The sequence below is a fragment of the Mesorhizobium sp. genome, assembly GCF_041661565.1.
In the GTDB taxonomy this organism is placed as follows: Bacteria; Pseudomonadota; Alphaproteobacteria; order Rhizobiales; family Rhizobiaceae; genus Mesorhizobium.
In genome coordinates this window covers 1-42436 of record NZ_JBAZUD010000026.1, presented here as the reverse complement: position 1 = coordinate 42436, position 42436 = coordinate 1, and the positions used below count along the sequence as shown (strand labels likewise).

38 protein-coding genes and 1 riboswitch are annotated in these 42436 nt (G+C 63.7%); of the genes, 16 read left to right on the top strand and 22 right to left on the bottom strand.

Going from position 1 to position 42436, the window contains the following annotated elements:
• From WC739_RS07250 to WC739_RS07220, 7 genes are all read right to left on the bottom strand, one after another.
• The coding region (locus WC739_RS07250) for an aspartate aminotransferase family protein (RefSeq protein WP_372952339.1) at positions 1–1208 on the bottom strand (1208 nt) is incomplete at its 3' end.
• Between the two features lie 62 nt (positions 1209–1270).
• The gene (locus WC739_RS07245; RefSeq protein WP_372952338.1) at positions 1271–2278 is read right to left on the bottom strand and encodes an NAD-dependent epimerase/dehydratase family protein; all 1008 of its coding nucleotides are present in this window, start codon (positions 2276–2278) and stop codon (positions 1271–1273) included.
• Positions 2275–2706, bottom strand: coding sequence for a transporter (locus WC739_RS07240; RefSeq protein WP_372952337.1), 432 nt, complete (start codon positions 2704–2706; stop codon positions 2275–2277). Before WC739_RS07240 ends, WC739_RS07245 begins: the two co-directional genes overlap by 4 nt.
• 125 nt (positions 2707–2831) lie before the next feature.
• Positions 2832–4184, bottom strand: coding sequence for an FAD-dependent oxidoreductase (locus WC739_RS07235; protein ID WP_372952336.1), 1353 nt, complete (start codon positions 4182–4184; stop codon positions 2832–2834).
• 2 nt (positions 4185–4186) lie between these two features.
• Entirely contained in the window at positions 4187–5620 is a 1434-nt protein-coding gene (locus tag WC739_RS07230; protein ID WP_372952335.1) for a UbiA family prenyltransferase, read from the bottom strand.
• Between the two features lie 226 nt (positions 5621–5846).
• Complete coding sequence (locus tag WC739_RS07225; RefSeq protein ID WP_372952334.1) at positions 5847–6110, bottom strand: hypothetical protein; 264 nt, start codon at positions 6108–6110, stop codon at positions 5847–5849.
• 187 nt (positions 6111–6297) lie between these two features.
• Positions 6298–8787 carry a mechanosensitive ion channel domain-containing protein gene (locus WC739_RS07220; protein ID WP_372952333.1) on the bottom strand — a complete coding sequence of 830 codons (2490 nt, stop codon included), beginning with the start codon at positions 8785–8787 and terminating at the stop codon, positions 6298–6300.
• A 254-nt stretch (positions 8788–9041) separates the two neighbouring features.
• On the opposite strand from WC739_RS07220, the gene WC739_RS07215 reads away from it, so the two are divergent.
• From WC739_RS07215 to WC739_RS07190, 6 genes are all read left to right on the top strand, one after another.
• Positions 9042–10301 (top strand): sarcosine oxidase subunit beta, encoded by a 1260-nt coding sequence (locus tag WC739_RS07215; RefSeq protein WP_372952332.1) that lies wholly within the window; start codon positions 9042–9044, stop codon positions 10299–10301.
• Between the two features lie 54 nt (positions 10302–10355).
• Positions 10356–10652: a sarcosine oxidase subunit delta gene (locus WC739_RS07210; RefSeq protein ID WP_372952331.1), complete on the top strand. Its 297-nt coding sequence runs from the start codon at positions 10356–10358 to the stop codon at positions 10650–10652.
• Entirely contained in the window at positions 10649–13657 is a 3009-nt protein-coding gene (locus WC739_RS07205) for a sarcosine oxidase subunit alpha (RefSeq protein ID WP_372952330.1), read from the top strand. Before WC739_RS07210 ends, WC739_RS07205 begins: the two co-directional genes overlap by 4 nt.
• Positions 13650–14237, top strand: coding sequence for a sarcosine oxidase subunit gamma family protein (soxG, locus tag WC739_RS07200; RefSeq protein WP_372952329.1), 588 nt, complete (start codon positions 13650–13652; stop codon positions 14235–14237). Before WC739_RS07205 ends, soxG begins: the two co-directional genes overlap by 8 nt.
• A gap of 738 nt (positions 14238–14975) precedes the next feature.
• Complete coding sequence (locus WC739_RS07195; RefSeq protein WP_372952328.1) at positions 14976–15506, top strand: hypothetical protein; 531 nt, start codon at positions 14976–14978, stop codon at positions 15504–15506.
• A 283-nt stretch (positions 15507–15789) separates the two neighbouring features.
• The gene (locus WC739_RS07190) at positions 15790–17232 is read left to right on the top strand and encodes an MFS transporter (RefSeq protein ID WP_372952327.1); all 1443 of its coding nucleotides are present in this window, start codon (positions 15790–15792) and stop codon (positions 17230–17232) included.
• Between the two features lie 26 nt (positions 17233–17258).
• Here WC739_RS07190 and WC739_RS07185 read toward each other — a convergent pair whose 3' ends face one another.
• Positions 17259–17963, bottom strand: coding sequence for a nitroreductase (locus WC739_RS07185; RefSeq protein ID WP_372952326.1), 705 nt, complete (start codon positions 17961–17963; stop codon positions 17259–17261).
• A 171-nt stretch (positions 17964–18134) separates the two neighbouring features.
• Here WC739_RS07185 and WC739_RS07180 point away from each other — a divergent pair, with 171 nt between their 5' ends.
• Genes WC739_RS07180 through WC739_RS07165 form a run of 4 tightly spaced genes read left to right on the top strand, consistent with a single transcriptional unit; the run spans position 18135 to position 24849 of the window.
• Complete coding sequence (locus WC739_RS07180) at positions 18135–18731, top strand: helix-turn-helix domain-containing protein (RefSeq protein ID WP_372952325.1); 597 nt, start codon at positions 18135–18137, stop codon at positions 18729–18731.
• A gap of 39 nt (positions 18732–18770) precedes the next feature.
• The gene (locus tag WC739_RS07175; protein ID WP_372952324.1) at positions 18771–21224 is read left to right on the top strand and encodes an FAD-dependent oxidoreductase; all 2454 of its coding nucleotides are present in this window, start codon (positions 18771–18773) and stop codon (positions 21222–21224) included.
• Positions 21224–22405: a pyridoxal phosphate-dependent aminotransferase gene (locus WC739_RS07170; protein WP_372952323.1), complete on the top strand. Its 1182-nt coding sequence runs from the start codon at positions 21224–21226 to the stop codon at positions 22403–22405. Before WC739_RS07175 ends, WC739_RS07170 begins: the two co-directional genes overlap by 1 nt.
• The gene (locus WC739_RS07165) at positions 22402–24849 is read left to right on the top strand and encodes an FAD-dependent oxidoreductase (RefSeq protein WP_372952322.1); all 2448 of its coding nucleotides are present in this window, start codon (positions 22402–22404) and stop codon (positions 24847–24849) included. Before WC739_RS07170 ends, WC739_RS07165 begins: the two co-directional genes overlap by 4 nt.
• 56 nt (positions 24850–24905) lie before the next feature.
• Here WC739_RS07165 and WC739_RS07160 read toward each other — a convergent pair whose 3' ends face one another.
• From WC739_RS07160 to WC739_RS07135, 6 genes are all read right to left on the bottom strand, one after another.
• A complete protein-coding gene (locus WC739_RS07160) occupies positions 24906–25487 on the bottom strand; it encodes an NAD(P)H-dependent oxidoreductase (RefSeq protein WP_372952321.1) in 582 nt (193 codons plus the stop codon).
• A 205-nt stretch (positions 25488–25692) separates the two neighbouring features.
• Complete coding sequence (locus WC739_RS07155; protein WP_372952341.1) at positions 25693–27096, bottom strand: FAD-binding oxidoreductase; 1404 nt, start codon at positions 27094–27096, stop codon at positions 25693–25695.
• Positions 27096–28397 (bottom strand): cytosine deaminase, encoded by a 1302-nt coding sequence (locus WC739_RS07150; RefSeq protein WP_372952340.1) that lies wholly within the window; start codon positions 28395–28397, stop codon positions 27096–27098. The genes WC739_RS07155 and WC739_RS07150 overlap by 1 nt, the downstream gene beginning before the upstream one ends.
• Positions 28398–28409: 12 nt before the next feature.
• Positions 28410–29261 carry an ABC transporter permease gene (locus WC739_RS07145; RefSeq protein WP_372952320.1) on the bottom strand — a complete coding sequence of 284 codons (852 nt, stop codon included), beginning with the start codon at positions 29259–29261 and terminating at the stop codon, positions 28410–28412.
• A complete protein-coding gene (locus tag WC739_RS07140; protein ID WP_372952319.1) occupies positions 29248–30078 on the bottom strand; it encodes an ABC transporter ATP-binding protein in 831 nt (276 codons plus the stop codon). The genes WC739_RS07145 and WC739_RS07140 overlap by 14 nt, the downstream gene beginning before the upstream one ends.
• A 12-nt stretch (positions 30079–30090) precedes the next feature.
• Positions 30091–31095, bottom strand: a complete 1005-nt coding sequence (locus tag WC739_RS07135) for an ABC transporter substrate-binding protein (protein WP_372952318.1) — start codon at positions 31093–31095, stop codon at positions 30091–30093.
• A gap of 266 nt (positions 31096–31361) precedes the next feature.
• On the opposite strand from WC739_RS07135, the gene WC739_RS07130 reads away from it, so the two are divergent.
• The gene (locus tag WC739_RS07130) at positions 31362–31745 is read left to right on the top strand and encodes a RidA family protein (RefSeq protein WP_372952317.1); all 384 of its coding nucleotides are present in this window, start codon (positions 31362–31364) and stop codon (positions 31743–31745) included.
• A gap of 54 nt (positions 31746–31799) precedes the next feature.
• On the top strand, positions 31800–32603 hold the full coding sequence (locus WC739_RS07125; protein ID WP_372952316.1) for a creatininase family protein: 804 nt from the start codon (positions 31800–31802) through the stop codon (positions 32601–32603).
• Here WC739_RS07125 and WC739_RS07120 read toward each other — a convergent pair whose 3' ends face one another.
• Both WC739_RS07120 and cobD read right to left on the bottom strand, forming a co-directional pair.
• Positions 32604–33113, bottom strand: a complete 510-nt coding sequence (locus WC739_RS07120; protein ID WP_372952315.1) for a tyrosine phosphatase family protein — start codon at positions 33111–33113, stop codon at positions 32604–32606.
• Positions 33113–34156 carry a threonine-phosphate decarboxylase CobD gene (cobD, locus tag WC739_RS07115; protein ID WP_372952314.1) on the bottom strand — a complete coding sequence of 348 codons (1044 nt, stop codon included), beginning with the start codon at positions 34154–34156 and terminating at the stop codon, positions 33113–33115. The genes WC739_RS07120 and cobD overlap by 1 nt, the downstream gene beginning before the upstream one ends.
• Here cobD and cbiB point away from each other — a divergent pair.
• The gene (gene cbiB, locus WC739_RS07110; protein ID WP_372952313.1) at positions 34155–35126 is read left to right on the top strand and encodes an adenosylcobinamide-phosphate synthase CbiB; all 972 of its coding nucleotides are present in this window, start codon (positions 34155–34157) and stop codon (positions 35124–35126) included. The two genes, cobD and cbiB, sit on opposite strands and share 2 nt — an antisense overlap.
• A gap of 321 nt (positions 35127–35447) precedes the next feature.
• On the opposite strand, the gene cobO is transcribed toward cbiB, so the two are convergent.
• Genes cobO through WC739_RS07090 form a run of 4 tightly spaced genes read right to left on the bottom strand, consistent with a single transcriptional unit; the run spans position 35448 to position 37552 of the window.
• The gene (cobO, locus tag WC739_RS07105; protein WP_372952312.1) at positions 35448–36077 is read right to left on the bottom strand and encodes a cob(I)yrinic acid a,c-diamide adenosyltransferase; all 630 of its coding nucleotides are present in this window, start codon (positions 36075–36077) and stop codon (positions 35448–35450) included.
• Position 36078: 1 nt separating this feature from the next.
• Positions 36079–36594 carry a bifunctional adenosylcobinamide kinase/adenosylcobinamide-phosphate guanylyltransferase gene (gene cobU, locus WC739_RS07100; protein ID WP_372952311.1) on the bottom strand — a complete coding sequence of 172 codons (516 nt, stop codon included), beginning with the start codon at positions 36592–36594 and terminating at the stop codon, positions 36079–36081.
• Positions 36587–37357: a CbtA family protein gene (locus WC739_RS07095; protein WP_372952310.1), complete on the bottom strand. Its 771-nt coding sequence runs from the start codon at positions 37355–37357 to the stop codon at positions 36587–36589. Before WC739_RS07095 ends, cobU begins: the two co-directional genes overlap by 8 nt.
• Before the next feature lie 15 nt (positions 37358–37372).
• Entirely contained in the window at positions 37373–37552 is a 180-nt protein-coding gene (locus tag WC739_RS07090; RefSeq protein ID WP_091575531.1) for a CbtB domain-containing protein, read from the bottom strand.
• Positions 37553–37583: 31 nt separating this feature from the next.
• Positions 37584–37782, bottom strand: a riboswitch (cobalamin riboswitch).
• Between the two features lie 139 nt (positions 37783–37921).
• On the opposite strand from WC739_RS07090, the gene WC739_RS07085 reads away from it, so the two are divergent.
• The 3 genes from WC739_RS07085 to WC739_RS07075 all read left to right on the top strand — a co-directional run bounded on the left by WC739_RS07085 (position 37922) and on the right by WC739_RS07075 (position 40718).
• Positions 37922–39097 (top strand): aromatic ring-hydroxylating dioxygenase subunit alpha, encoded by a 1176-nt coding sequence (locus tag WC739_RS07085; RefSeq protein ID WP_372952309.1) that lies wholly within the window; start codon positions 37922–37924, stop codon positions 39095–39097.
• Positions 39098–39246: 149 nt separating this feature from the next.
• On the top strand, positions 39247–40245 hold the full coding sequence (locus WC739_RS07080; RefSeq protein WP_372952308.1) for a heparan-alpha-glucosaminide N-acetyltransferase: 999 nt from the start codon (positions 39247–39249) through the stop codon (positions 40243–40245).
• A complete protein-coding gene (locus tag WC739_RS07075) occupies positions 40242–40718 on the top strand; it encodes an isoprenylcysteine carboxylmethyltransferase family protein (protein WP_372952307.1) in 477 nt (158 codons plus the stop codon). The genes WC739_RS07080 and WC739_RS07075 overlap by 4 nt, the downstream gene beginning before the upstream one ends.
• A 6-nt stretch (positions 40719–40724) precedes the next feature.
• Here WC739_RS07075 and WC739_RS07070 read toward each other — a convergent pair whose 3' ends face one another.
• Both WC739_RS07070 and mgtE read right to left on the bottom strand, forming a co-directional pair.
• Complete coding sequence (locus tag WC739_RS07070; RefSeq protein WP_224663249.1) at positions 40725–41111, bottom strand: MerR family DNA-binding transcriptional regulator; 387 nt, start codon at positions 41109–41111, stop codon at positions 40725–40727.
• A gap of 149 nt (positions 41112–41260) precedes the next feature.
• A partial coding sequence (gene mgtE, locus WC739_RS07065; protein ID WP_372952306.1) for a magnesium transporter occupies positions 41261–42436 on the bottom strand: 1176 nt, incomplete at its 5' end.

Genomic DNA, 42436 nt, shown 5'->3' with positions numbered 1-42436 from the left:
GTCTGCGAGAAGTCGTGGAACTCCAGGCCGACCATGAAGCCCTTGCCGCGCACGTCCTTGATGATCTTCGGATATTTGTCCTTGAGCGCCTGCAGCCGCTGCAGAAGGTAGTCACCGGTGACGGCGGCGTTGTCGATCAGCCCCTCGTCATAGAGCACGTTGATGCCCTCGATCGCGGTGACGCAGGCCTCGCCCATGCCGCCGAATGTCGCCATGGCGTGGATCATCGCCGTCTTCGGCGTGCCGTAGGCCTTCATGTAGACCTCGCGGCGTGCGATCATCGCACCGACCGCCGCCTTGCCGGCGCCCAGCGACTTGGCCAGCGCCGTCACATCCGGAATGACGCCGTAATGCTCGAAGGCATAGAAGCGGCCGGAGCGGCCGTAGCCGCACTGGACTTCATCGGCCACCCACAACACGCCATACTGGTCGCAGAGCGCGCGCAGCTTCTGCCAATATTCCGCCGGCGCCTGGATGATGCCGCCACCACCCTGGATCGTTTCCAGCACGATCACACCGACCTCCGGATCGGCGCGGAACAGGCGCTCGACCGCGTCGATATCGGCAAAGGGAATGCGCACCGTGTTTTCGGCCATCTTGAAGTCGGCGCGGTAGAGCTGGCCGTCGGTGATGCCCAGCACGCCCTTCGTCTTGCCGTGAAAGGAATTCTCGGCATAGACGATCTTGGGCCGCTTCGGACCGGCGGCGCGCTCAGCGAGTTTCACCGCGGCTTCCATCGCTTCGGAACCGGACGAGCCCAGGAACACCATGTCGAGATCGCCGGGCGAGCACTTGGCGATGTTGTGCGCCAGGGCTGACGCATATTGCGACATGAAGGCGATGGCGATTTCCTGGCGCTTTTCCTCCTGGAATTTCTTCCGGGCTTCGAGGATGCGCGGATGGTTGTGCCCGAAGGCCAGCGAACCGAAGCCGCCGAAGAAATCGAGGATCTTGCGGCCGTTCTGGTCGATGTAGAACATGCCCTCGGCGCGCTCGATCTTGATCTTGTGAAAGCCGAGCAGCTTCATGAAATGCAGCTGGCCGGGGTTGAGATGCGCCTTGAACAGATCGGTCATGCGCGCGACATCCATCGATTTCGCCTGCTCGACGCTGATCAGGTCGGGCTTGGCGATGGTGGCGGGCGACAGCGCCGGCGCGCTGACCACGGTGCGCGCATTCGTCTGTTCGGGCTTGGTCATGACGGTCATCTCAATCTCCTGTCTGCGCGCATGGCCACGGCCAAGCGCAACGAAAGCTGTTTGGCGAGCCGCTATTCGGCCGGCACATGTTCTGTGGCGACGACGTGCCCCGCCTTCTTGGCGCGGTACTCGGTGTAAGCGGCTATTAGCATGTCCTCGTCGCGGTACTGCGGCACCCAGCCGAGTTGCCGTCCGGCCTTCGACACGTCGAGCACGCATTCCTCGTCGGCGATCAGATATTGCTCGGGATCCATGATCGGCATGTTCATCAGGTCGAGCAGGTCGAGCGTGCGCTTCACCGCCCAGCCTGGCGTCGGCACCAGAATAGATTTGGACCCGGCATGCCGGATCAGGTCGCCGAGCAATTTCTTCACCGGCGGCGGATTGAGAGATCCGAGGTTGTAGGCCTCGTTGGGCACGCCGGCTTTCCAGGCGGCGCGGGCGGCTTCCGCACAATCGAAAACGGAAATGAACTGATAGGGATTCCGGCCCGAACCGATCATCGGCACCGGAAGATTCCAGTCGATGAGCTTGAACAGCTTTTCGAGAATGCCGAGCCGCCCGGGCCCAATGATCAGGCGCGGGCGGAACAACGAGATCGACATGCCGCGCTTGCGCCATTCGGCGGCCAGTTCCTCGGTCTTCTGCTTCGACCAGCCATATTCGCCCAGCGGGGCGACCGGATGGTCCTCCGTCATCGGCTGCGTGACCGTGTGGCCATAGATCATGTCGGTCGTATAGTGGACCAGCCTGGACGCGCCGGCCCTGTCCATGGCCTGCATGATGTGCTCGGTGCCATGGAAATTGACCGGGAAGAAGAAGTCGTGCCGCTTGGCGCGCACCTGGATCGGCGACAGCATCTTGGCCGAAAGATTGTAGACCATGTCGTCGGCCTTGAGCCCCACCGCGGCGACCGATGCGGGGTCGGTGACATCGCACGTGATAAAGCGGACGCTGCGGTAGTGCGGCAGGTCACTCTTGACGATGTCGGCGACGACGACATCTTCGCCATCGGCCACAAGCTTCGGGGCAAGGTGGCGGCCGACGAAACCGTCACCACCGAAAATCACATGTCTCATCGAACGGTCTCGCTGTGAATCTTGTCGGACGAAAGGGATGCCGTTTCCACCTCATGCCCACGCCCGCTCTGCGCGATCAGCACGGTGCCGACGCAGATGAAAGCGATGCCGGCGATGCGCCAGCCATTGAGGTCCTCGTGAAAGACGAGATAGGCCACGATGGCGACGGCGACATAAGCGAGGCTGAGGAACGGATAGGCAAAGGAAAGTTCGACCTTGGACAGCACATAAAGGTGCGACGCCATCGAGATGACGAAGGTGCACAGGCCGAGGAACACCCAGGGGCTGAAGACGATCTGCAGCAGTTTGACGAGCGGATTGACGCCCTCAAACGAAATCGGCCCGAGCGACATCATGCCTTGCTTCAGCATGAGCTGCGCTGCGGCATTGGTCATGACCGTAAAGAGAATGAAGACGATATATTTCATGTGTTCCCAGCCAACCCCTGCACGCCTCGTATTATAAACCCACAAATATTTCGTGAAGTCACAACAATGTTTTGAGTGAATCCGCTCTTTAACGATTCGATAACCGAGAATTATTCAAGTTTTATCTATTCCGCCGCTTCCGCCGAACCGCAATGCGTGTCCAGTTTTTTGGCGGTCCGCGCCCAGAAGCTCGACATGAAGGCGGGATCGCGCAGCGCTTCGAGCCGGCGCCATTCGGGAAAGGACGAGGCGAACATGTCTGCACTCATGCGCGCGTCCTTGTAGGGATTGACCGCGCCGCCCGCCTCGACCGTGATCCGATCGAGTTCCCGTAGCAGCGTCAGCGTCGCCGGACCCCTGTTGGAAAAGTCCAGTGTCAGCGTGTAGCCGGGACGCGGAAACGACAGCAGCGCCGGCGAGCGGATGGAGCCGAAACGCTTCAGCACCGTGAGGAACGAGCCCTGCCCGGCCCGCCTCGCGGCCGACAGCAGCGCCGGCACGACCACGCGCGCCGTGTCCTCCGGTACCACGCTCTGGTGCTGGAAGAGCCCTTTCGGTCCGTAAAGCCGGTTCCAGTCGTGCACGCCGTCGAGCGGAAAGAAGAAGCCCTGGTAACCCACCTGGCGTGGCCCCGTCGATCGTCCCTTCTTCCACCGGTAGATAGCATTGAAGGCAGTGAGGAACGGCCGGTTGAGCACGTTGAACGCCGGCTGGAACGGCACCGATAGGGTGCCGCCGGCACCCGAGGCCGCATGTGACCCATGCTCGGCATGATTGCCGGTAAAGAGCAGGCCACGGCCGCTGTTGGGCCCGCTTGCAAGCTGGTCGATCCATGCGACAGCGTATTCATTGGCCTGATCGGCCGCCTCGGCCAGGCCGAAGAATTCACCGAGGTCGCGAAACGGCGTCACCCTCTCTACGATGTCGAGGGAATGCACCCGCATCAGCCGGATCGAGGCCGACAGGATCAGGCCTGTCAGACCCATGCCGCCGATCGTTGCCGCGAACAGGCGCGGATTTTCCGTGGCCGAGCAGCGCCAGGTCCTGCCATCGGACCGCAGAAGCGTGAAGCTCTCCACATGGCAGCCGAAACTGCCGCGCCGGTGATGGTTCTTGCCGTGCACGTCGTTGGCGATGGCGCCGCCGAGGGTGACGAACTGCGTGCCCGGAACAACCGCCGGGAAAAAGCCATGCGGCGCCGCATGCGCGATGATGTCGGACAACAGCACGCCGGCGTCCGCCTCGAGGACACCTGTCTCGGCGTTGAAGGCGCGGATAGTGTTCAGCGGCCGCATGTCGATGACCGTGCCGGCCTCGTTCTGGCAAGAATCGCCGTAGGAGCGGCCATTGCCATAGCCGAGCAGCGATGCCGGCCTGGCCTGGCCTCCCCTCAGCAGCGCGATGCCGTCCTCGACGTCGATCGCGCGTGGCGCCGGCGGCGTGGCGAGGCCAAAGCTTTGGAACCGTTCGGCGGCCATGCCTACCAGCCCCCGACAACCAGCAGCACCGCGCCGATCAGCACCACGATCTGGCTGCGCCAGTCGCGGATGATGAAGACGACGGGATCGTCATGCATTTCGTCGCGGCGCGCCAGGATCCAGACGCGAATGGTTAGGTAAAGCACGATCGGCGCCAGCGGCCAGATCAGCCACGGATGCGGATAGAGCTCTCGCACCGCGACACTGTCCATGTAAAGCGCCAGCACCAGCGCCGACGAGAAGGCCGAAGCCATGCCGGCCTGGGCGACGATCTCCTGGTCCTCGGTGCGATAGCCGCGCCCCGCGATGCGCTCGCCGGGAGGAATGGCCGTGGTGCGCAGTTCAACGAAGCGCTTCACCAGCGCCAGGGACAGGAAGAAGAAGATCGAGAAGGCGAGCAGCCAGAACGATACGTCGACGCCGGTCGCGGCCGCCCCGGCCACGACGCGGATCGTGTAGAGGCCCGCGAGGGTCAGCACGTCGACCAGCAGCATGCGCTTGAGCGACAGCGAATAGGCGGTGGTGATGACCATGTAGCCAGCGAGCACGGCGAGGAATTCGGCCGACAGAAACAGGCTCGTGCCAATCCCGATCGTCAGCAGCACCAGGATTGCGCCAAGGCCGAACGGGATCGACAGCGCCCCGCTGGCAAACGGCCTGTTGCGCTTGGTGACGTGCTTGCGGTCGAGCGCGAGATCGAAGAAATCATTGAGGATATAGATGGCCGACGCCACGGCGCTGAACGCGATGAACGCCAGCAGGCATTCCCAGATCATATCGGTGTTGAAATACTCGTGCGACAGCACCATCGGCACCGCGATCAGCGAGTTCTTCAGCCACTGGTGCACGCGCAGCATCTTCACCAGCGTTCGAAATGTCGGCTTCGGCGCGGGCATCGTTTCGGCGCCATGCGCTGCCTGCCAGCGCGCGGCATGGCGGTCGGGAGCGACGACGATCGCGTTGCGGGCGGCATCGAAGACCTGGAGGTCGTGGCGGCTGTTGCCGGCGTAGTCGAAGCCGCCGTCGCCATAGGCCGCGATCAGCGACGCGCGCTTCTTGCCCGAGGTCAGATTGTCGAGGCCGTCTGTTGCCAGCACGCGGTCGAAAACGCCGAGATGGCTGGCGATGGCGTCAGCGAACTTACGCGGCGTGCCTGTCGCCAGCACGATCTTGCGGCCATCGGCATGTTCGGCATGGATGCGTTCGAGCAACTCCTCGCGGTAGGGCAGCGAGGCCGGATCGATGTCGATGCGTTGGGCGATCGCCTGCTTCAGGCGGGCCGGCCCGCTCACCGCCCAAAAGGGTACGAGGAAGATAAAGAGCGGGTTCTTCTTGAGAAGGATGAACAGCCCCTCCCACAAAAGGTCGGTCGCAATCAGCGTGCCGTCGAGATCGACCGCAAGCGGTATTGTGTTCCTGTCCGACCGCGCGTCCATGTCCGTCCTGACCTGCCAGCCTGTGCTCCGGTAAACCGGAGTTAATCCGCGCCGCTTTTGGGCGTCTTCAAGCTGGTATAGCGGGCAACGGCATCGCGAACGTTAAAACTGCTCGCGCAGGGCTGTCCGGACCGCTGTATTTCCCACGTCATCGTTAAGCAGAAGTGACCTAGAAAGATAGAAGGCCGAGCAAATCGCCCGGCCTTTCCTGCCATGCCCTCCAAGATTACTTGATGCGGGCAACGCCGCCCGAGATCTCGACCGTTTCGGAACCGGTCAGGGCTTCCAGGTCGCCATTCGGCAAGGTGACGAAACATCCGTTGGAGCAGAACTCGACCGTTTCCCCAGCCGCCAGCGCAAGGTCGGTCTTGCTGCCGCCTTCGGTCACGACCAGCGTGCGGGTCTCGGCGTCCTTGTTGACCGCGCTGGCCGCATTGGCCGAGCCGGTGGCGATGGCCAGGGCGACGGCAGCGACGAGAGACTTCCACATGGTGCGATATCGGTGTTCCCACCGCCTCTGTTGCATTTCACAAGGCATTCTCGCCTTTGCATGGGAGCTTATATGAGATGAAAGCTGAACCGCAACTGAATGCCGCATTCATGCCGCAATTGCTTTGACGCTCCGAAGCCTCTGAACGCGCGCCGATGGCGAGCCTTCCGCAAGAGAAAGCAGAAGCCTAGTCGGGATCAAGCTTGCGCGCCTTGCGCCCTGATCTGGCAAGCCGTCTTGCCTCGGCATCGGCCGCCAGCTTGGCCTGCTCCTGCTCGGCGAAGTCGGCCTCGATCTTGTCGTCATCGGTAGGCCAGGCCTTGGGCTTGCTGATCTCGACGACAGCTCGTGGCGTCGAGGGGATCTCGATGTGTTCGTCGGCGAACCGGTCCAGCACGGCGAACCGGATGTCGTTCTGCACGATGTTGCCGTTCATCACATCGGCCAGGAACACGCGGATCTCGAATTCGAGCGCGGCGGCGCCGAAATTGGTAAACAGCACGAAGGGTTCCGGATTCTTCAGCGTCAACGGGTGCCCGCGCGCTATGTCGAGCAGGACGGCATGGACCTGCTTGACGTCGCTGCCATAGGCGACGCCGACCTTGATGTCGATGCGGCCGAGCTTGTTGCGGTGCGTCCAGTTGCCGACCGCGTTGTTGATCAGGTTCGAGTTGGGCAGGATCACCGACTGGCGCTGGAAGGTCTCGATCTCGGTGGCGCGCACGCTGATCTTCTTGACCGTGCCGCTGACGTCGCCCGCGACGATCCAGTCTCCGACCTTGAATGGGCGCTCCGCCAGCAGGATCAGGCCGGAGACGAAATTCGACACCACGTTCTGCAGGCCAAAACCGATACCGAGCGAAAGGGCGCCGGCCACCAGCGCCAGGCTGGAGAGGTCGATGCCGGCGGCCGAAATGCCGACCAGTGCCGCCAGCGCGACGCCGGCATAGCCGACCGCCAGCCGGATCGAGTTGCGCACCCCGGTATCGACCTTGCCGCGCGCCATCACCGACCCGTCGAGCCAGCCCTGGAACCAGCGCGTCAGGAAATAGCCGATGATGAAGATGACGATGCCCGAGAGGATGCCGGTGACCGAAATCGTCACCGAACCGATGTTGATGCCGGTCGCCAGCTTGTAGGCCCAGGCCTGGATGTCGCCCGGCTGAAACCCCCACATCAACAGGATCAGTGGCAGGAAGACCAGCACGATCAACAGGTTGATGCCGACACTGACGACGAGGCCGAACTGGTCGAGTGCCGTATCCTCGTAGCTCGAATTGGCCGACAGCCAGCGCCCGACCGAGGTGTTGGCGAAAGCCCCCTCCTCGCCGATCGCGCGTGCCGACAGGAAGCCGATATAGGCGGTGATGAGCGCAGTGCCGGTGACGACGACCTGCAACGACACGAAGAGCGCAAGGCCGATATAGCCGAGCAGGGCGGCGATGATGGTGAACAAGCCGAGTGCCAGTGACAGATAGCGCAGCCATGCCGGCCAGGGTCGCCAGCTGCCGTCGCTCGACTTGAACGGCCGCAGCATCGCCATCAGGATCAGGATGATGCCGACGACGATGGTGGCGACGAAGCTGCGCGCGATGGTCAAGGACAGCGGCGAGCCCATCTTGTCGTTGATCACCGACAGGAAGGTGTTGAAGCTGATGACCACGGCCATGGCGGTGGCCAGGCGCACCAGCCAGCGTGCGGGCCCGGTTTCGACCGGGATAAGCCGCCAGTTCGGCAACCGCGGCGAAAGGGCCGCGTTGGTCAGCCTGTTGACGCAGAACACCACGCCGATGACCGACGCCAACGCATTGAGGAAGAGGCCAATGTCGCCTCGCAACACGTTGTAATAGTTGAAAAAGAAGATGGTCGAGCCGAGAAAGGCGGCGACTGCCAGCGTCGGCAGTAATGTCGACCAGAAGGCCACCGACAGGCGGCTCAGATAGGACGGATCCTCGATGGCCGGGTTGGCCTCGAAGACCCGGCCGAACAACCGCCTGCCGCCGACCAGCAGCACCAGCGCCAGCCCAAGCGCCACGAAAGTCGCGGCGACGATCGCCTGGAACTTGAACCTGAAGGCGAAGCTCAGCCATGACGACACGGCCTTGTCGAAATTTCCGAACTCGTCGGTGGCGTCCGAGAAGACTTGCGGGCTCAGCGCATCCGACAGCACGTAGCGCTTGGTCAGAAGGTTGCGAAATAGCTCGCTGCGCATGTTGCCGATCTTGTCGATGAGCCCGCTGATGCGGATCGACAGGCTCTGCGCCATCGAGATGACGACGTTGATCTCGGCCTTTTCGGAAACCAGGGCCTGGCGTTCGCCGCTGACGATGTCGGGCTCAGGCGGCTGTCCGGCGGCGGGCGCCGGGCCAAGCTGGTCCAGCCTCGTGTTGATCTCGCCGAGCCGCGTGCGGAAGGCCAAAGCGCTGTTCAACGACTGGTGCGACAGTTCCTCGAGTTGAAGACGGATATCGACAAGGCTGGCGTCATCTTCACCGTCCTGGTCGATCTTCTTTTCAAGATTGTCGGTCTTGGTCGTCAGGTCCTGCAGGATCTTCTGCTGGTCGGCGATGAGGCCGGCGGGCGCCTGGCCGAGCCCCTGCGCCGAAGCGTCGAGCGACAGCGGAGCCGCAACGACAAGCGCCATAAGCAAAATGAGACGGAGCAATCTCGACAGCATGATGTGTTGGCGACTCATCGACAGGAAGGGCAGTCCGAAACCCTGTCCTTGATAAAGACGGCCATATCATGGGGCAAGCCGAAGCATTCCGATCCCGTGCCACACGATCCCTGGCCACGATCGCCCCATCCGCCAGGGCCAGTCACACGTCACCGGCCAGGGCGTCGGCCAGTCGAAAAGCCATGGCGCAATACTGGCCTTGCGGTTGCCGCCTGCTCTATAGTCTGCCGCATCGCCCGAACCGGATGACATCAATGGCAGAGTATTCCGCCCTTTCGCTGCTCGCGAACGCGCTCAAGGGAAACAAGGACTGGAAACCGGCCTGGCGCAAGCCGGATCCGAAGGCGTCCTATGATGTCATCATCATCGGCGGCGGCGGTCACGGGCTGGCGACCGCCTATTACCTGGCCAAGGAACATGGGATCACCAATGTCGCCGTGCTTGAAAAGGGCTGGCTCGGTTCCGGCAATGTCGGCCGCAACACGACGGCCGTGCGCTCGAACTACCTGCTGCCCGCCAACACCCGCTTCTACGAACATTCGATGAAGCTCTGGGAGAACCTGTCGCACGATCTCAATTACAACGTCATGTTCTCGCAGCGCGGCTGCCTGAACCTGGCCCATACCCCGGCGCAATTCGACGATTATGCAAGGCGCGGCAACGCCATGCGCCATCTCGGCGTCGATGCCGAACTGATGACGACGGCGCAGATCAAGCGTCTGATCCCGGCGCTGGATGTTTCCGACAGCGCGCGCTTCCCGGTGGTCGGCGGCCTGATGCAACGGCGCGCCGGCACCGCCCGCCACGATGCCGTCGCCTGGGGTTACGCGCGCGGCGCCGACCGTCGCGGCGTCGACATCATCGAGAATTGCGAGGTCACCGGCTTCCTGCGCGACGGCGACCGCGTCACTGGCGTCACCACATCGCGCGGCGACATCCGCGCCAAGAAGGTGGCCGTCGCCGTCGCCGGCAGCACCGGACGCGTCATGCGGCTGGCCGGCATCGAGACGATGCCGATAGAGAGCCATGTGTTGCAGGCCTTCGTCACCGAATCGCTGAAACCCTTCATTGATACCGTCGTGACGTTCGGCATGGGCCATTTCTACCTGTCTCAGTCGGACAAGGGCGGCCTTGTCTATGGCGGCGACATCGACGGCTACAACAGCTACGCCCAGCGCGGCAACCTGCCCGTCGTGGACGAGGTGATGAGCGAGATGCTGGCGCTGTTCCCGGGCCTCGCCCGCGTGCGCATGCTGCGCTCATGGGGCGGCGTCTGCGACATGTCGATGGACGGATCGCCGATCATCACCACCGGTCCCCTGCCCGGAATGTATCTGAACTGCGGCTGGTGCTATGGCGGCTTCAAGGCCACGCCGGCCTCCGGCTGGTGCTTTGCCTGGACCATCGCCAAGGACCAGCCGCACGATTTCAACGCCTCCTTCACGCTGGACCGCTTCCACCGCGGCCTGGTGATCGACGACAAGGGCCAAGGCGCCAATCCCCGACTTCACTGAGCAAGGCTTCACTGAGCCAGATCTTACCGAGCAAGGCGTCATTAGGAACATTCCGTGCTGATCACCTGCCCCTATTGCGGCCCGCGCGACGTCATCGAGTTCACCTATCAGGGTGACGGCAACCGTGAGCGCCCCGAACCGGCTTCGCAGAATTTCGAAGCCTGGAACGCCTATGTCTACGACCGGCTGAACCCGGCCGGCGACCACAATGAGGTCTGGCAGCATTCCGGCGGCTGCCGCGCGCATCTGCGGGTCGTGCGCAACACGCTGACGCACGAGATCTCGAGCGTCGCCTTCGTGCGCGGGCATCACGGCTCGGCTTCGCGCCACAAGGCTGAGGACAAGTCATGAGCCCGCGCCGCACCGACACCGGCGGTCGCGTCGACCGGCTGAAGACCATCCGCTTCACCTTCGACGGCACCGCCTATACCGGCCATGCCGGCGATACGTTGGCCTCGGCATTGCTCGCCAAGGGGGTCACCCTTTTCGGGCGTTCGTTCAAATACCACCGCCCGCGCGGTCTGCTGACCGCCGGCGTCGAGGAACCGAACGCACTGGTGACGGTGTTGAAAGGCGAGGTTCGCGAGCCCAACATTCCGGCGACAATGGTCGAGATCCATGACGGGCTGGTGGCCGTCAGCCAGAACCGGTTTCCCTCGCTGGCCTTTGACATCAATGCGGTCAACCAGCTTGGCGGCAAGCTCCTGTCGGCCGGCTTCTACTACAAGACCTTCATGGGGCCGGTGTTCGGTCCGCTCAAAGGCACGCGCTTCTGGATGTTCTGCGAGCATTTCATCCGCCGCGCCGCCGGCCTCGGCAGCGCCGGATCGGCAAAGGACCCGGCGCGCTACGAACGCATGAACGCCTTTTGCGACGTGCTGGTGGTCGGCTCCGGCCCGGCGGGCCTGATGGCCGCCAAGGCGGCGTCCGACCAGGGCGCCCGCGTGATGCTGGCCGACCTCGAATCGCGCTTGGGCGGCTCGGCCAACTGGTCCGATGAGAGCATCGACGGCGCGCCGGCCGCGGATTGGGCGCGCCGCACGGTGGCCGAGCTTGAAGGCCGGGACAATGTCAGGCTTCTGCCGCGCACCACGGTCTGGGGCTACTACGACAACAACACGCTGGCCGCGCTCGAACGCGTCAGCGACCACAAGGAGCAGCCCGCCAGGGGCGAGCCGCGTCATCGCTATTGGGCGATCCGCGCCAGATCCGTGGTGCTGGCGACCGGCGCCTTCGAACGGCCACTGGTCTTCCCAGGCAATGACCGGCCGGGCGTTATGCTGGCGCATGCCGCCGAGCGCTACGCCAACGAGTTCGGCGTCTTGCCGGGCCAGCGGATCGCGCTGTTCACCAACAATGACAGCGCCTATCGCGCCGCGATCGCGCTGAAGAAAGCCGGCGCCTCCATCGTGGCCATCGTCGACGTTCGGCCCGAGCCCTCGGCCGACATGCGCGAGCTGGCCGCCGAAGCCGGGGCCGAGTTCCTTGCCGGCCATGCAGTCGTTGCCACCGAAGGCGGCAAGGCGCTGTCCGGCCTCAAGCTGCAGCGCTTCGACATGAGCAATGGCGCCCTCACCGACGACGCGCGCAGCATCCATGCCGACTGCCTGCTGATGTCGGGAGGCTGGTCGCCAACCATCCATCTGGCCAGCCAGGCCGGCGCCAGGGCGGAATGGAATGCCGCCAGGCAGGCGTTCCTGCCGCCCAAGCCAACCCAGGACGGCCAAACGCAGCGATGGATCGGCGCCGGCGCCTTCACCGGCAGCTTCTCGACAGCCGAGGCAATCGCCGAAGGCCGCGCGGCCGGCCTTTCAGCGACCGGTGCGACGAGCACGCCGGCGGTATTGCCCACCGTCGAGGCCGTTCCGGGCGATCCCGATCCGGCGCCGGTCTTCGAGATCAGGGCCAGCGGCAAGAGCTTTGTCGATTTCCAGCACGACGTGACGGCCGAGGACGTCCGGCTGGCGCATCGCGAGGGCTTCGTCTCGGTCGAGCATCTGAAGCGCTACACCACGCTTGGCATGGCGACCGACCAGGGCAAGAGCTCCAACGTTCCCGGCCTTGCCATCATGGCAGAGGCGTTGGGCAAGCCGATCCCCGAGGTCGGCACGACGCGCTTCCGGCCGCCCTTCGCGCCGGTGTCGATCGGCTCGATGGCGGCGGAGCGCTTCGGCGACCTGCGGCCCGAACGGCTGACACCGATGCATGACTGGCACCTCGCCAATGGCGCGACGATGTATTCCGCCGGCCTCTGGTACCGGCCGATGATCTACGGCCTTGCGGGCGAGACGGTCGAGCAGGCCTATGTCCGCGAGGCCAGGGCGACGCGTGAAAGCGCCGGCATCGTCGATGTCTCGACGCTGGGCAAGATCGCGGTGCAGGGCCCCGATGCCGCCGAGTTCCTCGACCGCGTCTACACCAACATGTTCTCGACGCTTCCCGTCGGCAAGGCGCGCTACGGGCTGATGCTGCGCGAGGACGGCCTCGCCTTCGACGACGGCACCACCTGGCGGCTTGGCGAGCAGGATTTCCTGATGACCACCACCACGGCGAACGCCGGCAAGGTGATGCAGCATCTGGAATATTTCCTCGACGTCATCTGGCCGAACCTCAAGGTCCATGTCACTTCGGTGACCGACGAGTGGGCGGGTGCCGCCATCGGCGGACCCAAGGCGAGGCAGATACTGGCCACCTGTGTCACCGGCACCGCCGTCGACAACACCGCCTTGCCCTTCATGGGCATTGTGCGCGGCCGGATCGCCGATGTTCCGGTGATGATTTGCCGGCTGTCCTTCTCCGGCGAGATGGCTTTCGAGGTCTATTGTGGTGCCGGCCATGGCACGCATGTCTGGGAAGCTCTTGTCGAGGCGGGCAAGCCGCACGCACTGGTCACCTATGGGCTCGAGGCGCTGGGCACGATGCGCATCGAGAAGGGCCATGTCACCGGCGCCGAGATCGATGGCCGCACGACCGCGCGCGACCTGCATCTCGACTGGATGCTGTCGAAGAAGAAGCCGTTCATCGGCTCGGCGATGATGGATCGCGAAGGTCTGATCGCGTCCGAACGGCTGGAACTGGTCGGCCTCATCGCGCTCGACAACCGGCCGCTCAATGGCGGCGCGCACATTGTCGAGGAGGTCGACGAGGTCAATCCGCACGGCTCGATCGGTCACATCACCGCCTGCTGCTATTCGCCGGCGCTCGGCAAGTATATCGCGCTGGCGCTGGTCAAGGGCGGCAAGGCGCGTCACGGGACGCGGGCCCACGTCTCCGATCCGTTGCGCGGCCGGTTCGGACCGATCGAGATCGTCTCCAACCACTTCTACGATCCGGATGGGAGCCGCATGCATGGTTGAGCGCCAATCCCCGCTTGAGCCTGATTTTCACGTCGGCTCGCATGGTAATTTCGAGCACGGCGTCGAAATCATCCTGACCGAAACGCGGCCGGATTCGATCGTGCAGCTCGCCGCCTGGCCAGGCGAGGAGAAGACGCTGATATCAGCCATCCGCACCGTCACCGGGCTGGCGCTGCCCGATGGCGCCGGCGGCGGCCTGAGCGATGGCATAAAATCGGTATTCGGCTTCGCGCCGGGAAAGTTCATCGTCGCCGGCGAGGCCGAAGGCCTGGCCGATGCCTTTGCCAAGGTCGTGACCCCGGCTATCGGCACCGTTACGGACCTTTCGCATGGCCGCACCGCCATCCGCATCGCCGGACCGAAGGCCGAATGGGTGCTGGCGAAATTCTTTGCCATCGACTTCGCGCTGCCCGCCTTCCCGGTCGGCGCCGGCCGTTCGACCGTCCATCACGACGTCTTCGCCCAGATCCAACGCACCGGCGCCGATCAGTTCGACATCTATGTCTTTCGCTCGTTCGCCCGTTCGTTCTGGAAGGCGCTCCGCCATGCCAGCGAGGAAGTCGGCTACGAGGTGCAGTAGATTGGGCCGTCTCGTTGGCAAACGCGGTCGTGAGCAGGGCATCGCTGCTCTATTCCGGTCGGCGAGAGCATTGTCTGTACTCATCTGAGTTGAATTCCTAGCGTCTGCCTTGCGATTGCTGGTTCAAGGGCGCATTGCTTTGCGCGCCATAAGAGGGACGCGCGCTATGCAATCATCCACATCGACTAATGTGAAGCTGATCCACGAGACCGTTCCGGGTGAACTCGTTCGTATCCGCCACGCCGACAAGCTAACGCTGGCCATAGTGCTCAGCGTAGCTGCCTCCAATGGACCTAATCGGCCTGACACCTGTGTCCTTGGTTTCCTCGAAGCGACGCCGGATGCAGACTATCCAACTCATGCACGCATAAATTCAGATCGAAAGGCTATTAGCTACGGTACCGATTGGCTCTTGGAACCCGTTTTTGGGGAACGCTCGTGGCCGGGAAATCATAGAGGTTCCTTATCCAAGGGTTCCCTCGTACTGGACGGAGAAACATATCTCGCCTTGTTTTACCAAAACCCAGACGACAGCGTCCATGATGAAATCTGGTACGATCTGACCCTGTGCGACTTCTCCGCAGCAAGTCCATCTGGCCTTGTAACTCCATTCGAATGCTGGCGGGTGTGGGAAAGCCGCCCGCATTTCGAAAGGCATGGCTCCAAGCCTCTTTGCGAAATCACCTCCGGCCCAATCTAAATAAGGGCAACTCCAAATCATAAACTTAGCGGGGCAGCATGAAGTTTATCAAGCCGAATGTGACCGTAAAGGACATTTTTGATACTGTGCCAGGTGAACTTGTTACCGTACGAGATGTTGCCGGCCGGCCTCAATTGGCGATTGTGTTGAGGCGTGAATTCCCAGAACTCACCCTCGGCTACCTGCGGCCTGCTGATCGTGGTGGACCTGTGTCGGAAGTTCTGAAAAATCGTACATATTGCATGTCTTACGGCACGGAGTGGGCTCTTGAACCTTTGCCCACCGCGGACACTTGGCCTGGAAATGCTATCGCTTGGCACGGTCCATGCGGCTTTGCGCTCGATGGAGGCCACCATCTCATGCGGTTTCAGCCTCTTGACCCTAGCAAGAATGAGGAATGGTACGACTTGGACCTGATGACCGGGGCGACGCGGCCGGAGCCCACTCCACTTACACTTCCATTCCAGTGGCGCATTTGGGAGCGAGAAGAGCTACGCCACGACGACGACGCCAAACCACTCTTTGAATCGCACCCGAAACAGATCAAGCCCGAGCCCACCGAGACATGATCATCGCCAACCACCACCCTACGAGGTCTGCGACAACAATCGGCCGACCAATCCGGCTGGCTTCTTGCGCTTCCCGGCCTCAGCCAGGCTCGCAGACTGCACCTCTCTGAATAAGACGTGACCAGATGGCCGCGTCACCGCGGCTTCTGGCCTCAATGCCGGCCGGTTCTGCCGCTACAGAATCGCGCCGCCAGTGGCCATGGTAGGAAAACGTGGCCGCCAGATCGGCCCAAGGGCAGACCCCGTCTCAGTGTCGGCGCATTCGTTTGGTTCGAACATCTCCATGACCGCAGAACTATCCGCCGGCGCCGCGGATCGCGCCGATGTGTCGGCCCGCGCCTTGCTTCTGCTGCCGCTGACGGTCGCCTGCGGCGTGTTCATGACCAGCCTGGATCAGAACGTCGTGGTGACCGCCCTGCCCGGCATCGGCGAAAGCCTCGCCCGGCCACCCAGCCAGCTCGGCCTGCTGATTACCGTCTATGTCGCCAGCCTGATCATCTCGATGCCGCTTGGCGGCTGGGCCGCGGACCGCTTCGGTCTGCGCAACGTGTACTGCTTCGCCTTGCTGGTGTTCGCCGGTTCGTCGGCGCTTTGCGGCTTGTCGAACGATATCTGGATGCTGGTCGGCGCCCGCGCCCTCCAGGGTTTTGGCGGCGCGCTGATGGGCACGCTCGGCCAGGTCGTCATCCTGTCGACCTTCCCGCGCAGCCGCACGCTGAAGATCAACATGTACATCTCGCTCGCCGGCCAGTCCGGGCCGCTTGTCGGGCCGCTCGTCGGCGGCGCGCTCACCACCTACATTTCCTGGCGCTGGATCTTCTTCATCAACGTGCCGTTCGCGCTGGCAGCCGCTGTCCTTGCCGCCTCGCTGTTTCCGACAGTCACAAAACCGGTGCGCACGCCATTCGATTTTCCGGGCTTTCTGCTGGTCGGCAGCGGCATGGTGCTGCTGGTCTTCGGCATGGACTCGCTTGCCGCGAGAGATGCATCCGCCAGCATGATCGCGGCCGAGCTGGCGCTGGCGATCGTCATCCTGACAGTCGCCTCCTTCTACTGCCTGCGTGCCCGCAACCCATTGCTTGACCTGAAACTCCTGCGCATCCGCACCTTCCGCATCTCCTTCCTCACCGGCGGCGGGCTGGACACGATCGGCCTCAGCTCCGTCGTCTTCCTGCTGCCGCTGATGTTCCAGCTTGGCTTTGGCATGAGTGCGGTGCAGGCGGGATCGCTGACCTTTGTGGCCGCAATCGGATCTCTGATCATGCGTGTCTTCATGCCGCGCCTGCTCAACCGCTTCGGCTTTCGCCGTGTGCTGGTTGTCAACACGCCGATCGTTGCGGCAATGGTTGCCGGCTTCGCCTTGATAGAGGTCACCACGCCGGTCTGGATCGTGCTTGCCTATATCTTCGCCTTCGGCGTCCTGCGCTCCGCGCAGTGGGCGTCGACCGGCAACCTCGCCTATTCCGACATTGCGCCCGACCAGCTCGCCCGCTTCAGCGCGCTCTACTACATACTCTGGCAGCTGGCGGTGGCGATCAGCGTTGGCCTGGCGGCGGCGCTGCTGTCATTCCTGGCCGGCGGCGGACCCGCCGTGACCAATGATTTCCGCATCCTGTTCCTGATCGAAGGCGTGATTACGCTTTGCGCGCTGCTCGCCTATCTCAAGCTGACGCCGCAGGACGGCGCCCATGTCAGCGGCCACGGCGCCCAGATGAATACGGATTAGCCGCAGTCTCCCGGCGTGCGGCTCGGCTATTCGCTGAACGTCACCCACTCTTCCAGTGGCACGCGGTCGGTGCGGAAGGCGTTTTCCGGCTTTGAGATGTCTTCGTGGCCGAGCGCCATGCCGCACACCACGATTTCCTCGTCTGGAATGTTGAGCACCGGCCTGATCTGCCGGTGATAAGGCGCGAAGGCTGCCTGCGGGCAGGTGTGAAGGCCCCGTCCCCGCGCCGCCACCATGATGTTCTGCAGGAACATGCCATAGTCGATCCAGGAGCCCTGGTTGAGTCGACGGTCGATGGTAAAGATCATGCCGACGGGCGCATCGAAGAAAACGAAGTTGCGGTCGTGCTGGGCGCGCATCTTGTCGACCTCCCGGCGGCCGATGCCGAGCGCGCCATAGAGGCCAAATCCGTTGGCCCGGCGACGGGTCAGATAGGGCTCGAAGAACTGGGTCGGATAATACCGGTATTCGTCCCAATCGGCCTTCTCGGCGCGAATGCCCGAGTTGAGGATGGCATCGCTTATCCGCTGCTTGGTCTCGCCCTTGGTGACATAGACCTTCCACGGCTGCATGTTGGTGCCGGACGGAGCCCGCGCCGCAACCGTCAGGATCGCACGGATGGTGTCGTCATCGACCATATCGGGCAGGAATGCCCGTACCGAGCGGCGCGACACGATTGCCTCGTCGACAATCTCGGCATCGCCCGAAATTCGGGTGTTGTTGTCCAGCATGGGCCGTCCCTTGACGATCGTCTCGACCGGACGTCCCCAATCGCCGTTCGCGCCCGAGCCTTTGCATGAACCGCCAAAATCGTGCAAGCAAATCTTGTGCATCGGTGAAAATCCACTTGATTTTTTCACGAGCCTGATCTCTCATGAAAATTGACTGGATTTTTTCATGAAGTGAGTGCTTTGCCCTCGATCGTAGCCAAGACTTCGCAGGAACCGGACGAACGCCTCCTGGCCGGCGATATCAGGGCCTTGCGCAAGGCGCGTGGACTGACGCTGGCCGAGATCGGCTTGAAGCTCGGCCGTTCGGTCGGGTGGGTCAGCCAGGTCGAGCGAGGCCTGTCCATGCCGTCGCTCGGCGACATCAGGGCCTTCGCCGAGCTGTTCCGTGTGCCGGTCAGCCTGTTCTTCAGCCATGACGTACCCGTCGAAATCGAGCGCGGCGTGGTCGTGCGCGCCGGTAGCCGCCGCAGGCTTGGCACAAGCGAATCCGGCCTGGTGGAGGAGCTTCTGTCGCCCGATCTCGGCGGTAGTTTCGAGATGCTGCGTTCTGTCTTCGCGCCCGGCGCTGCCCTGAAGTCGGAGGCGCGCAGGCCGACAGAGGAAGCCGGCTACGTCGTCTCCGGCACCTTTGACATCGAGATTGCGGGCGTCTGGCATCGGCTCGGCGAAGGCGACTCGTTTCGCTTCGACGGCAAGCCGTTCCGCTGGCGCAATCCGGGCAATGAGCCGGCTGTTGTCATCTGGGTGGTGTCGCCGCCAGTCTATTGATCGATACGTCTTTTATTGAACGAAGGTCTGGAGAAGAACATGGCCGGTTTGCCGAGCACGGCACGCGTGGTGATCATCGGAGGAGGCGCTGTCGGCACCTCCGCTCTCTATCATCTTGCCAAGGCGGGCTGGACTGACTGCGTGCTTCTCGAAAAGAACGAGCTCACCTCCGGCTCGACCTGGCATGCCGCCGGCAATGTGCCGACCTTCTCCTCGTCCTGGTCGCTGATGAACATGCAGCGTTATTCGACCGAGCTCTACCGCGGGCTGGCCGACGCCGTCGGCTACCCCATGAACTATCACGTCACTGGTTCGCTGCGGCTCGCCCACTCGGTCGAGCGGATGCAGGAATTCCAGCGCGCCAAGGGCATGGGCCGCTACCAGGGCATGGACATCGACGTGGTCGGCGTCGATGAGATCAAGCGCCGCTATCCCTTTATCGAGACGCATGACCTGAAGGGCGCGCTTTACGACCCGAGCGACGGCGACATCGACCCGGCCCAGTTGACACAGGCGTTGGCCAAGGGCGCCCGCGACCTGGGCGCCAGGATCATCCGCTTCTGCCCGGTCACCGGCGCGCGCCGCGAGAATGACGAATGGGTGGTGGAAACGGCGCAGGGCCAGATCCGCTGCGAGATCGTCGTCAACGCCGCCGGCTATCGCGCCGCCGAAGTGGGCAGGATGTTCGGCCGCGACGTGCCGATGATGGTGATGAGCCACCAGTACATCCTGTTTGAGGAGATTCCCGAACTCGCGGCATGGTCGAAGGAGCAGGGCAAGAAATTGCCGCTGCTGCGCGACGTCGACACCTCCTACTATCTGCGCCAGGAAAAGAACGGCATGAACCTCGGCCCCTACGAGCGCAATTGCCGCGCGCACTGGGCGACGCACAATGATCCGATGCCCGAGGACTTTTCCTTCCAGCTGTTCCCCGACGATCTAGACCGGCTTGAACATTACCTGGCCGACGCGGTCGCCCGCGTGCCGATCCTCGGCACCGCCGGCCTGTCCAAGGTCATCAACGGGCCGATCCCCTATACGCCGGACGGAAACCCGCTGATCGGGCCGATGCCGGGTGTCCCCAACGCCTTCGAAGCCTGCGTCTTCACCTTCGGCATCGCTCAGGGCGGTGGTGCGGGCAAGGTGCTGGCCGAATGGGTAACGCAAGGCCAGACCGAATGGGACATGTGGTCCTGCGACCCGCGCCGTTTCACCTCATTCGCCTCGGCGCCGGACTATTGCGTCGCCAAGGGCAAGGAGATCTATGGCAACGAATATGCCATCCAGTTCCCGCGTCATGCCTGGCCGGAAGGTCGCGACAGGAAGCTATCGCCCATCCATGACCGCATCAAGGCGCTCGGCGGCCGCTTCGACGCCTATAATGGCTGGGAGCGCGCCACCTGGTACGCAAAGCCCGGCGACGACATTTCCGAGGAAGCCACGCTCACCTTCCGCCGCGAAGGGCCCTGGCAGCATCGCGTCCGCGAGGAATGCCTGGCCGTGCGAGACGCCGCCGGCATTTTGGACCTGCCGGGCTTCTCCCGCTTCAATCTCGAAGGTCCCGGTGCCGCCGAATGGCTTGGCCTTCAGGTCACCGGACTGGTGCCGAAGCCCGGCCGCATCGGCTTGATCTACTTTGCCAACGACAAGGGCCGCATCGTCACCGAGATGTCGGTCGTTCGTCACGACGAGAACCTGATGACGTTGATCACCGCCGCGGTGGCGCAATGGCACGATTTCGAATGGCTGAAATCGCGCATGCCGAAGGACGCGACCTTCAAGCTGATCGACCGTACGGAGGACTATTCGACCCAGATCCTCGCCGGGCCCAATTCGCGCAAGATCCTCGCCGAGGTCTGCGAAGCCGATCTTGCCCTGCCATGGCTGACGCATCAGGAAACCAGCATCGCCGGCCTCTGGGCACGGCTGGTGCGTGTGTCCTTCGCCGGCGAACTCGGCTGGGAAATCCACACCAGGGTCGACGACACTGCCGCCATCTTCGACGCCGTCTGGGCGGCCGGCCAAAAGCATGGGCTGAAACCGTTCGGCATGTACGCGCTGGACTCACTCAGGCTCGAAAAAGGCTACCGCACCTGGAAAGGCGACCTGTCGACCGACTATTCGATCCTGCAGGGCGGGCTAGAGCGCTTCGTCAAATGGGACAAGCCCGATTTCCGCGGCAAGGCGGCGCTGCTCAACGAAAAGCAGCAGGGCGTGAAGAAACGCTTTGTCACGCTGGTCGTCGAGAACCCCGGCGACTGCGATGCCCCTTCCGTCTCGACACTGTGGCACGACGGCAAGATCGTCGGCGAGACCACTTCGGGCGGCTGGGGTCACCGCATCGACAAGTCGATCGCGCTCGGCATGCTGCGCGCCGATCTGGCGCAACCGGGAACCACCATAGAAGTCGAAATCGTCGGCGAACGCTTCAAGGCGGTCGTGCAGAAGGACGAGCCTTTGTGGGATCCGAAGAACGAGAGGCTGAGAGCATAATGCCGAAACCATCATCGCGCATTTCCGGCATCGTGCCGTCAGGCAAGGATGGCTGGGAAGTCCATTTCGCCGCCTGGACGCGCAAGCAGGCCGGCGAGGACATCATCATGCTCTCGGTCGGCGACCACGACTTCGACACGCCGTCTGAAACGATCGAGGCCTGCGTAACCGCGGTTCGCGGCAGCAACCACCACTACACGCCGCTTCCCGGCCTGCCGCGCCTGCGCCGGGCAATGGCGGCAGCGTCGAGCGCCTGCACCGGCGTCGAGACGACGTCCGAGCAGGTGATTGCAACCCCCGGCGGCCAGGCCGCTCTTTACGCCTCGGTGCAGGCCGTCCTCGACCAGGGCGACCACGCCATCGTCGTCGCTCCCTACTATGCCACCTACCCCAACACGTTCAGCGCCGCCGGTGCCAACTTCACCGTCGTCGAGACGCCGGCCGAAGATGGTTTCCAGCCACGCGCCGACATGATCCGCGCAGCGCTCAGGCCAAACACCCGCGCCATCCTGATCAACACACCGAACAACCCGACCGGTGCCGTCTACACACGCGAGCGGCTGGAGGAGCTGGCGGAAATCTGTCGCGAGCATGACCTCTGGATGCTGTCGGACGAGGTCTACTGGACGCTGGGCGGCGGCGAGCATGTCTCGCCGCGTTCGCTGCCCGGCATGGCGGAACGCACGCTTGTCATCAATTCCATGTCGAAGAGCCATGGCATGACCGGCTGGCGCATGGGCTGGCTGACCGGCCCGGAGGAGATGATCACGCTGTTGACCAATCTCAATCTGGTGACGACCTACGGGCTGCCAGCCTTCATCTCCATCGCCTGCGCCGAGGCGCTCGAGAACCATTACGGCGTGAAGGACATCGCCGAGCGCTACGCGGCGCGCCGCACCGTCTTCCTCGATGCCATGCGCGGCATGAACGACGTCACCGTGCGCGGCTCGGAGGGCGGCATGTATGTCATGCTCGACATATCGGACATCGAACCGGACGACGAAAAATTCGCCTTCGCTTTCCTCGACGCGGAAAAAGTCGGCGTCATGCCCGGTTCCAGCTTCGGCGAGGCCGCCGCCGGGCACATTCGCATCAGCCTCTGCCAGCCGGAGCCCATCCTTCAAGAAGCCGCACTTCGCTTGCGCCGCTTCACATCCAGCTACCGCCGCGAGGCCGCATGACCAAGACCATACCCAACAAGGCCCGCGCTGTGATCATCGGCGGCGGTGTATCCGGCTGTTCGGTCGCCTATCACCTGGCAAAGCTCGGCTGGACGGATATCGTGCTGCTGGAGCGCAAGCAGCTGACCTCAGGCACGACATGGCACGCCGCCGGCCTGATCGGCCAGTTGCGCGGCTCGCAGAACATGACGCGGCTGGCGAAATATTCGGCCGACCTCTATGTCAAGCTGGAAGCCGAGACCGACGTCGGCACCGGCATGCGCCAGGTCGGCTCGATAACGGTGGCGCTCACCGAGGAGCGCAAGCACGAGATCTACCGGCAGGCGTCGCTCGCGCGCGCCTTCGATGTCGATGTGCGCGAGATTTCGCCCAACGAAGTCAAACAGATGTACCCGCATCTCAATGTCTCCGACGTGGTCGGCGCCGTCCACCTCCCCCTCGACGGCCAGTGCGATCCCGCCAACATCGCCATGGCGCTGGCCAAGGGCGCGCGCCAGCGCGGCGCGACCATCATCGAGAATGTGAAGGTCACCAAGGTCCACACCAAGGCCGGCCGCGTCACCGGTGTGTCCTGGGCGCAGGGCGAGGACCAGGGCATGATCGAAGCCGACATCGTCGTCAATTGCGCCGGCATGTGGGCGCGCGAACTGGGCGCGCAGAACGGCGTCACCATCCCGCTTCATGCCTGCGAGCATTTCTATCTCGTCACCGAGCCGATTCCCGGCCTCAGCCGCCTGCCGGTGCTGCGCGTGCCCGATGAGTGCGCCTACTACAAGGAAGACGCCGGCAAGATGATGCTTGGCGCCTTCGAACCGGTGGCGAAGCCCTGGGGCATGGACGGCATCCGCGAGGATTTCTGCTTCGACCAGTTGCCCGAGGACATGGACCATTTCGAGCCGATCCTCGAAATGGGCGTCAACCGCATGCCGATGCTGGCCACCGCCGGCATCCACACCTTCTTCAACGGCCCCGAAAGCTTCACCCCGGACGACCGCTATTATCTCGGCGAGGCGCCGGAACTGTCCGGCTACTGGATGGCGACCGGCTACAACTCGATCGGCATCGTCTCTTCCGGCGGCGCCGGCATGGCGCTGGCGCAATGGATCAACGATGGCGAGGCGCCCTTCGACCTGTGGGAAGTCGACATCCGCCGCGCCCAGCCGTTCCAGAAGAACCGCCGCTATCTCAAGGAGCGCGTCTCGGAGACGCTCGGACTGCTCTATGCCGACCATTTCCCCTACCGGCAGATGGCGACCTCCAGGAACATCAGGCGGTCGCCGCTGCATGAGCATCTGAAGGCACGCGGCGCCGTGTTCGGCGAAGTCGCCGGCTGGGAGCGCGCCAACTGGTTTGCACGCAATGGCCAGGAGCGTGAATACCGCTACTCCTGGAAACGGCAGAACTGGTTCGACAACCAGCGCGAGGAGCACCTGGCGGTCAGGAACAGCGTCGGCCTGTTCGACATGACCTCCTTCGGCAAGATCCGTGTCGAGGGCCGCGACGCCTGCGCGTTCCTGCAGAAGCTTTGTGCCAACGACATGGACGTCGCGCCGGGCAAGATCGTCTACACGCAGATGCTCAACCGGCGCGGCGGCATCGAGAGCGACCTGACGGTCTCGCGGCTGTCAGATACGGCCTACTTCCTCGTCGTGCCGGGCGCGACGCTGCAGCGCGACCTTGCCTGGCTGCGCAAGCACCTGACCGACGAATTCGTCGTCATCACCGATGTGACGGCGGCGGAAAGCGTGCTCTGCCTGATGGGCCCCGACGCACGGAGGCTGATCCAGAAGGTCAGCCCGAACGATTTCTCCAACGAAGCCAACCCGTTCGGGACGTTCCAGGAAATCGAGATCGGCATGGGCCTCGCTCGCGCCCACCGCGTCACCTATGTCGGCGAACTCGGCTGGGAGCTCTATGTCTCGACCGACCAGGCGGCGCATGTTTTCGAGGCGATCGACGAGGCGGGTGCTGATGTCGGCCTGAAGCTCTGCGGCCTGCATACGCTCGATTCCTGCCGCATCGAAAAGGCGTTCCGCCATTTCGGCCATGACATCACCGACGAGGACAATGTGCTGGAGGCCGGCCTTGGCTTCGCGGTGAAAACCGCCAAGGGCGACTTCATCGGCCGTGAGGCGGTGCTGAGGAAGAAGGAAGCCGGGTTGAGCCGCCGGCTGGTGCAATTCCGGCTGAACGATCCGCAACCCCTGCTCTTCCACAACGAAGCCATCCTGCGCGACGGCAAGATCGTGGGACCGATCACCTCGGGCAATTACGGCCATCATCTCGGCGGCGCCATAGGCTTGGGTTATGTGCCATGCCAGGGCGAGAGCGAAGCGGATGTTCTGGCCTCATCCTACGAGATCGAGATCGCCGGCGAGCGTTTCGCGGCGCAGGCATCGATCAAGCCGATGTACGATCCGAAGTCAGAACGGGTGAGGATGTAGCGTTCTACCTCTGGCGGGTGCCCGAAGAGTGGGCTCAAGGGGCCAGGCAGCGCCCGTCAGAATGCGTCCATGCTGGCCGCCACCTTGGACATGAACGCCTTGCGTGATGCATCCGTGGACAGGTTCATCCCATATTGCGCCAGATAGGTCACCGGCGCGCCCGGCCTTACGGTGGCGCGCAGCATGCGCTTGATCAGCCTTCGCGGCGGGTCGCCCATCAGCATGGCGCGGAACCTCCCCCCGCCATAGGTAGTGACCGCCACGACCTTGCGGATGTTATGCAGGGACGGCTGCGCCTTGCCGTTCACCAGCTTGAACGACACGCCGGGCAGGAAAACGCGATCGAAAAAGCCCTTCAGGATCGCCGGGAAGCCGTAGTTCCAGACCGGATAGGACAGCACCAGTGCATCCGCCCGCAGCAGTCGATCGACATAAGGCGCCACGGCATCGCCCGGGCCGCGCTCGCTGTGGTAATCGAGCCGCTCGCCGCGCGTGAGCCGAGGATCGAAGTCCTCGGCATAGAGGTCGCAATCATCGACCGTGTGGCCGGCCGCCGTCAGCCGCTCGACGATCAAGCTGTGCAGGCCGGCATTGAAGCTTGTCTCGACCGGATGCGCATAGAGGACGAGGATGTTCACGGCGGATCCTTGCCGAGGTCAGCGCGAGGCACCCCCCTCTGCCCTGCCGGGCATCTCCCCCGCAAGGGGGGAGATCGGCGGCCTGTCCGCCGGCGCTCATTTTGGAGCCTTGAAAATTGACGAAAGCAATGGAGCGCGTGATCTCCCCCCTTGAGGGGGAGATGGCCGGCAGGCCAGAGGGGGGTGCAGCGCCACACGCTCGTCATCAGCCTGCCTTTTGCAGGCCTTTGAACAGGAAAGTTCGCCCCGACCGATAGTCGTAATCAGGATTTTCCCAGGCGATCATCTTGCCGGGATTGAGCAGGCCCTGCGGATCGGTCTCGCGCTTGAAGGCGAGTTGCACCGCATCCGTCTGCTTCATGCCGCCCTCCTCCAGCGTGTACCGATGCGGGTTGAAGATCGGGCAGCCATTCTCCTCATGCAGGCGGATGATTTCGTCCAGCCGCGCCTCGCTGGTGAACTTCACCAGCGGCAGGCCGAAACAGGTGATGTTGCCGTCCAGCCGCACGAATTCGAGATGCGAGAACACCTCGCGTGGAAACATCGCGTCCATCTTCTCGACGAGTGCCAGCTGGTTGGGAAAGGGATAGAGCGACTGCAGGTAGGTGATCGAGGGATCGACGCGCAGCGCCCGCAGCGTCGTGTGGTTCCAGGCAAGCTCATAAGCCGGCGGCAGGCCCTTCTTGTCTTCCGCCGCCACGGTGGCGGCATTGAAGATCACCTCGCCGCCGGCGCGGCGGGTGAAGGCCAGGAAGGCATCCAGTCCATGCTGCGCCACCATGACGACGCAGATGCTTTGCCCTTCCTTCAGGAACTTCTGGTGCCGCTTGAAATAAAGCTGCGGCACGGGTGCCGCTATCGGTGTGATTAGCTTGGTCAGGATGCCGTCCTGGCAGGCGAGCGCGTTGCCATAGCGCGCCGCCGCCATGAAGGCATCGAAGCCAACGATGACGTCGACCCACTCATAGGCCGCCGTCAGCGGCATCTCGACTTCCGTGATGATCCCGTTGGTGCCATAGGCGTGCGTCACCTTGTGCAGATCCTCGCCGGTGAGTTCGAGCGCTTTCGGCTCGGCCTCCATGGTCACCACGCGCAGGCGAAGCACATTGCCGAAATCGCGCAGGCCGCCGAAATTGATCGAGCCGACGCCACCAGAGCCGCCGGCGATGAAGCCGCCGATCGACGCCGTGTTGTAGGTGGACGGGAACAGCCGCAGCTCCTGGCCCGAATGCGCCCGTGTCGCCTTGTCGATGTCGGCAATGACCGCGCCCGGACCGGTCACCACGCGACCCGGCGTGATCGACTTGATCTCGTTCATCTCGGCCAGGTTGAGCACCACGCCGCCCGACAGCGGCATCGCCTGGCCGTAATTGCCGGTGCCGCTGCCACGCGGCGTGACAGGCACGCCATGACGGTGGCATGCGGCTAGCACGCGGACCAGTTCGGCCTCGTTCTTCGGCGTCACGATCAGGTCGCCGGTGACATGGTCGAGCTGCTCCTTCAACACTGGGCTATACCAGTAGAAATCACGGCTCTTCTGCTGGACGATGGCCGGATTGTCATCGACCTTCAGCCCGTCGAGATCACGCTTGAGCGCCGACAAGTCCATCATTCCACCATCAGTTCGTCGAGTTCTGCATAGTCCGGCAATTCCTGGTCGATCGCGCGTCCGGCGCGCACGACAATGCGATCCGATTCCGGGCGCGACAGCAATTCGGTCCAGCTTCGGCCTTTGAAAACAATGAAGTCGGCGTCGCCGCCGGCGGCCAGCGTACCGAAACCGTCGAGCCGCATCACCTTGGCCGGTGTCGCGGCGACCGCTTTCGGCCAGTCAGCCACCGGATGATCGAAATGCAGGATGCGCGTCGCCATGCGGTAGACCTCCAGCATGTCGAGATCGCCATAGGCATAAAAGGGATCGCGCGTGTTGTCGGAGGCGACGGCCACCGGAATGCCCCTCGCCTTCATCTCATGCAGAAGCGTCACGCCGCGCCAGCGCGGCGTCGTGTGGTCCGTACGCCGATCCTGCAGATAGAGATTGCACATCGGCAACGACACGACCGCGAGCGCGGCCTTGGCCACCTTGTCCAGCGTATCGAGCACATCCAGGTCCGGCTGGCGCGCCAGCGAGCAGCAATGGCCGACCAGGATGTTGCCCTCGAAGCCGTTCCACAGTGCCGCCTCGGCGATCTTCTTCAGCGAGATCGCGGCGACGTCGTCGGTCTCGTCGGCATGGAAATCGAGGTCGAGGCCATGCTCGATCGCCTGGGCGAAGACGTGGTCGAGCAGCTCTTCCAGATCCGGCACCATGTAGGTGACGACGCCAAGTACGCCCTTTGCCGCTGCGACCCGCCTTGCCAGAGCGTCGAACCACTTTTTGTCTCGCACGCCTTCGATGCCGAGCAGGCACGCGCCCTGCAATTCGATGCGGCCACGCCAAGCCTCGCGCATCGTCTCGAACACCGGCCAGGAGATTTCCTCCTGCGGCGGGACGCTGTCGAGATGCGTGCGCAAAGCCCTGGTGCCATGCGCGTAGGCCGAACGCAGTGAAAACTCCATGCGTCGCGCCACATCCTCGGCGCTCCAGCGCGCGGCGCGGTCGGCGCCGGTGGCATTCAATGCCCCCATGAAAGTGCCGTCGGGATTGGGCGCGCGCGGCCAGATATGGCCCTTGTCGATATGCGTATGACAATCGACGAAGCATGGCAGCACGATGCGCCCGCCGAGGTCGATGGCATCGGCGGGCACAGCTGCCCGGCCATGCGCGGCAATTTCTGCGATCTTGCCGTCGGTGACAGTGACATTGGCGAGCGCAAAGCCATCGTTGTCGAAGTCGGCGGCGAGGCCGAGCGTAACAGACTGATGAACTCGTGCCTTGGCAAGCCGGTAGGAACCAGAGGCTGGAATCAAGGCCTGCATCTCCTACCGCTCCTGCTTCAGCGCGCTCTCGTGCCAGCGCCGCAAGATGAGATGCGAAATCAGCGACAGCACGAGGAAGATCAGGATGCCGGTCAGCGAGATCAGGAACAGCGCCGCGAACAGCCGCGGTGCGTTGAGCCGGTATCCCGCCTCGATGATGCGCGAAGCAAGTCCCGACGACTGGCCGGTGGTCCCGGCGACGAACTCGGCCACCACGGCGCCGATCAGCGACAGGCCGCCGGCGATCTTCAACCCGCCAAGGAAATACGGCATCGCCGCCGGCAGCCGCAGATACCGCAGCTGCTGCCAGCGCGTCGCGCCGTTGAGCTTGAACAGGTCGCGCAGATTGCGGTCGACCGAGTTGAGGCCGAGCGTGGTGTTGGAGAGGATCGGAAAAAAGGCGACGATCCAGGCGCAGAGCAGAAGCTTGGCCGTCTGGTTGTTCACATAGATGTTGATCAGCGGGAAGATCGCCACGATCGGCGTCACCTGCAGCACGATCGCGAAGGGGAAGAACGACATCTCGACCCATTTCGATTGCGCGAACAGCACCGACAGGCCGACCCCGCCGATCACGGCCAGGGCCAGGCTGAGGAAGGTGATGCGCAAGGTGACAAGCAGCGATGAAAACAGCAGTCCGGCATCGTTGTAGAGCGTCCACAGGACCACGCCAGGGCGCGGCAGGATGTATTGCGGAATCTGGTTCCAGACGCAGATGCGGTCCCACAGCCAGATCGCCAGGATCATGATCGCGAGCGGCAACACCCAACGGCCGATCCGCTCGAACCGCTCCTGGCGCACGCGGCGCGCTTCCTCGGGATCGAGTTTGAGGACCCGCTCGTCAATGGCCGTCATGATACCTGCCCGCGGTTGAATTGATGGCGTTGACGAGCACGTCGGAGGCCTGCCGGCACAGTGCCGCATAGTCGGGCGAGGTGCGAAACGCCTCGTCGCGCGGATAGGATGCGTCGATCGCCAGCTCGTCGAAAACCCTGCCCGGCCGCGCCGCCATGACGACGACGCGGTTGGAGAGGAACACGCTTTCGAAGACGCTGTGGGTGACGAAGACGACCGTGAAGCGCTCATCCTGCCACAGCTCCAGCAGGTCGTTGTTGAGCTTGAAGCGCGTGATCTCGTCCAGTGCGGCGAACGGCTCGTCCATCAGCAACACGCGCGGCTTGGTCACCATGGCGCGAGCGATCGAGACACGCATCTTCATGCCGCCTGACAATTCGCGCGGCACCGCGTCCTCGAAGCCGGTCAGGTGCACGCGCGCCAGCATCTCCCTCACCGCCGGCGCAGCCTTGGCCCGCGAAATGCCCTTCAGCCTGAGCGGCAGCCAGACATTGTCGAACACGCTCGCCCAGGGCAGCAATGTCGGCTCCTGGAAGACGAAGCCGATGTTGGCGCGATCGAGCGAGCCGCCGCCGCGCCAGTCGAGCAGGCCCGAGGTCGGCGTCGACAGGCCGGCGATGAGGCGCAGGGCGGTCGACTTGCCGCAGCCCGACGGCCCGAGCAGGCTGACGAATTCGCCTTCACGAATCGCCAGGTTGACGTCGCTCAGCGCCGTCACGCCGTTGGAGAAGACCTTGCCGACGCCGCGCAGCGCCAGCAAGGTCGAGGGTCCGGCGGCCGCATCGGTCCGCGACAGCGTCAGCTTCTCAGTCGCCACGCCGGGGCCGGCCTATTTCTTCAGCTCGATCCCGACACCCTTGTTGACGAAGGTCAGCGTGTAGGCCTTCTTGATGTCGATGCTGGCAGGAGCGACCTTGGCCTTGACCATCTTGTCGTAAAAGCTCTGGATGCGCGCGTCGCTCATGGCGCCGATGCCGAGCTTTTCGGTGTCGCCGGAATCGGCCAGGCCGAACTTCTTCATCTGCTCGATCGAGAAGGCGATCTGGTCGTCCGTCATGTCAGGATTGTCTTTCTTGATCATGTCGTTGGCGGCCTTGTTGTCGCCGTAGAGATATTTGTACCAGCCCTTGGCCGAGCCATCGACGAAGCACTGGACCACCTCCGGCTTCTTGTCGATCGTGTCCTGCATCACTTCGATCGTCGTCGAGTAGGTGTCCCAGCCATAGTCGGCAAGCAAAAACTGGTTCGGCACGAAGCCGCCTTCCTTCTGCACCGCGAACGGCTCGGAGGTCACATATCCCTGCTGGATCGACTTCTTGTTGGCGAGGAACGGCGCGGTGTTGTACGTGTAGGGCGCGCGCTTGGCGGCGTCGAAGCCAAGCTCGATCACCATCCACTGGAAGAAGGTCTGCACGCCTTCGTCGCCAAGGATGTACTGGTCTGCGTTCTTCAGGTCCTCCCATTTGTCGAGGCCCTCGCCCGGATGCGACATGATCACCTGCGGATCCTTCTGGAAGTCGGCGGCGACCACGCGCATCGGAATGCCTTGCTGGACCGCGTCGAAGGCCGACAGCAGGTTGCCGCCCATGTAGAAGTCGATCTTCCCGGCCAGCAGCATCGGCCGGCCGCTGACCTGCGGTCCGCCCTGCATGATGGTGACGTCGAGGCCGCAGGCGGCGTAGGTTCCGTCCGCGACGGCCTGGTAGTATCCGCCATGTTCGGGCTCGGCCAGCCAGTTGGTGCCGAAGGTGACTTTCTCATTTGCCGCAGCGCCGAGCGTGCTGGCCGCCAGCAGGGCCATCGCCGCCACCGAAATCTTCTGTCTTCCGTACATCCACACCACCCTTTGTTTGCTCCGGCGCGCCACGCACCAAGCTCGACACCAAAGATTCAAGAAGCAAGACACATGCCACCGGCGTCTCGCGCCGGGACCCGCCCGCCTGCACCACAGCCATCTGCGAAAGCCGGAAAGGTCGTGCTGCACCGGAGGCATCGTGCCTATTTTTTGAACGCCTGTCCACAATCGCACCGGCAACATGCACCGACATCTTGAAGCTGTAATGCATCCCGCCTTAGGCTGGCGGCATCCAGGAGATTGCCATGTTCAGATTCCTAACCCCGAAGTCGATCAAGCCGCCCTTTGCCCGCTACAGCCATGGCGTCGAGTTGCCCCCTGGCAAGCGGCTGGTGCTGTGCTCCGGCCAGGTCGCGATTACGGCGGATGACCAGATCCCCGAGGACGCCGGCGACCAGGCCGAGCTCTGCTTCCGCAACATCGAGGCGATCCTCGCAGAGGCCGGGCTGGGACTCCAGGACATCGTTCGTATCAACGCCTATGTCACCGACCGAGCGCATCTGCGCCCTTACATGGACGTCCGCGACCGGCTGTTTTCGAGCCCGGCGCCTGCCTCGACGCTGATGATCGTCAGCGGATTTGCCCGACCTGAATTCAAGGTCGAGGTCGAGGCAATCGCCGCCGGGTGATCGACAGCAGGCCCCTCCCGCGCTAGGTCTCACCGATCATCGAAGAGGCATGACATGACCGCTGCAAGAAGACGCGTCTGGTGGGGTGATTACCGGACAACAGAATATGCCTCGATCGATCCGGAGGCGGCGATCGCCGTTCTGCCGGTGGCCGCGATCGAGCAGCATGGGCCGCATCTGCCCGTGTCGACCGATACTTCGATCATGAACGGCATGCTCGACACGGTGATCGCCCGCCTGCCCGACGATCTCGACATCCGAATCCTGCCGGTCCAGGCGGTCGGCAAGTCGATCGAGCATCTGCACGCGCCCGGCACCCTGACCCTGCCGGCAACGACGCTGGTCGAGGCCTGGACCGAACTCGGCCTGTCGATCGCGCGCGCCGGCGTGCGCAAGCTCATCGTCGTCAACTCGCACGGCGGCAATGAAGAGATCATGGGCATCATCACGCGCGAATTGCGGGTCCGCGAAAAGATGCTGGCGGTGAAGACCAGCTGGCAGCGTTTTGGCCGTCCGGCCGGCATGTACGCCGAGCTCGAGGACCGCCATGGCATTCATGGCGGCGATGTCGAGACATCGCTGATGCTGCATTTCCGGCCGGATCTGGTCGACATGGGCAAGGCCGACAATTTCGTCTCCAACGTCGCGAAGGCCGAGAAGGAATTTGCTCTGCTTCGCCACACCGGCACCCACGCCTTCGCCTGGATCGCCAGCGACCTCAATCCGAATGGCGTGGTCGGCGACGCCAGCATCGCAACGGCTGAAAAGGGCCGGCTGACCGCTGAATATCAGGCCGACGGTTTCATCAGCCTGATCAGGGATGTGCGCAAGGCAAAGCTGCCCGAGTGGCTGAGGTAGCTACACATCGATCTTGAGCGCAAACGGCGTGCCTTCAAAGGCATCCGCACCGCGCCCGATCGACTGGATCGCCTCGATCATGCGGCCATTGCGGTCTAGCAGTGTGTCGGCCACCGCGATCAGCCTCGGGTTGGGGGTTGCCGAGGGTGACAGCGAACGCAACGTCCGCGCCAGTTCGGCTTCGTCGCGTTTTGGCGCCAAGGCCGCCGCGATGATATAGGCCGACGCGGTGGATCGGCTGATGCCGGCATAGCAATGCACCACCATCGGCTTTGCCCGGTCCCAGCGGCGCGCGAAATCGAGCAGGTTGAGGACGTGGTCCTCGCCCGGCATGGTCATGCCGTCCTGCGCCGCTGCGATGTCGTGCATCACCAGGTGCAGATGGTTCTCTCTCTGGATCGATGCCGGACGAATCACCTCCGTGCCGGCCGCGAGCAGCGACAGCATTCGGTCGGCACCGGTCCTGGCCACCGTTTCCTCGATCTTCGCCAGCGAGCAGACATGGATCATTATTCGCAATCCTTCGATCGAGTCTCGCGCCGCGATGCCCATTCGGCAAGAGCGGAGTCGAGCCGCCGCCATTCCTCTTCGCTTCCCGGCAAGCCGGCGCGCAGCACATGCGGCCGGTCGTCGAAGTGCCGCAGCAGGATGCCGCGCTCGCCGAGGGCCAAAAACAGGCCGGCGGCATCGGAAAGCCGCAAATAACGAAACAGCGTGGTGCCGCCCGCGACGGGAACGCCGAAGCGGCCGAACAGGCTGTCGAGCCGCGCCGATGAGTCGGCCAGCGATGCCCGCATCGCGTCCTGCCAGCCGATATCGGCAAGCGCCCGGATGCCATAATCCAGCGCCGGACCGGCAACGGCCCATGGTCCGAATTGCGCTTCGAGCAGTTCGGCGGTTGCAGGATCGGAAAGCGCGAAGCCAAGGCGCAAGCCGGCCAGGCCGAAGAATTTGCCGAACGAGCGCAGCACCACGATGCCGCCCTGCCCGACATCGCCGGCGAGGCTGTGGTGACGCGGGCCGACATCCATGAAAGCCTCGTCGACGACGAGCAACCCGCCCCTGGCGCGCAGCGTCGCAGCCAGGGCCAGCAACCGCTCGCGTTCGACGACGCGCCCGTCCGGATTGTTGGGGTTGACGATGATGGCGAGATCGGCGCCGGCCAGAGCCTCGAAATCGCTGACCTCGGCCACCTCGTGCCCGGCGATCGCCGCGGCGCGGGCATGTTCGGCGTAGGTCGGCCCCAGCACCAGCGCCTTGCCCGGCGCGACCAGCGATGCGACGCGCGGCAGCAGGATCTGCGTGCCCGGCGCCGCTGCCACATTGGCCGGCGATGGGGCGCCGTAGGTATTGGCCGCGATCGCTGTCAGCTCACGCGCGCGTCCGGCCTCCGGCAGCCGCGACAGGGTGGTGGCGGGCAGGTCGAAAAGCGGATAGGAGTGCGGGTTGATACCGGTCGAGAGGTCGACGAAAGGCAGCACGGCGTTGGGGAAAAGCACCCTCGCCCGGCCAAGACTTCCACCATGGTCCACCGCTCCATCAAGAAGCTTCATGTCAGTCCTGATCGCTTTCCTGTCATTGGCCGTCGAATTCTTCCTGGGTTATCCGGATTGGCTGTTTCGCGCCATCGGCCATCCGGTGACGTGGATCGGCAGGCTGATATCCTTTCTCGACCTGAAGCTCAATCGCGCCACTGATCCCGACGCCCTGCGTCGCCAACGGGGTGTCCAGGCCTTGCTGGTCATCGTGCTGGTGCCGGGCGTGATTGGCCTCTGCCTGCAGATTCTCCTGCTCTGGTTCATTCCCTTGGGGCTGGTCATCGCCGCCCTCCTGGCGACGTCGCTGCTGTCGCAGAAAAGTCTCCACGACCATGTCGAGGCTGTCGCCGACGCGCTCGACAGCGGAGGCCTCGCCATGGGGCGTGTCGCGGTCTCGCGCATCGTCGGCCGCGATCCCGAAACGCTCGACCGGGCCGGCGTCTGCCGCGCGGCGATCGAGAGCCTGGCCGAGAACTTTTCCGACGGCATCGTCGCTCCCGCCGTCTGGACCGGTATCGGTGGCCTCGCCGGCGGCGCTGCCTACAAGGCGGCCAACACCGCCGATTCGATGATCGGTCACCGCACCCCACGCCACGAAGCGTTTGGCTGGGCAGCGGCGCGTTTCGACGACTGGATCAACCTGCCGGCCTCGCGGCTGAGCGCGCTGCTGATCGTGCTGGCGGCTTTCCTGGTCCGGCGAGCCGACCCAGGCACTGCCTGGCACGCTGTGTGGCGTGACGCCAAAAAGCATCGTTCGCCCAACGCCGGCTGGCCGGAAGCAGCGATGGCCGGCGCGCTCGGCTTGGCGCTCGCCGGACCGCGCAGCTATGGCGGCGTGCTGGTCGACGATGTGTTCATGGGCGAAGGCGGCCGCCGCGAGGCCGACAGCGCCGACATCAGGCGGGCCCTGAAGCTCTATCGCGTCGCCGACTGCCTGCTGATTGGGTTGTTGGGGTTGATTTCGGTGGTCGTCATTTTGGCATGATCACAACCCCGTGGGTCCTCGCCTGAAGGGAAGAAGGGAGCCGGCTGCCACAGGTCGCGCCCTTCCTCGCCCCCGTCGATCGGGGGAGAGGTGGCTCGGCGAAGCCGAGACGGAGTGGGGGCCGACCAGCCCGACAGTCGCGTTTTCGCGCCGCCGCGTCGCGCCTGCCTGTCTGCGGCCGCGCGTTCGATAGCCGCCTTCCCCCAATCCGTCGCTGCTTCGCAGCGCCACCTTTCCCCCCTCCGGAGGGAAAGGAATGGAGCCCTGCCGGGAGCGTTGGCGACTGGGCCTAAGGCTTACCCGCAACAGGAGACGTCAGATCTAGAACTCTATCCCTTGCTGCGCTTTCACACCCGCCGAGAAATGGTGTTTCGTCACCCCCATCTCGGTGACCAGGTCGGCCGCCTCGACCAGCGCCGGCTTGGCGTTGCGACCGGTAACGACGACATGCAGGCCTTCGCGACGGGCTTTCAACGCGCCAACCACCATGTCGAGGTCGAGATAGTCGTAGCGCAGCGCGATGTTCAGCTCATCCAGCACCAGCAGGCTGATTGACGGATCGGCCATCAATTCGAGGACCTTGGCCCAGGCGGCCTGCGCCGCGGCGATGTCGCGCTTCAGATCCTGCGTCTCCCAGGTGAACCCTTCGCCCATCGTGTGCCAGACGACTCGCTCGCCAAACGCTGCGAAAGCGTCCTTCTCGCCGGTATGCCATTTGCCCTTGATGAACTGGACGACACCGACGCGCTTGCCGTAGCCAAGCATGCGCAGCGCCAGCCCGAAGGCGGCTGTCGTCTTGCCCTTGCCGGGCCCGGTGTTGACGATCAGAAGGCCCTTCTCGACCGTCTTGCTCGCCACCTCGGCGTCCTGCACCGCCTTGCGCTTCGCCATCTTGGAACGGTGGCGCTCCTCGTCCCGATCGCCGATGGTCTTGTCTTCGATGTCGGTCATGTCACTTCACCTTGAGCGGCAGCCCCGCCACCATCAGCAGCACTGTATCGGCAATGGCCGCCACCTGCTGGTTGAGCCGCCCGGCGGCATCTCGAAAACGGCGCGCCAGCGCATTGTCCGGCACGATGCCCTGGCCGACTTCGTTGGCGACCACGAACCACGGCCCACGCGGCCGCGAGAGGACGTCCGCCAACCGCCTGCATTCGAGTTCGACGTCGTGTTCGGCCAGCATGTGATTGGTCAGCCACAGCGTCAGGCAGTCGACCAGTACAGGCCGGTTGTCCGGTAGGGCCACCAGCGCGCCGGCCAGATCGAGCGGCGCGTCGACGGTCGTCCAGCCTTCGCCTCGCCGCGACCGGTGCAGCGCGATGCGCTCGCGCATTTCGTCGTCATAGGCTTCTGCGGTGGCAATATAGATCCACGGCGCAGCGCCTGCCGTCACCAGCCTTTCGGCGTGCGCGCTCTTGCCGGAGCGCGCACCGCCGATGATGAAGGTCAGTTCTTTGCGATCAGGCAAAGCTGTTGCGCAGGCTGGTTGCCGTTCCCGTGAAGCGTCCGCGCACCACGCCAACGGCAGCACCAAGCACCAGCCAGAACACCAGATTGGTCACCGTAACCGCCACCACGAACTGATGGTGCAGGCCTTCTGGGATTGCTGTCACGAAGCTGTCCGGCTGCGGCGCACCGACAATGTGTGGCGCCACGATCAAAGCCACGGCAAGGATCGCCAACGGCAGCGACTTGCGGAAGGCGAGAAGGCCAAGGCCAGACGCTGTCGCCGCCACCGTTGCCCACCACCAGATCTGGCGCTGCATGAGGTCGGCTGCCGGCATTGCCGGCAGTTCGGGCGGTAGGCCTAAGCCCGGCGCCAGCGTGAACGCGGCAAAGCCGGCCAGGCCCCAGAACAAACCCTGGCGCCAGCTACCGATACCGCCAGCGAACTCGGAAACCGCAACCAGGATCAGCGCGAAGCCGATGCCGGTGACAATATTGGCGACGACACTGAAAGCGAAGCGCTCGAAGCCATCGGCCGGTGCCCAGCCTTCGTCTTCCATCGGGGCGGCCGCTTCGGCAGGCGCCGGTGCGGCGGTGCTCATGGCATCGGTGGTGCTGGCGGCCGGTGCCGCTGCATGATCGTGCTGGTGGCCGCCAGCCTTTTCAAAAACTTCGGCCTGGTAGATCAGAGGGTCGGTGGCAAAGGCCTGCATGCTGGCGAGAACGACGCCGGCCACGAGCCCTGCGATCGCCGCGATGAACACGACGTTGCGAAACAGGTTCATGATGTCAGACCCTTGTCAGTGGCAGGGAAACGCCATCGAATGGCGATAGTCGTGGGCGGCATTGTGGACCGCATCGATATGCGAGAAGCCGACAAAGCCCATCACGAAAATGCCGAGAAACGCAGCGAGAGCGAGCTGCATGAAGCGCGACTGCGAGGAGACGGAGGCGCCGAGGGAAACGGAAGCGGTATTCATCTATGTCCTTTCGCCCTCCACCCGAGGGCCTGTCAGTTTTGCCGTCGCCGGCAGGTCTCCTGGCTCGCGGATCAGCGCCCTTCCCCACCTTCCCGAAGACCAGTCTTCAGTGGCATATGGAGAGGACTACCGCATACAGTTGCGGGGGCAGCCACGGCATTGGGCGACAAGTCATCCCGTACCGCATTCCCTCTTGGCTCCAAAACGGAACCGACGACAGGGTGACTATAGGGAAAATCACCGCGCGCGGCAAACCAAATTCCGCCGGCAATCAACGCGAATGCGCCATGCCGATCGATCGATCGTCCGCGCCACAATTGACAATTTCCTTGGCCGGGTGTCGGCTGGCTTCTTTACGGAAGGCCTGCCATGCAGCCCAATGCCAGCGAGCGCGATTCCTATAATGGCCTGACGCGGGTCGAATCGACGCTGCCCTCATCGGCCTACTGGGACGCAGCCGCCTATCAACGGGATCTCGACGCCATCTGGTACCGGAGCTGGCTGCTCGTTTGCCGCGAGGCCGACCTCGCGCAGCCGCTGTCTTTCCGCACGTTCCGCATCGGCACGCAGGAAATCGTCGTGCTGCGCGACGAGACCGGCGAGCTGCGCGCCTTCCACAACACCTGCCGGCATCGTGGCTCGCAGCTATGCCAGGAAAGCGAGGGCCGGCTGAAGGCGCGGCTCATCACTTGCCCTTACCACGCCTGGTCCTACTCGCTGCGCGGCGACCTCGTGCGGGTGCCGTCAAAATCGCTGCCCGAAGGCTTCGACAAGGCCGATCACCCGCTTTATCGCATTGCCCTCTCGGTGTGGCGCGGCTTCGTTTTCGTCAATCTCGCCGAAGACGCGGCCGGCGCGGCGCAATCGTCCTTCGATCCCGCCTCCGGCGATCTTGGCAACTGGCCGCTGGAAACACTGGTCTCGGGCCATGTGCTGCGCAAGGTGATGAACTGCAACTGGAAGATTTTCTGGGAGAACTTCAACGAGTGCCTGCATTGTCCGGGCGTCCACAAGGACCTGTCGCGGCTGGTGCCGATCTATGGCCGCGGCCTGATGAGCCGGCACGACGATCCCGACTGGACCCGTCACGCCGACAATGATGCCCCGGAATTTTCCGGCGGCCTGCGCAAGGGCGCCGAGACATGGTCACGCGACGGGCAGACGCACGGCCCGGTCTTTGCCGGCCTGACACCGGCCGAGCGCGCTGCGGGCCAAACCTATGCCATCAGCCTGCCCTCGATGTTCATCGTCGGTCATGTCGACTATGTCAGAACCGTGCGGATGGTACCGCTCGGTCCCGAGCAGACCGAACTTGTCGCCGAGTGGCTGTTCGCGCCCGAAGCGCTGGCCTCAACCGACGTCGACAACATCGTCGCCTTCGGCCGCCAGGTGCTGGAGGAGGATGCGGCGATCTGCGAGGTCAACCAGAAGGGCCTGCGATCGATGCGCCACGCGGCCGGCGTGCTGATGCCCGAGGAATACGAATTGCACCGTTTCCATGAGTGGGTGCGTGAACGTCAAGCCGCACTCTCGCCAACGCCCTGAGGGGGCACACAAAGCCGAGCCTCCCTGGCGCCTCACCCAACTCGGGAAGGCCAGCACCGGCGTCCCGTCGGCTCCGGCAGCGCCACGCCTTCTTTTGTCGGGTGCAACCGTGATAGTCGTCTTGCGGAAATGAATCAGATCGCGAGACCATGAGCATCAATACGCCGACCGCACCCGCCGGGGATCAACCAAGGCGCATCGTCGCCATCGACATCGTGCGCGGCGTCGCGCTCATCGCCATGGCGAGCTACCATTTTACCTGGGACCTGGAATTCTTCGGCTATGCCGACCCCGGCCTCACCGCCTTCGGCTGGTGGAAGATTTACGCACGCTGTATCGCCTCCACCTTCCTGTTCCTCGTCGGCGTCAGCCTGTATCTCGCCCATGGCCGGCAAATCCGCTGGAACGGCTTCTGGAAGCGGTTCGCCATGGTCGCCGGCGCGGCGATCGCCATCTCGGTGGTGACCCGCATCGCCACGCCGGACGGCTTCATCTTCTTCGGCATCCTGCATGAGATCGCGCTTGCCAGCCTGCTTGGCCTGGCCTTCCTGCGGCTGCCGGCGCTGCTGACGCTTGCCGTCGCTGCGCTTGTCATCGCAGCCCCCGTCTATCTGCGGTTCGAGGCTTTGGACCATCCGTGGCTCTGGTGGATCGGCCTGTCGGCGGTCAATCCCCGATCGAATGATTTCGTGCCCCTGTTTCCATGGTTCGGCGCGGTGCTTGTTGGCATCGGGGTTACGAAACTCGCCTCGGATTCCGGCTTGCGGGCGCGCCTGGCGACCGTCGTGCCTGGCCGATGGGCCAATCCGCTGCTCTTCATCGGCCGCCACAGCCTGGCCTTCTACCTGATCCACCAGCCGCTGCTGATCGGCTGCGTCTGGCTGTTTTCGCAGGTGATGCCGGCCAAGGTCGAAACACCTCAGGTCAATTTCCTGAAAACCTGCCAGCGCTCGTGCGAGCAGTCGCGCGACACCGAGTTCTGTTCCAGCTACTGTGTCTGCATGCTCGATACGCTCGAGAGCGAAGCCTCGCTGGATCGCCTGTATAACAACGACCAGACCGCGGAATGGAAGGCGCATGTGTCCGATCTCGCCGGCATGTGCACAGGTAGGACCGAAGACAAGATGACGGAGCAAGGGGTCAAATGACCGAGAACCAGCCGAAGCCGGGGCTCATACCATGGCCGCCGCTGATCTATATCGCCGCCATCGTCATCAGCATCGCGCTCGGTCTGCTCTATCCCCTGCCATGGATCGGCGATCTCCTGGGCGACGTCCTCTTCGCCGCTGGCTGGGTGGCGCTGTTCGGTGTCCTGGCGCTCTGGTTCACCGCCATCCGCACAATGATCCGGGCCAGGACAACGCTCAACCCCAACGGCGTGCCGGATCATCTCGTCACCGCGGGTCCCTTCGGCATCACCCGCAATCCGATGTACCTGGCCAACACGCTGCTTCTGATCGGCGTTGCCTTCGTCTCGGGCATCGCATGGTTCCTGCCGCTGGCGCTCATCGCGGCCTTCGTGACGCAGAAATTGGCGATCGAGGGCGAGGAAAAGGTGCTGGCGGCGAAGTTCGGCAAGAAATACCGGGATTACGCCAAACGCGTGCGGCGCTGGATCTGAGCAGCCTCAGGTATTGACGCCAAGCTCGACCAGCCGCTCGACGCAGGACTCTTCGGCCTGGTCGAGTTCGGCCAGCGTCTCCTCGAGGTCACGGCGCTTCTGCCTGAGATCCTCGCGCTTTTCCTCGATGCGCTTGATCATCAGTTTGAGTTGCCCCACCTCGCCGGGCGGCTCCCTGTACATCTGGATGATTTCGCGGATTTCGTTGATCGAGAAACCGAGCCTCTTTCCGCGCATGATCTGCCGAATGAGGTGGCGGTCGGACGGACGAAACAGCCTCGTGCGGCCGCGCCGCACCGGTTGCACGAGCCCCTCATCCTCGTAGAAGCGCAGCGTCCGCGTCGATACGTCGAATTCGCGGGTCAGCTCGGTGATCGAATAATACTCCCGCATCGTCACTCCCACATGCCGGAATCTGGTGCGACCGCCTTACAGCCGCGCATTCGATCCCGAACCAACCCCCAGCCGCGCCGGAATCGACACGAACCCCGCGCAAGCCTCGCACGGCATTTACGTAAAAGTCAATTAAGCCGCCGCGCGCCTCAGGGTATACCGAACCACCATGTGGCGATGCCGAGGAAGGCGAAGAAGCCAACGACGTCGGTGACCGTGGTGACGAAGACCGCCGACGCGACGGCCGGGTCGATCTTAAAACGGTCGAGCAGCAGCGGGATCAGGATGCCGGCCAGTGCCGCGGCGAACATGTTGATGATCATCGCCGCCGCGATGATCCCGCCCAGATTGTTGTCGTGGAACCAGGTCGCGGCGACGATGCCGATCAGGACGGCGAAGACGATGCCGTTGATGAAGCCGACGCCCATCTCGCGGCGAATGATGCGGCCGGCATTGTAGATGTCGAGATCCTTTGTCGCCAGCGCGCGAACGGTCACCGTCATGGTCTGCGAGCCGGCATTGCCTCCCATCCCGGCCACGATCGGCATCAGCACCGCAAGCGCCACGATATGCTCTATCGTGCGGTCGAACAGGCTGATCACCGACGCCGCCAGGAATGCCGTCCCGAGGTTGACCAGCAGCCAGGGAACGCGCGAGCGCGACGTCGAGACGATGCTGTCGGAAAGCTCTTCGTCGCCGACGCCGCCCATGCGAAGCAGATCCTCCTCGGCTTCCTGCTGGATGACGTCGACGACATCGTCGATGGTCAGCACGCCGACCAGCCGCTCGTTTTCGTCGACCACGGCGGCTGACAAAAGGTCGTACTGCTCGAATTCCCGGGCTGCCTCCTCCTGGTCCATGGTGGCCGGGATGGCGTGGCGCGTCTCATGCATGACCTCCCCGACCTTGACCGCACGCTTGGTGCGCAGGATCTGGTCGAGGTCGATGGCGCCGAGCAGCTTGAAGGTGGGATCGATGACGAAGATCTGGCTGAAGCGCTCCGGCAGGTTCTTGTCCTCGCGCATGTAGTCGATCGTCTGGCCGATGGTCCAGAACGGCGGCACAGCGACGAATTCGGTCTGCATGCGCCGGCCGGCGGTCTCTTCCGGATAGTCGAGCGAGCGGCGCAGCCTGATCCGTTCGGTGAACGGCAACTGCGACAGGATCTCGTCCTGGTCTTCCTTTTCAAGGTCTTCGAGAATGTAGACCGCGTCGTCGGAATCGAGTTCCTGCACCGCCTGCGCGATCCGCGCATTGGGCAGGTTGTCGACGATCTCCATGCGGATCTTTTCGTCGACCTCGGTCAGCGCGGAGAAGTCGAAATC

Excerpts from the sequence above, each read along its gene's own strand:
- WC739_RS07245 (WP_372952338.1), bottom strand. The coding sequence starts at position 2,278 with ATGAGACATGTGATTTTCGGTGGTGACGGTTTCGTCGGCCGCCACCTT.
- WC739_RS07240 (WP_372952337.1), bottom strand. The coding sequence starts at position 2,706 with ATGAAATATATCGTCTTCATTCTCTTTACGGTCATGACCAATGCCGCA.
- WC739_RS07235 (WP_372952336.1), bottom strand. The coding sequence starts at position 4,184 with ATGGCCGCCGAACGGTTCCAAAGCTTTGGCCTCGCCACGCCGCCGGCG.
- WC739_RS07230 (WP_372952335.1), bottom strand. The coding sequence starts at position 5,620 with ATGGACGCGCGGTCGGACAGGAACACAATACCGCTTGCGGTCGATCTC.
- WC739_RS07225 (WP_372952334.1), bottom strand. The coding sequence starts at position 6,110 with ATGTGGAAGTCTCTCGTCGCTGCCGTCGCCCTGGCCATCGCCACCGGC.
- WC739_RS07220 (WP_372952333.1), bottom strand. The coding sequence starts at position 8,787 with ATGCTGTCGAGATTGCTCCGTCTCATTTTGCTTATGGCGCTTGTCGTT.
- WC739_RS07215 (WP_372952332.1), top strand. The coding sequence starts at position 9,042 with ATGGCAGAGTATTCCGCCCTTTCGCTGCTCGCGAACGCGCTCAAGGGA.
- WC739_RS07205 (WP_372952330.1), top strand. The coding sequence starts at position 10,649 with ATGAGCCCGCGCCGCACCGACACCGGCGGTCGCGTCGACCGGCTGAAG.
- soxG (WP_372952329.1), top strand. The coding sequence starts at position 13,650 with ATGGTTGAGCGCCAATCCCCGCTTGAGCCTGATTTTCACGTCGGCTCG.
- WC739_RS07195 (WP_372952328.1), top strand. The coding sequence starts at position 14,976 with ATGAAGTTTATCAAGCCGAATGTGACCGTAAAGGACATTTTTGATACT.
- WC739_RS07190 (WP_372952327.1), top strand. The coding sequence starts at position 15,790 with ATGACCGCAGAACTATCCGCCGGCGCCGCGGATCGCGCCGATGTGTCG.
- WC739_RS07185 (WP_372952326.1), bottom strand. The coding sequence starts at position 17,963 with ATGCTGGACAACAACACCCGAATTTCGGGCGATGCCGAGATTGTCGAC.
- WC739_RS07175 (WP_372952324.1), top strand. The coding sequence starts at position 18,771 with ATGGCCGGTTTGCCGAGCACGGCACGCGTGGTGATCATCGGAGGAGGC.
- WC739_RS07170 (WP_372952323.1), top strand. The coding sequence starts at position 21,224 with ATGCCGAAACCATCATCGCGCATTTCCGGCATCGTGCCGTCAGGCAAG.
- WC739_RS07165 (WP_372952322.1), top strand. The coding sequence starts at position 22,402 with ATGACCAAGACCATACCCAACAAGGCCCGCGCTGTGATCATCGGCGGC.
- WC739_RS07155 (WP_372952341.1), bottom strand. The coding sequence starts at position 27,096 with ATGGACTTGTCGGCGCTCAAGCGTGATCTCGACGGGCTGAAGGTCGAT.
- WC739_RS07145 (WP_372952320.1), bottom strand. The coding sequence starts at position 29,261 with ATGACGGCCATTGACGAGCGGGTCCTCAAACTCGATCCCGAGGAAGCG.
- WC739_RS07135 (WP_372952318.1), bottom strand. The coding sequence starts at position 31,095 with ATGTACGGAAGACAGAAGATTTCGGTGGCGGCGATGGCCCTGCTGGCG.
- WC739_RS07130 (WP_372952317.1), top strand. The coding sequence starts at position 31,362 with ATGTTCAGATTCCTAACCCCGAAGTCGATCAAGCCGCCCTTTGCCCGC.
- WC739_RS07125 (WP_372952316.1), top strand. The coding sequence starts at position 31,800 with ATGACCGCTGCAAGAAGACGCGTCTGGTGGGGTGATTACCGGACAACA.
- WC739_RS07120 (WP_372952315.1), bottom strand. The coding sequence starts at position 33,113 with ATGATCCATGTCTGCTCGCTGGCGAAGATCGAGGAAACGGTGGCCAGG.
- cbiB (WP_372952313.1), top strand. The coding sequence starts at position 34,155 with ATGTCAGTCCTGATCGCTTTCCTGTCATTGGCCGTCGAATTCTTCCTG.
- cobD (WP_372952314.1), bottom strand. The coding sequence starts at position 34,156 with ATGAAGCTTCTTGATGGAGCGGTGGACCATGGTGGAAGTCTTGGCCGG.
- cobO (WP_372952312.1), bottom strand. The coding sequence starts at position 36,077 with ATGACCGACATCGAAGACAAGACCATCGGCGATCGGGACGAGGAGCGC.
- WC739_RS07095 (WP_372952310.1), bottom strand. The coding sequence starts at position 37,357 with ATGAACCTGTTTCGCAACGTCGTGTTCATCGCGGCGATCGCAGGGCTC.
- WC739_RS07090 (WP_091575531.1), bottom strand. The coding sequence starts at position 37,552 with ATGAATACCGCTTCCGTTTCCCTCGGCGCCTCCGTCTCCTCGCAGTCG.
- WC739_RS07085 (WP_372952309.1), top strand. The coding sequence starts at position 37,922 with ATGCAGCCCAATGCCAGCGAGCGCGATTCCTATAATGGCCTGACGCGG.
- WC739_RS07080 (WP_372952308.1), top strand. The coding sequence starts at position 39,247 with ATGAGCATCAATACGCCGACCGCACCCGCCGGGGATCAACCAAGGCGC.
- WC739_RS07075 (WP_372952307.1), top strand. The coding sequence starts at position 40,242 with ATGACCGAGAACCAGCCGAAGCCGGGGCTCATACCATGGCCGCCGCTG.
- WC739_RS07070 (WP_224663249.1), bottom strand. The coding sequence starts at position 41,111 with ATGCGGGAGTATTATTCGATCACCGAGCTGACCCGCGAATTCGACGTA.